This is a genomic window from Marinomonas sp. ATLA20, from assembly GCF_057180105.1.
Genome location: NZ_JBXUKU010000011.1, coordinates 1 through 57,671, shown reverse-complemented (window position 1 = coordinate 57,671; position 57,671 = coordinate 1). Strand labels below are relative to the sequence as shown.

General features: G+C 42.5%; 57 protein-coding genes (1 of these 57 running past the window's edge). 45 read left to right on the top strand and 12 right to left on the bottom strand.

Annotation, left to right across the window (positions count from 1 at the left end; all coding sequences use genetic code 11):
- The 18 genes from frr to AC2A4J_RS16410 all read left to right on the top strand — a co-directional run.
- Positions 1-29: the final stretch of a ribosome recycling factor gene (gene frr, locus AC2A4J_RS16495; protein ID WP_255828291.1), read on the top strand. It extends 529 nt beyond the left edge of the window; the window shows 29 of its 558 coding nt (coding positions 530-558); the start codon falls outside the window, past its left edge; the stop codon is at positions 27-29.
- Between the two features lie 49 nt (positions 30-78).
- Positions 79-810, top strand: a complete 732-nt coding sequence (gene uppS, locus AC2A4J_RS16490; RefSeq protein WP_484176800.1) for a polyprenyl diphosphate synthase — start codon at positions 79-81, stop codon at positions 808-810.
- 2 nt (positions 811-812) lie between these two features.
- Positions 813-1,616, top strand: a complete 804-nt coding sequence (locus tag AC2A4J_RS16485; RefSeq protein ID WP_484176799.1) for a phosphatidate cytidylyltransferase — start codon at positions 813-815, stop codon at positions 1,614-1,616.
- Positions 1,616-2,791: a 1-deoxy-D-xylulose-5-phosphate reductoisomerase gene (gene ispC, locus AC2A4J_RS16480; protein ID WP_484176798.1), complete on the top strand. Its 1,176-nt coding sequence runs from the start codon at positions 1,616-1,618 to the stop codon at positions 2,789-2,791. The genes AC2A4J_RS16485 and ispC overlap by 1 nt, the downstream gene beginning before the upstream one ends.
- Complete coding sequence (gene rseP / locus AC2A4J_RS16475; RefSeq protein ID WP_484176797.1) at positions 2,788-4,134, top strand: RIP metalloprotease RseP; 1,347 nt, start codon at positions 2,788-2,790, stop codon at positions 4,132-4,134. Before ispC ends, rseP begins: the two co-directional genes overlap by 4 nt.
- 10 nt (positions 4,135-4,144) lie before the next feature.
- A complete protein-coding gene (gene bamA, locus AC2A4J_RS16470; protein WP_484176796.1) occupies positions 4,145-6,457 on the top strand; it encodes an outer membrane protein assembly factor BamA in 2,313 nt (770 codons plus the stop codon).
- A gap of 31 nt (positions 6,458-6,488) precedes the next feature.
- Positions 6,489-6,983, top strand: coding sequence for an OmpH/Skp family outer membrane protein (locus AC2A4J_RS16465; RefSeq protein ID WP_484176795.1), 495 nt, complete (start codon positions 6,489-6,491; stop codon positions 6,981-6,983).
- Between the two features lie 3 nt (positions 6,984-6,986).
- On the top strand, positions 6,987-8,024 hold the full coding sequence (lpxD, locus tag AC2A4J_RS16460; RefSeq protein WP_484176794.1) for a UDP-3-O-(3-hydroxymyristoyl)glucosamine N-acyltransferase: 1,038 nt from the start codon (positions 6,987-6,989) through the stop codon (positions 8,022-8,024).
- On the top strand, positions 8,025-8,462 hold the full coding sequence (gene fabZ, locus AC2A4J_RS16455; protein WP_255828298.1) for a 3-hydroxyacyl-ACP dehydratase FabZ: 438 nt from the start codon (positions 8,025-8,027) through the stop codon (positions 8,460-8,462).
- Positions 8,462-9,238 (top strand): acyl-ACP--UDP-N-acetylglucosamine O-acyltransferase, encoded by a 777-nt coding sequence (gene lpxA, locus AC2A4J_RS16450; protein WP_255828299.1) that lies wholly within the window; start codon positions 8,462-8,464, stop codon positions 9,236-9,238. Before fabZ ends, lpxA begins: the two co-directional genes overlap by 1 nt.
- A 64-nt stretch (positions 9,239-9,302) precedes the next feature.
- Positions 9,303-10,460: a lipid-A-disaccharide synthase gene (gene lpxB / locus AC2A4J_RS16445; protein WP_484176793.1), complete on the top strand. Its 1,158-nt coding sequence runs from the start codon at positions 9,303-9,305 to the stop codon at positions 10,458-10,460.
- The gene (gene rnhB / locus AC2A4J_RS16440) at positions 10,460-11,059 is read left to right on the top strand and encodes a ribonuclease HII (protein ID WP_484176838.1); all 600 of its coding nucleotides are present in this window, start codon (positions 10,460-10,462) and stop codon (positions 11,057-11,059) included. Before lpxB ends, rnhB begins: the two co-directional genes overlap by 1 nt.
- Positions 11,060-11,063: 4 nt before the next feature.
- Positions 11,064-14,540, top strand: a complete 3,477-nt coding sequence (gene dnaE / locus AC2A4J_RS16435; RefSeq protein WP_484176792.1) for a DNA polymerase III subunit alpha — start codon at positions 11,064-11,066, stop codon at positions 14,538-14,540.
- Between the two features lie 125 nt (positions 14,541-14,665).
- On the top strand, positions 14,666-15,613 hold the full coding sequence (accA, locus tag AC2A4J_RS16430) for an acetyl-CoA carboxylase carboxyl transferase subunit alpha (RefSeq protein ID WP_255828302.1): 948 nt from the start codon (positions 14,666-14,668) through the stop codon (positions 15,611-15,613).
- 84 nt (positions 15,614-15,697) lie between these two features.
- On the top strand, positions 15,698-17,008 hold the full coding sequence (gene tilS, locus AC2A4J_RS16425) for a tRNA lysidine(34) synthetase TilS (protein ID WP_484176791.1): 1,311 nt from the start codon (positions 15,698-15,700) through the stop codon (positions 17,006-17,008).
- 138 nt (positions 17,009-17,146) lie between these two features.
- Positions 17,147-17,350, top strand: a complete 204-nt coding sequence (locus AC2A4J_RS16420) for a DUF1656 domain-containing protein (RefSeq protein WP_255828304.1) — start codon at positions 17,147-17,149, stop codon at positions 17,348-17,350.
- A 3-nt stretch (positions 17,351-17,353) separates the two neighbouring features.
- Positions 17,354-18,214, top strand: coding sequence for an efflux RND transporter periplasmic adaptor subunit (locus tag AC2A4J_RS16415; RefSeq protein WP_255828305.1), 861 nt, complete (start codon positions 17,354-17,356; stop codon positions 18,212-18,214).
- A 20-nt stretch (positions 18,215-18,234) separates the two neighbouring features.
- Positions 18,235-20,271, top strand: a complete 2,037-nt coding sequence (locus tag AC2A4J_RS16410; RefSeq protein WP_484176837.1) for an FUSC family protein — start codon at positions 18,235-18,237, stop codon at positions 20,269-20,271.
- A gap of 37 nt (positions 20,272-20,308) precedes the next feature.
- On the opposite strand, the gene AC2A4J_RS16405 is transcribed toward AC2A4J_RS16410, so the two are convergent.
- Positions 20,309-20,986 (bottom strand): nucleoside/nucleotide kinase family protein, encoded by a 678-nt coding sequence (locus tag AC2A4J_RS16405; RefSeq protein WP_484176790.1) that lies wholly within the window; start codon positions 20,984-20,986, stop codon positions 20,309-20,311.
- A gap of 126 nt (positions 20,987-21,112) precedes the next feature.
- On the opposite strand from AC2A4J_RS16405, the gene AC2A4J_RS16400 reads away from it, so the two are divergent.
- Positions 21,113-21,409, top strand: coding sequence for a DUF6482 family protein (locus AC2A4J_RS16400; RefSeq protein WP_484176789.1), 297 nt, complete (start codon positions 21,113-21,115; stop codon positions 21,407-21,409).
- A gap of 9 nt (positions 21,410-21,418) precedes the next feature.
- Here the strand turns inward: AC2A4J_RS16400 and AC2A4J_RS16395 are convergent, their stop codons facing one another.
- On the bottom strand, positions 21,419-22,144 hold the full coding sequence (locus AC2A4J_RS16395; protein ID WP_484176788.1) for a GntR family transcriptional regulator: 726 nt from the start codon (positions 22,142-22,144) through the stop codon (positions 21,419-21,421).
- A gap of 251 nt (positions 22,145-22,395) precedes the next feature.
- Here AC2A4J_RS16395 and AC2A4J_RS16390 point away from each other — a divergent pair, with 251 nt between their 5' ends.
- The 13 genes from AC2A4J_RS16390 (at position 22,396) to rpoS (ending at position 34,722) form a co-directional block, all read left to right on the top strand.
- Positions 22,396-23,502 carry an aromatic ring-hydroxylating dioxygenase subunit alpha gene (locus AC2A4J_RS16390; RefSeq protein WP_484176787.1) on the top strand — a complete coding sequence of 369 codons (1,107 nt, stop codon included), beginning with the start codon at positions 22,396-22,398 and terminating at the stop codon, positions 23,500-23,502.
- A gap of 76 nt (positions 23,503-23,578) precedes the next feature.
- A complete protein-coding gene (locus AC2A4J_RS16385; RefSeq protein WP_484176786.1) occupies positions 23,579-24,535 on the top strand; it encodes a PDR/VanB family oxidoreductase in 957 nt (318 codons plus the stop codon).
- A 177-nt stretch (positions 24,536-24,712) separates the two neighbouring features.
- Positions 24,713-26,347, top strand: a complete 1,635-nt coding sequence (locus tag AC2A4J_RS16380; protein WP_205115481.1) for a CTP synthase — start codon at positions 24,713-24,715, stop codon at positions 26,345-26,347.
- Between the two features lie 51 nt (positions 26,348-26,398).
- On the top strand, positions 26,399-27,700 hold the full coding sequence (gene eno / locus AC2A4J_RS16375) for a phosphopyruvate hydratase (protein WP_255828312.1): 1,302 nt from the start codon (positions 26,399-26,401) through the stop codon (positions 27,698-27,700).
- 154 nt (positions 27,701-27,854) lie between these two features.
- Positions 27,855-28,133 (top strand): septum formation initiator family protein, encoded by a 279-nt coding sequence (locus tag AC2A4J_RS16370; protein WP_113917303.1) that lies wholly within the window; start codon positions 27,855-27,857, stop codon positions 28,131-28,133.
- Positions 28,130-28,843: a 2-C-methyl-D-erythritol 4-phosphate cytidylyltransferase gene (gene ispD, locus AC2A4J_RS16365; protein ID WP_484176785.1), complete on the top strand. Its 714-nt coding sequence runs from the start codon at positions 28,130-28,132 to the stop codon at positions 28,841-28,843. Before AC2A4J_RS16370 ends, ispD begins: the two co-directional genes overlap by 4 nt.
- A 52-nt stretch (positions 28,844-28,895) precedes the next feature.
- On the top strand, positions 28,896-29,402 hold the full coding sequence (gene ispF / locus AC2A4J_RS16360) for a 2-C-methyl-D-erythritol 2,4-cyclodiphosphate synthase (RefSeq protein WP_255828314.1): 507 nt from the start codon (positions 28,896-28,898) through the stop codon (positions 29,400-29,402).
- Positions 29,399-30,490 carry a tRNA pseudouridine(13) synthase TruD gene (truD, locus tag AC2A4J_RS16355; protein WP_484176784.1) on the top strand — a complete coding sequence of 364 codons (1,092 nt, stop codon included), beginning with the start codon at positions 29,399-29,401 and terminating at the stop codon, positions 30,488-30,490. The genes ispF and truD overlap by 4 nt, the downstream gene beginning before the upstream one ends.
- Positions 30,471-31,217 (top strand): 5'/3'-nucleotidase SurE, encoded by a 747-nt coding sequence (surE, locus tag AC2A4J_RS16350; RefSeq protein WP_255828316.1) that lies wholly within the window; start codon positions 30,471-30,473, stop codon positions 31,215-31,217. Before truD ends, surE begins: the two co-directional genes overlap by 20 nt.
- On the top strand, positions 31,214-31,879 hold the full coding sequence (locus AC2A4J_RS16345) for a protein-L-isoaspartate(D-aspartate) O-methyltransferase (protein ID WP_484176783.1): 666 nt from the start codon (positions 31,214-31,216) through the stop codon (positions 31,877-31,879). Before surE ends, AC2A4J_RS16345 begins: the two co-directional genes overlap by 4 nt.
- Entirely contained in the window at positions 31,872-32,801 is a 930-nt protein-coding gene (locus tag AC2A4J_RS16340; protein WP_484176782.1) for a DUF368 domain-containing protein, read from the top strand. Before AC2A4J_RS16345 ends, AC2A4J_RS16340 begins: the two co-directional genes overlap by 8 nt.
- A gap of 64 nt (positions 32,802-32,865) precedes the next feature.
- Positions 32,866-33,678 (top strand): peptidoglycan DD-metalloendopeptidase family protein, encoded by an 813-nt coding sequence (locus AC2A4J_RS16335; RefSeq protein WP_484176781.1) that lies wholly within the window; start codon positions 32,866-32,868, stop codon positions 33,676-33,678.
- A gap of 27 nt (positions 33,679-33,705) precedes the next feature.
- A complete protein-coding gene (gene rpoS / locus AC2A4J_RS16330) occupies positions 33,706-34,722 on the top strand; it encodes an RNA polymerase sigma factor RpoS (RefSeq protein ID WP_484176780.1) in 1,017 nt (338 codons plus the stop codon).
- A gap of 115 nt (positions 34,723-34,837) precedes the next feature.
- Here the strand turns inward: rpoS and AC2A4J_RS16325 are convergent, their stop codons facing one another.
- Positions 34,838-36,277: an AhpA/YtjB family protein gene (locus tag AC2A4J_RS16325; RefSeq protein ID WP_484176779.1), complete on the bottom strand. Its 1,440-nt coding sequence runs from the start codon at positions 36,275-36,277 to the stop codon at positions 34,838-34,840.
- Between the two features lie 146 nt (positions 36,278-36,423).
- On the opposite strand from AC2A4J_RS16325, the gene serB reads away from it, so the two are divergent.
- Together serB and AC2A4J_RS16315 are read left to right on the top strand one after the other, a co-directional pair.
- On the top strand, positions 36,424-37,335 hold the full coding sequence (serB, locus tag AC2A4J_RS16320) for a phosphoserine phosphatase SerB (protein ID WP_484176778.1): 912 nt from the start codon (positions 36,424-36,426) through the stop codon (positions 37,333-37,335).
- A 142-nt stretch (positions 37,336-37,477) separates the two neighbouring features.
- Complete coding sequence (locus AC2A4J_RS16315; RefSeq protein ID WP_255828323.1) at positions 37,478-38,398, top strand: LysR family transcriptional regulator; 921 nt, start codon at positions 37,478-37,480, stop codon at positions 38,396-38,398.
- A gap of 19 nt (positions 38,399-38,417) precedes the next feature.
- Here the strand turns inward: AC2A4J_RS16315 and AC2A4J_RS16310 are convergent, their stop codons facing one another.
- The 4 genes from AC2A4J_RS16310 to moaA all read right to left on the bottom strand — a co-directional run bounded on the left by AC2A4J_RS16310 (position 38,418) and on the right by moaA (position 41,737).
- Positions 38,418-38,843, bottom strand: a complete 426-nt coding sequence (locus AC2A4J_RS16310; RefSeq protein ID WP_255828324.1) for a HepT-like ribonuclease domain-containing protein — start codon at positions 38,841-38,843, stop codon at positions 38,418-38,420.
- A gap of 119 nt (positions 38,844-38,962) precedes the next feature.
- A complete protein-coding gene (locus AC2A4J_RS16305) occupies positions 38,963-40,156 on the bottom strand; it encodes a molybdopterin molybdotransferase MoeA (protein ID WP_484176777.1) in 1,194 nt (397 codons plus the stop codon).
- Between the two features lie 5 nt (positions 40,157-40,161).
- On the bottom strand, positions 40,162-40,698 hold the full coding sequence (gene moaB / locus AC2A4J_RS16300) for a molybdenum cofactor biosynthesis protein B (RefSeq protein ID WP_484176776.1): 537 nt from the start codon (positions 40,696-40,698) through the stop codon (positions 40,162-40,164).
- Between the two features lie 13 nt (positions 40,699-40,711).
- Entirely contained in the window at positions 40,712-41,737 is a 1,026-nt protein-coding gene (gene moaA, locus AC2A4J_RS16295; RefSeq protein ID WP_484176775.1) for a GTP 3',8-cyclase MoaA, read from the bottom strand.
- Positions 41,738-41,913: 176 nt separating this feature from the next.
- On the opposite strand from moaA, the gene AC2A4J_RS16290 reads away from it, so the two are divergent.
- A complete protein-coding gene (locus tag AC2A4J_RS16290) occupies positions 41,914-42,771 on the top strand; it encodes an acyl-CoA thioesterase (RefSeq protein ID WP_255828329.1) in 858 nt (285 codons plus the stop codon).
- Positions 42,772-42,774: 3 nt separating this feature from the next.
- Here the strand turns inward: AC2A4J_RS16290 and queG are convergent, their stop codons facing one another.
- Together queG and AC2A4J_RS16280 are read right to left on the bottom strand one after the other, a co-directional pair.
- Positions 42,775-43,848: a tRNA epoxyqueuosine(34) reductase QueG gene (gene queG, locus AC2A4J_RS16285; protein WP_484176774.1), complete on the bottom strand. Its 1,074-nt coding sequence runs from the start codon at positions 43,846-43,848 to the stop codon at positions 42,775-42,777.
- A 60-nt stretch (positions 43,849-43,908) separates the two neighbouring features.
- Positions 43,909-44,169, bottom strand: a complete 261-nt coding sequence (locus AC2A4J_RS16280; RefSeq protein WP_114413407.1) for a hypothetical protein — start codon at positions 44,167-44,169, stop codon at positions 43,909-43,911.
- Positions 44,170-44,606: 437 nt separating this feature from the next.
- Here AC2A4J_RS16280 and AC2A4J_RS16275 point away from each other — a divergent pair, with 437 nt between their 5' ends.
- The 3 genes from AC2A4J_RS16275 to AC2A4J_RS16265 all read left to right on the top strand — a co-directional run bounded on the left by AC2A4J_RS16275 (position 44,607) and on the right by AC2A4J_RS16265 (position 47,341).
- A complete protein-coding gene (locus tag AC2A4J_RS16275; RefSeq protein ID WP_484176773.1) occupies positions 44,607-46,319 on the top strand; it encodes an acetolactate synthase 3 large subunit in 1,713 nt (570 codons plus the stop codon).
- Position 46,320: 1 nt separating this feature from the next.
- Positions 46,321-46,812 carry an acetolactate synthase small subunit gene (gene ilvN, locus AC2A4J_RS16270; RefSeq protein WP_110577225.1) on the top strand — a complete coding sequence of 164 codons (492 nt, stop codon included), beginning with the start codon at positions 46,321-46,323 and terminating at the stop codon, positions 46,810-46,812.
- 82 nt (positions 46,813-46,894) lie between these two features.
- A complete protein-coding gene (locus tag AC2A4J_RS16265) occupies positions 46,895-47,341 on the top strand; it encodes an Lrp/AsnC family transcriptional regulator (protein WP_255828332.1) in 447 nt (148 codons plus the stop codon).
- Here the strand turns inward: AC2A4J_RS16265 and AC2A4J_RS16260 are convergent.
- Positions 47,338-48,213 (bottom strand): DMT family transporter, encoded by an 876-nt coding sequence (locus AC2A4J_RS16260; protein WP_484176772.1) that lies wholly within the window; start codon positions 48,211-48,213, stop codon positions 47,338-47,340. The two genes, AC2A4J_RS16265 and AC2A4J_RS16260, sit on opposite strands and share 4 nt — an antisense overlap.
- 301 nt (positions 48,214-48,514) lie before the next feature.
- Here AC2A4J_RS16260 and AC2A4J_RS16255 point away from each other — a divergent pair, with 301 nt between their 5' ends.
- Positions 48,515-49,150 (top strand): LysE family translocator, encoded by a 636-nt coding sequence (locus AC2A4J_RS16255; RefSeq protein WP_484176771.1) that lies wholly within the window; start codon positions 48,515-48,517, stop codon positions 49,148-49,150.
- Between the two features lie 79 nt (positions 49,151-49,229).
- Here the strand turns inward: AC2A4J_RS16255 and luxS are convergent, their stop codons facing one another.
- Together luxS and yjeH are read right to left on the bottom strand one after the other, a co-directional pair.
- Complete coding sequence (gene luxS / locus AC2A4J_RS16250) at positions 49,230-49,742, bottom strand: S-ribosylhomocysteine lyase (protein WP_255828335.1); 513 nt, start codon at positions 49,740-49,742, stop codon at positions 49,230-49,232.
- 64 nt (positions 49,743-49,806) lie between these two features.
- The gene (gene yjeH / locus AC2A4J_RS16245; RefSeq protein ID WP_484176770.1) at positions 49,807-51,084 is read right to left on the bottom strand and encodes an L-methionine/branched-chain amino acid transporter; all 1,278 of its coding nucleotides are present in this window, start codon (positions 51,082-51,084) and stop codon (positions 49,807-49,809) included.
- 158 nt (positions 51,085-51,242) lie between these two features.
- On the opposite strand from yjeH, the gene AC2A4J_RS16240 reads away from it, so the two are divergent.
- The 6 genes from AC2A4J_RS16240 to AC2A4J_RS16215 all read left to right on the top strand — a co-directional run bounded on the left by AC2A4J_RS16240 (position 51,243) and on the right by AC2A4J_RS16215 (position 57,371).
- Positions 51,243-51,671 carry an Lrp/AsnC family transcriptional regulator gene (locus AC2A4J_RS16240; RefSeq protein ID WP_255828337.1) on the top strand — a complete coding sequence of 143 codons (429 nt, stop codon included), beginning with the start codon at positions 51,243-51,245 and terminating at the stop codon, positions 51,669-51,671.
- A 172-nt stretch (positions 51,672-51,843) separates the two neighbouring features.
- Complete coding sequence (locus tag AC2A4J_RS16235) at positions 51,844-53,466, top strand: chloride channel protein (RefSeq protein WP_484176769.1); 1,623 nt, start codon at positions 51,844-51,846, stop codon at positions 53,464-53,466.
- Between the two features lie 120 nt (positions 53,467-53,586).
- The gene (gene hemL / locus AC2A4J_RS16230; protein ID WP_484176768.1) at positions 53,587-54,870 is read left to right on the top strand and encodes a glutamate-1-semialdehyde 2,1-aminomutase; all 1,284 of its coding nucleotides are present in this window, start codon (positions 53,587-53,589) and stop codon (positions 54,868-54,870) included.
- A gap of 29 nt (positions 54,871-54,899) precedes the next feature.
- Positions 54,900-55,670, top strand: a complete 771-nt coding sequence (pssA, locus tag AC2A4J_RS16225) for a CDP-diacylglycerol--serine O-phosphatidyltransferase (protein ID WP_255828340.1) — start codon at positions 54,900-54,902, stop codon at positions 55,668-55,670.
- A 101-nt stretch (positions 55,671-55,771) separates the two neighbouring features.
- Positions 55,772-56,764: a protein-methionine-sulfoxide reductase catalytic subunit MsrP gene (gene msrP, locus AC2A4J_RS16220; RefSeq protein ID WP_484176767.1), complete on the top strand. Its 993-nt coding sequence runs from the start codon at positions 55,772-55,774 to the stop codon at positions 56,762-56,764.
- Positions 56,733-57,371 (top strand): protein-methionine-sulfoxide reductase heme-binding subunit MsrQ, encoded by a 639-nt coding sequence (locus AC2A4J_RS16215; protein ID WP_484176766.1) that lies wholly within the window; start codon positions 56,733-56,735, stop codon positions 57,369-57,371. The genes msrP and AC2A4J_RS16215 overlap by 32 nt, the downstream gene beginning before the upstream one ends.
- Positions 57,372-57,671: the final 300 nt, after the last annotated feature.

Here is a 57,671-nt window from a genome sequence, read left to right as displayed (position 1 = left end):
CAAAAGAAAAAGACTTGATGGAAATTTAATGAAGAAGGCGAGCCTCGGCTCGCTTTTTTTATTGACTAGGGTAACGCTATGTCTGAATTGGATGGCGCTGATCTTAATTCAGCTGTCGGTCCAGCTCATATTGCCATCATTATGGATGGCAATAATCGCTGGGCAAAGAAAAAACACCTACCGAGTATTGCGGGTCATACAGCAGGGGCGTCAGCTGTGCGGCGTGTGGTTGAGGCCGCTGCTAGGTCAGATGTCAAGGTGTTGACGTTGTTCGCTTTTTCTAGTGAAAACTGGAAACGTCCTAAGCTAGAAGTCGATGGCTTAATGACATTGTTTATGCGTTCTTTGAAAAAAGAGTTTAAGCGATTAAATGAACACAAAATTAGACTTAGAGTGATAGGCGATCTTTCAAGCTTTAGTAGTGGTTTGCAAAAGCAAATCAAGAATGTCGAAGATGCAACAAAAGACAATGACCAGATGACTTTGGTGATTGCAGCCAATTACGGTGGTCGATGGGATATCGCTCAAGCGACAAAGGCGATCGCAGAGCGTGTTGCGTTAGGTGAGCTTTCTCCAGAAAATATTGATGAAGAGTTGTTGGGTGAGCATATGCAGTTGGCAGACTTGCCGGCGCCTGATCTTTTGATTCGAACCTCGGGGGAAGAGCGAATTAGCAACTTTTTATTGTGGCAAACAGCCTACTCTGAATTTGTTTTTCTTCCGGTGTTATGGCCGGACTTTGGTCAAAAACATTTTGATGAGGCTATTCAAACTTATCAAAACCGTCAACGACGTTATGGTGGTCGATAACCATGTTACTCCCTAGAATTTTTAGTGCCATTGTCATGGCTGTATTGTTTGTTTGTGCTGTTTTTGTACTTGAAGCCTCTAATTTTATTTTTGCTATGGGGGCTGTTGTATTTTTAGCAGGCTGGGAATGGGCTCGTCTATCTGGTTTAGTTAATCAGGCCTCTCGTATTCTGTTTGCTGCTTTTATTGGTTGTGTCTGTTTTGTCGTATTGAATTATGACTTGCAAAAAGCATCGCTTTATTTGAGCCCTTTATTGTGGGTCTTGGCATTATATTGGGTGATTCGTTATCCAGCGCCACTTATTTGGCGTCATAGTTTTAGTCGTTTGTTGTTTGGCGTCTTGGTGTTAGTGACAACTTGGTCGGCCTTGGTGGTATTGAAGCAATCAAATAACTTTGTTGTTTGGGTGTTGCTTCTGATGGGGTTGATCTGGGGGGCTGATTCAGGTGCTTATTTTGCAGGGCGAGCCTTTGGTAAAAGAAAATTGGCGCGTTTTGTTAGTCCTGGTAAGTCATGGGAAGGCGTAATGGGTGGCTTAGTGCTAACTCAAATTGGTGTGGCTATTTTTGCTGTATTGAGTGATTTTACGCTATCTCATTGGTGTATTTTAGCTGGTATTGCGTTAATTACATCGTCTGTTTCTGTCTTGGGTGACTTGACGGAAAGTTTGTTTAAACGTCATGAAGATTTGAAAGATTCTAGTCATCTTATTCCTGGACATGGTGGCGTTATGGATAGAGTTGATAGTTTGGTTGCTGCGGCTCCCATTTATGTTTTATTGCTAAGTTTGGCTGGATGGCTTTGATGCAAGGTATTTGCTTGTTGGGTGCGACTGGGTCGATTGGTCAAAGTACCTTGGATATTATTGCTCAGCACCCAGACAAATTTTCTTTAATTTGTGCATCGGCCAATGAAAGTGTCGATAAAATGTCAGAAATATGTCGCCGTTTCAACCCTCAACGCGTCGTAATGGGCTCACAAAAAGCGCGGGATGAGTTGGCACAACTTTGCTCAGGTATGTCCATTTCATTTGAGTGGGGCGAAGATGCTTTAGACAGTATTGCTGCTGACTCTGCTGTTGATCAGGTAATGGCTGCCATTATGGGCTTTGCTGGTCTTAAACCTACCTTGGCAGGTATCCGTGCTGGTAAGAGAACTTTGTTAGCCAATAAAGAGTCCTTGGTTACTGCTGGTAAGCTTTTTATGGATGAAGTGGTTCGCCATGATGTCATGCTTTTGCCTATAGACAGTGAGCATAATGCGATTTATCAGAGCTTGCCTCAAACTGATCGTGGAGCGCATAAGCAAGATGTTTCCAAGGTGATTTTGACTGCTTCTGGTGGGCCTTTTAGAACTTGGTCACTTGACGATATGGCGACCGTGACGCCAGAGCAGGCCTGCAAGCATCCTAACTGGTCAATGGGGCAGAAAATATCTATAGATTCTGCTTCATTGATGAATAAAGGTTTGGAGTTGATCGAGGCTTGCTGGTTGTTTGATGTTACGCCTAATGAAGTGGATGTTGTTGTTCATCCAGAAAGTATCATTCATTCGATGGTGTCCTACCTTGATGGCTCAGTAATTGCCCAGATGGGCAATCCTGATATGAAAATTCCAATTGCTTATGGGATGAGCTGGCCAAATCGCATAAAAACGAGTGTTCCAGCATTGAGCTTAGTTGATATTGCCCGTTTGAATTTCGAATCCCCAGATTTAGAACGTTTTCCTAATTTGAAGTTGGCGGCCGACGCCTGGTTTATGGGGGGGACGGCTATGGCGGTTTTGAATGCTGCAAATGAGATTGCCGTGGCTGCTTTTTTAAATCAACAGATTGGCTTTCTGGACATTGCAAAGCTTAATGAGCGGGTTTTGATGACGGCGAATGTAGTTGCTGTGAATGACCTTGATGACGTTTTTGAGGCGGATCGATATTCTCGTCAATTGGCACTGGATATGATTTCTAGCGGTAAATTTTCATGATACAGAATATTCTATCTATTGTTGTTGCTCTAGGCTTGTTGATTACTTTTCATGAGTTTGGACATTTTTTTGTCGCTCGCCGTTGTGGTGTCAAAGTGCTGCGTTTTTCCGTTGGTTTTGGAAAGCCGATTTATCGCTATGTTGGCAAAACGGGTACAGAATATACATTGGCGATGATTCCTCTTGGTGGTTACGTTCGAATGCTTGATGAGCGCGAAGGAAATGTTCCTGCTGAATTGAGAAATCAGGCTTTTAATACAAAAAATGTTTGGCAGCGTATTGCTATTGTGGCCGCAGGACCTATTGCCAACTTTATTTTGGCAATTGCTATATACGCCTTAGTGGCTTTACTTGGTGTGCAATCTATAGCGCCAAAAATTGGCCAGATTGAAAAAAAATCTCCTATCGCTCAAACACAAATTCAGCCTGGTGACGAACTTATTTCCCTTGCTGATGAGTCTGTTGCTTCATGGGAAGATGTAAATTTAGTGTTAGCAGGCTTGATCGGAAAAACAGGAACTATTACCGTTCGTTATCAGCCCGATGGTATGAGTTCTTTACAGGAAGATACTATACAGCTTAATCGGTGGTTGGTTGGCGATGAACCAAGCAATCTGATTCGCGCTTTTGGTTTATCCCCATGGCAGCCGACAGTGGTTCCTATTATTGCTCAGGTTGTGGATGATGGCGCTGGATCTGTGGCTGGTTTTCAGGTTGGAGATGAAATTTTAAGTATAAACAATCGACCGGTATCTAGCTGGCAGCAAGTTGTTTCAGTGGTTCAAGCAAGCCCTAGTAGGGAGCTTGCTGTTGAAGTGTTGCGCTCACAAAATGTTGTTAAATTATTATTGTTGCCTAAATCTACTGAACAAAATGGCAAGACGATAGGGTATGCTGGATTGGCCGTTGTTCCACCTAAGTGGGATGAAGGTCTTATTAGAGAGCGCCATTATGGTCCGATTGAGTCGCTTTCTTATGGTGTTGCGCAAACCTCTAAGATGATATCTTTAACTGTTTCTTCTATTGGGAAAATGGTACAGGGGTTGATTTCTGTTGATAATTTATCCGGCCCAATAACTATTGCTAAAGTGGCGAGTGCGTCAGCAGACTCAGGGTTACAATCGTTTTTGAAGTTCATGGCCTACCTCAGTGTTAGTTTGGGGGTGCTTAATTTGTTGCCTATTCCAATGTTAGATGGTGGGCATTTGTTATTTTTTGGTATTGAAGCTATTCGTCGAAAGCCAGTCTCTGAAAAAATTCAGAATATGGCGTATCGAGTTGGTGCTTCTCTTTTATTTGCTTTAATGGCCGTTGCCATTTTTAATGATATTGCCCGCTTGTAGAGAGGTAGATGTGAAAGTCGTTTCAGCAGTATTTTTGGCTTTAATAAGCGTGCAAAGTTTTGCAAAAGATGTAGAGGATGTTCGAATTGATGGCTTGGTGCAAATGCCATCGTCCAGAGCATTTGATGTTATCGGCTTTGATAAGAATGAGTCCTATGACTCAAATAAGGTTTATCAGGCGATTAATTCTCTTTTTAATACGGGCTATTTTAGTGACATAGATGTATATGAAGAAAGTAACGTCTTGGTGTTTGATGTTGAGGAACGTCCTTCGATAGGCAACTTGACTATCGAAGGTAATGAGCTGATTAAAACCGAAGATTTAGAGCGCGGATTAAAATTATCGGGCTTAGAAGTAGGTGAGATTTACAAACCTGAGACGCTAAATCAGATTGTTCAAGAGCTTCAGCGTCAATATTATGCGCTTGGCCGTTATAGTGCCAAAGTGGATATTGTAGTCGAGGATATGCCTCGTAATCGTGCTGGAATCGTCATTAAAATTGACGAAGGCGATACGGCTAAAATCGTTCATATGAATATTGTTGGTAATAAAGCTTTTGATGAAGAGACACTGACGAAAGACTTTGAATCCAGTGAAACAGGGTCTTGGAACCCGTTTAGTTCTGCTGACGAATACGCTAAGGGTAAGATTGATGGTGATATCAATACTCTTAAGAGCTTTTATTTAGATCATGGTTATTTAGATTTTAACGTGGTTTCTAGCCAGGTAAGTTTGTCGGCCGATAAGCGTGACGTTTATATTGTTATTAATGTTGAAGAAGGCAAACCTTATAATATTAATAACGTTTCGTTGAGTGGCAGTTTGCCCATTTCTGAAGACTTGGTTTGGAAACAGATTTCTCAGCAAAAAGGTGATGTTTTTTCTCGCAGTGATGTAACCAAAGTAATTGAAGGCATTTCAACCGTATTGGGGGATGAGGGCTATCTGTTTACTAACGTTAATGTGATTCCAGAGAAGCTAGATAATCATACTGTAAATCTTAGTTATCAAATCGCTCCAGGTCCTAAAGTGTACGTTCGTCGTATTACTTTTAGTGGTAATAGCGAAACGCAAGATGAAGTATTGCGTCGTGAAATGACCCAATTTGAAGGGGCTTTGGCTACGCATTCTAAAATTCAGGCGTCTAAACGTCGAATAGAGCGATTAGGCTTCTTTAGTAGTGTTGACCTTCGTACGCGGCCTGTGGCTGGAACCTCTGACCAGGTTGACCTTGATGTTGTTGTGCAGGAACAAGCTTCAGGTAGTATTCAGGCTAGTATCGGTTACTCACAAGAAGATGGCACGGTGCTAGGCTTTGGTATTTCTAAGCGTAACTTTTTAGGTACGGGTAATAAGTTGTCGTTTAATGCCTCACGTACTAACCAAACACAAGATTATGCCATTAGTTATGATAACCCTTACTTCACAGTGGATGGCGTTAGTCGAGGCTTTCAGATTTTCTATAAAACCAGTGATCATGCGGATGATGATGTAGAAGATTACGATCTAGATGAAATCGGTGCCGGTGTTAGTTATGGTTATCCTATTTCAGATACACAGCGCCTATCATTTGGTATGACGGTCAAAGAAACCACAGTTAAGCTAGGTTATGATCCATCAAATGAAACAAATGACTATGTTAAAAGTAATGGTGATAACTACGATGATATTATTGCTAGTCTAACATGGAGTGATAATGACCTCGTTGGTGGCGTATTACCGACAGATGGTTACTCAACGAAAGCTACATTAGAAGTTGCTCTTCCTGTTGGTGATCAGCAATACGCCAAATTAGGGTTGTCCTCTCAGCGTTACTGGAACTTAAATGGATCGGATTTATGGTTGTTTCGTCTGAAAGGGCGTTTAGGTTATGGTACAGGGTATGGGGATTCTGATGTTTTGCCTTTCTTCGAAAACTATTTCGCGGGTGGGTCCTACTCGGTACGAGGTTATGGGGCTTCTTCATTAGGTCCTAAAAACTCATACACAAGTTCATCGAATTCGCCATCGGCCTTGGGTGGTAATATCCTTATGGCGGGAACCGCTGAGCTTATTTTTCCATTACCCATGGTGGAGGATCATAAGTCGGTCAGAACGGCATTATTCCTTGATGGTGGTAACGTATTTACAGATACCTGTCTTGCGGGTAACACCGAATGTAATGAAGGTATAGATCCAGCTGAAATTCGTTTTAGTCTTGGCTTAAGCTGGACATGGATTACGCCGATTGCCCCTCTGTCATTTAATTTCGCACGTCCTTTGAATTCTAAAAGCGGCGATAAAACAGACTTTTTCCAGTTCCAGCTGGGAACAACTTTTTAATTTAAAAAGCATTATTTAATAGGATTTTAAAATGAAAAAGCTCATAACAGTAATTTTTACACTATGCTTTATTGGTAGCGTGCAAGCGACTGAAGTGGCTGTAGTGGATTTCAGAGCAGCGCTTTTGCAAAGTAATATCGGTCAAGAAGCTGCCAAAGAACCAAAGCAAAAAGTGGCTACAATGGATGCTCGTTTGAAAAAAGAGCAAGAAAAACTTGAAGCCTCTGCAAAAGATCTGAAGCGTGATGAATTAACGCTATCCCAAGAAGAGTTTAAAAAGCGTCGTCAGCAACTGGCAGAGCAACAGAATCAAGTGCGTGGTATGGCTGCCAATATGCAGCGCCAAGCTAAAGAACTAGAACAGCAATTAATACAGTCTCTGACTCCACAAGGTGAAGCGGCCCTGAAGTCTTTAATAGAAGAGCGAAAATTAGATTTGGTATTAAATAGACAATTAAGTTTGTATGCTAATGCGGACGCAGATATTACTGATGAGCTAGTGAAACGTATTAATAAGGACAATTAACCTATGAGTTATACGCTAGGGCAATTAGCCGCCAAAGTACAAGGGATTGTAAAGGGTGATGCTAATCTAGTTATAGATAAATTAGGGACGTTGGAAAAAGCGACTCAAAATGAATTGAGTTTTTTAGCTAATCCTAAATACCAGAATCTACTTGAGGGCACCTCGGCAGGTGCTGTTCTGGTCAAGACTGAAGAGTTAGCTAAATTAGTCGATAACGCTATTGTTGTTTCAAACCCTTATTTGGCATTTGCTCAGCTATCACATATTTTTGTACCGGCAACACATAATTGGTCTGGTATTCATCAAAGTGCCGTAGTCTCCTTAAAAGCAACGTTATCTGAAAATGTGGTTATTGCCCCTAATGTTGTTATTGACGACGATGTCGTTATTGCAGAGGGCTGTGTTATCGGTGCTGGTTGCGTTATTGGTCGAGGTGTTAAAATAGGCCAAGGTTCTCGCATATACCCTAACGTCACCCTTTACCATAATGTAGAAATTGGAGCGGCGTGTATTATTCATAGCGGAGCAGTTATCGGTGCTGATGGATTTGGTTTTGCTCCTAACAATGGCTCTTGGGAAAAGATTGATCAACTAGGTTCAGTGGTTATTGGCGACAATGTTGAGATTGGAGCCAGTACAACAATTGACCGTGGCGCTATAGAAAATACGCAAATAGGTCAGGGTGTTAAAATAGATAATCAAGTTCAAATTGCTCATAACGTTATAATTGGGGATAATACAGCTATCGCAGCATCTACGGCGATTGCTGGAAGTACTAAAATTGGCTCTATGTGTACGATTTCAGGCGGTGTTTGTATTGCAGGCCATTTGGAGCTTACTGATAAAGTTCATATTACTGGTATGAGTATGATTAGTAATTCGATCTCAGAAGCTGGGTCTTACTCTTCTGGGATGGGGATGGAACCAACTGGAAAATGGCGCAGGACAGTAGCTCGAGTTAGAAGAATAGATGATATGGCAAAGCAGTTTGCACAACTGAAACAACAGGTTAATAAGTTTTTAGAGAAGGTTGATAAATAAATGATGGACGTAAATGAAATCCGCCAATACTTACCTCACAGGTATCCGTTTCTATTGGTGGATCGTGTTGTTGAACTGAATTTGAAAGAGTCCATTATTGCTTATAAAAACGTCACGATTAATGAACCATTTTTTAATGGTCATTTTCCAGATCATCCAGTAATGCCTGGGGTTTTGATTATCGAGGCAATGGCCCAAGCAGCAGGAATACTGGGCTTTAAAACAATGGATAAAAAGCCAGAAGATGGTTCTATCTATTATTTTGTAGGCTCTGATAAACTTCGCTTTAAGCGTCCGGTTGTCCCTGGTGATCGATTGCAGCTTGAAGCGAAAATTGTTACTGAAAAACGTGGAATTTGGAAATTTGAGTGTAGAGCAACAGTTGACGGTGAGTTAGCTTGTTCTGCAACTATTCTGTGTGCTGACAGGAAGATATAGTGGCGATACATCCAACTACTTTGATCGATTCGAAAGCCGAGGTTGACTCCAGTGTGGAGATCGGTCCTTTTTGTGTGATCGGACCGAATGTGAAAATTGGTGCTGATAGTGTTATTAAATCCCATGTTGTTATTAATGGTCACACAACTATTGGGTCTAATAATGAAATTTATCAGTTTGCTTCTGTCGGAGAGGCAAACCAAGATAAAAAGTATAAGGGTGAACCAACACAGCTTGTAATTGGTGATAACAATGTGATCCGTGAGAATGCAACGATTCATCGTGGCACAGTTCAGGATAATGGTATTACTCTAATTGGTAATAACAACTTGTTTATGGCAAGTACGCATGTTGGTCATGACTGTATTGTTGGCGATAATAATATATTAGCTAACTTTGCAGCGCTTGCTGGGCATGTGACGGTTGGCGATTTTGTTATTCTTGGCGGTTATACTGGGATTCATCAGTTTTGCCAAGTGAACTCTTTTAGTATGTGCGGCATGGGATCAATGGTTGCTAAGGATGTGCCTCGGTATGTCATGGTTTCCGGTACTCCAGCTAAAGCACACGGAATGAACTTTGAAGGCATGCGTCGTCGAGGCGTGCCATCAGATGTTATTCGAGCATTGCGCACTGCATATAAGACGGTGTATCTAAAAGGTTTAACATTAGAAGCTGCACTGTTAGAGCTTGAGCAAGGGGATATGATCCATATTCCTGAAGTAGCTGAGTATGTTTTATCAATTCGGCATTCAAAACGTGGAATTGTCCGATAGGCATCATGTTTTAAAAGAAAACCCCGGACTATTTCGGGGTTTTTTATTATCAGAGGTTGTATAAATGCAAGTGACGTCTAAGGCACGTTATGTGTTGGTGGCTGGTGAGGCTTCGGGTGATATTTTGGGCGCAAACTTAATTGCTCATTTAAAAATGTTACAACCAGATGCAATTTTTGAGGGTATTGGTGGCCCATTGATGGAAGCACAAGGCTTCAAAAGTGTCGTCCCAATGGATAGATTATCTGTTATGGGGTTGGTAGAGGTCTTGGGCCGCCTTAGAGAGCTTTTGGGTATTCGCAAACGTCTATATCAGTCTTGTTTAAAAAATCCACCTACTGCTTTTATTGGTATTGATTCGCCTGATTTTAATATGCCGCTTGCGAGAAAGCTAAAACAAGCAGGCATACCAACTGTTCACTATGTCAGCCCGTCTGTTTGGGCGTGGCGCCAAAAACGAATCTTTAATATCAAAAAATCTGTCGATCTGATGCTGGCACTGTTTCCTTTTGAATTGCCAATTTATCATGAACACAATATTCCTGTAGTGTGTGTCGGTCATACACTTGCAGATGATATTCCTCTTGATAGTGATGTAACGGAAGCAAGAAAAACACTGGATTTAGATCATGTTAAGGGGCCTGTTTTTGGTATATTACCTGGCTCCCGTGAGGGGGAAGTGTCTCGTTTAGCGCCATTGTTTATTGAAACAGCGAAGCTGATTAAGCAAAAAGAGCCCAATGCGACTTTCTTGATTCCTGCCTCAAATAAAGAGAGACGCGCTCAAATAGAAGCGATTCTACAAGAAACTAACGCTGAGGCGATATTGGTTGATGGGCAATCCCGTACAGTGATGGCAGCATCGGATGCTATTTTACTGGCATCTGGCACGGCTGCATTAGAAGCTATGCTTGTGAAGCGACCAATGGTTGTATCATATCGAGTTAATAAATTAACTTATGCCATCATGTCTAGAATGATCAAAGTACCTTATGTCTCTTTGCCTAATTTGCTAGCTAATGAAGCATTAGTTCCAGAGCTACTGCAAGATGCTGCGACACCAGATAATTTGGCGACGCGTTTGATACAAACTTGGCGATCTTTCATTACGGATAAAAACATTCAGACCAAGTATCTGGACTTGCATACTATGTTACGAAAAAATGCAGGCGCCCAAGCCGCACAAGCTATTGTTACTATGCTTGAAGGAAAAGGGAAGTGATGGAGCCTTTTGTTAGTCAGATATATTTTGGTGATTTGCTAGCAGGTACCGATGAGGCTGGGCGAGGTCCTTTAGCTGGTGAGGTTGTTGCAGCAGCTGTGATTCTAGATCCTGCTCGTCCTATCCTTGGCTTGGCGGATTCTAAAAAATTGACAGAGAAAAAACGTGAAGCTCTTTACGCCGAGATAATAGATAAAGCGTTAGCTTACGGTATTGCCTGTGCAACGATTGAAGAAATTGATGAAATAAATATTTTACATGCCAGTATGTTGGCAATGTCTCGTGCTGTTGCTTTACTTTCCTTAGTGCCTGAGCATGTATTGGTTGACGGTAATCGTATACCGCCAAATTTGCCTTGTTCAGCGGAGGCCGTGGTGAAAGGCGATGCTCGGCAGGCAGCCATATCTGCTGCCTCCATTTTGGCGAAAGTCACCCGTGATAGAGATATTGTAAAAGCCGCAGAGATTTACCCAGAATACGGGTTTGAAAAACATAAAGGTTATCCTACTGCTTTGCACCTAGAAGCGATTCGGTTGCATGGTATCACGCCGATTCACCGACGAAGTTTTGGCCCAGTTAAAAAGATTTTAGAGGGATAATATTTTGTCCACGTCATTTATACATCTACGAGTCCATACCGAGTTTTCCTTGGTGGATGGCTTGGTAAAAATCAAAGGCTTGCTTGGTACTACTGAGTTTATGTCTATGCCTGCCGTTGCCATTACGGACGAAAATAACCTTTGTGGTTTTGTGCGTTTTTACAAAGGCGCAATGGAAAAAGGTATAAAGCCAATTTGTGGTGCCGACGTCGTGGTTGACGAAGATGAGGATGTGGATTCTCGCTATCGATTTACCCTATTGGCGACGTCAAATAAAGGCTACAAGAATATCATAGCCATTATTTCGAAAGGCTATCAGTTAGGGCAGGTAGAAGGTCGTCCTATTGCTCAGCGTGAATGGATAGAAGCACATAGCGAGGATGTTATTGCGCTCTCTGGTGCTGGTTTTGGTGATATTGGCTATTTATTGCAAAAGGGGCGAAATGAGCAAGCCAAAAATCGGTTAGCGCATTGGATGTCTGTGTTTCCTAATCGCTTTTATGTTGAGTTACAAAGAACGAGTCGTCCCGGAGAAGAAAGTTATATACACGCAGTTGTGCCATTGGCGAGCGAGCTGGGCTGTCCTGTCGTTGCGACTAATGATGTGCGTTTTTTGAAGCGTGAAAACTTTGATGCTCATGAAGCACGAGTTTGTATTCATGATGGCGTTACTATCGATGACCCTCGCCGTAAACGTCGTTATTCGGAAGAACAGTACTTTAAAACACCCGAAGAAATGGCAGAGCTGTTTCAAGATATCCCAGAAGCTTTAGAAAATACCGTCGAAATTGCCAAGCGATGTAGTGTTGATGTTCTGTTGGGTAAGTACTTTTTACCAGACTACCCTGTGCCTGAAGGCATGACGATGGAGGAGTTCTTTAGCAAGCTTTCTTATGACGGCCTGATTGAGCGCTTTAACTTCCTTACTAAAAAATATGGCGAGCGTATTGAAAAACGCCGTCAGGAATATTGGGATCGTTTGGATTTCGAATTAACTATTATTAACCAAATGGGGTTCCCTGGTTACTTCTTGATAGTAATGGACTTTATTCAGTGGGCCAAAGACAACGATATCCCAGTAGGCCCTGGACGTGGTTCTGGTGCGGGCTCCTTGGTTGCCTATGCGCTTAAAATCACCGATCTTGATCCACTTGAATATGACTTGTTATTTGAGCGATTCCTAAACCCTGAGCGGGTATCCATGCCTGACTTTGACATCGATTTCTGTATGGATAACCGTGACCGAGTGATCGATTATGTGTCGCGAACTTATGGCCGTGACGCTGTGTCTCAAATCATTACTTTTGGTGCCATGGCAGCGAAAGCCGTGGTTCGAGATGTCGCAAGGGTGCAAGGTAAACCTTATAGTTTGGGAGATAAGTTATCTAAGCTAATTCCTTTTGAAATCGGTATGACACTTAAAAAGGCTTTAGAAGAAGAGCCTGCCTTGCCTGAGTTTTTAGCGGGTGATGAAGATGCGGCCGAAGTCATGGAAATGGCAATTTCTTTAGAAGGCGTGGTTCGTAACTTTGGTAAGCACGCTGGTGGTGTGGTAATCGCACCAACCAAATTGATCGATTTTGCCCCGCTCTATTGTGAAGAGGATGGCTCTGGTCTGGTGACCCAATACGACAAAAACGACGTTGAAGAAGCTGGCTTGGTAAAGTTCGATTTCTTGGGTCTTAAAACCTTAACCGTTGTCGATTGGGCCGTTAAAAACATTGATACCATCAATGCACTAGAAGGGAAGCCACCGCTCGATATCTCTTTGATCGATCTAGAAGACAAGTCTACTTACGACCTACTGAAGCGAGCAGAAACTACTGCTGTATTTCAGCTGGAATCTCGCGGCATGAAAGAGTTAATTAAAAAGCTTTTGCCATCGCGCTTTGAAGATATTATCGCCTTGGTGGCCTTGTATCGTCCTGGTCCATTGGGTTCCGGCATGGTGGATGACTTTATCAACCGTAAGCATGGTCGCGCAGAGTTGGCTTTCCCGCACCCTGACTATCAGCACCAAGATTTGATTCCTGTATTGGAACCAACCTACGGCATTATCTTGTATCAAGAGCAGGTAATGCAGATTGCTCAGGTGTTGGCTAAATTCTCACTTGGTGGTGCCGATTTGTTACGTCGTGCCATGGGTAAGAAAAAAGCCGAAGTTATGGCTGAGCAGCGTTTGATCTTTATGGAAGGCGCTCTTAAAAACAATGTTGATAAAGACTTATCAGGTAACATCTTTGACCTGATGGAAAAGTTCGCTGGGTATGGTTTTAATAAATCGCACTCAGCGGCGTATGCATTAGTTTCGTATCAAACCGCTTGGTTGAAGAATCATTATCCGGCCCCATTTATGGCCGCGGTATTGTCTGCGGATATGCAGAATACCGATAAGATAGTTATTTTCATCGAAGAATGTCGTTCTATGGAATTGGCATTGGAGCTGCCAAATGTAAATGAGTCAGTTTACAAATTTACCGTTAACCCTAAAGGTGCCATCGTATATGGTCTTGGCGCCATTAAAGGTGTAGGTGAAGGTCCGATAGAGGCGATTGTAGAAGCACGTAAAGAAGGACCATTTGAGCATATTTTTGATTTCTGCCAACGTGTTGGTAAGAGAGTGAATAAGCGAGTTATGGAAGCCTTGGTTCGTTCAGGTGCGTTTGACACCATTGGGCCAAATCGTGCAACCTTGTTTGCCTGTATTGATGAGGCTCTTAAGAGAGCGGTTCAAGATGCGAAAAACCAAGATGCCGGCATGATGGATCTGTTTGGGGTTGCGGTAGAAGAAAGTACGGAGGATGCATATAGGGATATTGGCATTCAGCATGAATGGCCTCCGCGCCAGCGCCTTGATGGTGAGAAAGATACACTGGGTTTGTATGTGACAGGTCACCCAATTGATGAATATGAGAAAGAGATACGTCGCTTTGTACGTTCAAAAATTGTGGATTTACAGCCCAAGCGTGGTGATACGCAGATCATGGCGGGCTTGATCGTTGACTTGCGTATTACTAAGAGTAAAAAAGGTGGTAACATTGCCTTTGTCACTTTAGATGACCGTTCTGCTCGAATAGAAGTGACGGTGTTTCCTGATAACTATGACACTTTTAGAGACGTTATTGTCAAAGATGAAGTGGTTGTGGTTGAAGGGGAGATTACTGTTGACGAGTTTCGTGGTGGACAGAAAGTTATTGCAAGAAACATTCTAGATATTGCTCAGGCTCGAGTTCGTTATGTGGAAGCATTACGAATTACATGGACGTCAGAGACAGTAACACCAACAGAAATACAGACATTGGCAAACTTTATGGAATCATATCGAGGCGATGGCTGCGATGTGGTGATAGGTTTTGATACACCGCAAGCATGTGGTGACATCCGTTTAGGATCGAGTTGGAAAGTTCGTCCGGATGACGAATTAATTCATCAACTTCAGAAACAATACGGTAAACAAAATGTTCAGTTAGTGTATACTTAGACTCATTTAATAGTTTTAGCAATGGAATGCAGCGTAGCAGTACGCTTTAAAGAGCTATAGAGCAACTGGCTAGCCGCCTTTTGCCCTTGTATTTGATGGCAACCAAACAGTAGTGTAATTAAACCATGAATTTAGATTATCTCCCATTTGAGCAGCCGATTGCTGAGCTCGAACAGAAAATTGAAGAGTTACGTTTAGTCGGTAACGACAATGAACTCAACATAAGCGATGAAATTAGTCGCCTTGAAGATAAAAAAATAGCATTAACCAAGAGCCTATTTAGTAATTTAGGGGCATGGGAAGTTTCTCAATTAGCGCGTCACCCAAAGCGCCCATATACTCTTGATTATATTAAACACGTTTTTACCGATTTTGAAGAAATGCATGGTGATCGTCACTATGCTGATGATCGTGCTATTGTTGGTGGTATTGCTCGTTTAGATGGCCGCCCTGTTATGGTTATTGGTCATCAAAAAGGACGTGAAGTAAAAGAAAAAGTACTTCGTAACTTTGGTATGCCTCGTCCAGAAGGTTACCGTAAGGCATTACGTCTTATGGAAACAGCTGAGCGATTCAATATGCCTATCGTGACATTAATCGATACACCTGGGGCGTATCCTGGTATTGGTGCTGAAGAACGTGGTCAGAGTGAGGCGATTGCTTTTAACTTAGCGGTTATGTCTCGTTTGAAAACGCCGATCATTTCTACCGTTATTGGTGAAGGTGGTTCTGGTGGTGCATTGGCGATTGGTGTCTGTGATGAGCTAATGATGCTGCAATATGGCACTTACTCGGTTATCTCTCCTGAAGGCTGCGCGTCTATTTTATGGAAGAGTGCGGATCGTGCTTCTGATGCTGCCAAAGCTATGGGCATCACTGCCCAGCGTCTACAAGAGCTAGGTTTTGTCGATACCATTATCCAAGAGCCTCTAGGTGGTGCGCATATTGCTCACGAACAAATTGCGCAAAGCTTGAAGCAAAATGTGCTTGCAGCATTAGATCGTATGGAAGCATTAACGACAGAAGAGTTATTGGCTCGTCGTTACAACCGTTTGATGTCTTACGGTCTATAAATTTTTGTTTACTTAAAAAGCCTCCTATATTTAGGGGGCTTTTTTATTTCTTGCGGTTAAGGTGTTTTCCTTCCGGGCTGTATGATGAAACGTTTACTCTCTAAATCACTGACTTCTTTATCTCCTCTCAGGTTTAACACTGAGTGGATTGACTCTGTATTCTCGGGGCAGACAAAAGTATGGGTTGGTTTTAGTGGTGGCGTCGATTCTCATGTTTTGCTTCATGCTTTAGCTAATCAAATCTCAGTAGAGCAAAAACGGCAGCTTGTCGTGCTTCATGTTCATCATGGTTTGAGTACTAATGCCGATGATTGGCTAAAACATTGTAAGGTGATTTGTGCCAACCTTGGCGTGCCTTTTGTTGCTGAGCGGGTGCAGTTAGAAGCTCAAGCATCCCTAGAAGATGCAGCTCGTAATGCTCGTTACCAAGCTTTTCAAAAAATAATGGGAAAGCAAGACGTTATTCTGCTTGCTCATCATGCGGGAGATCAAGTTGAAACCGTGCTGTTTCGTTTGTTACGGGGAACTGGAGGTAAAGGTTTAGCAGGTATTCCGCGGGAGAGGCCGCTTGGTAATGGCTGTGCTCGTTTGATTCGCCCTCTATTAGCTGCGTCAAAAAAAGATATAGAAGATTATGCTCAGCAGAATGACCTTGCTTGGATTCATGATGAGTCTAATCTTGATGAGCGTTTTAGTCGTAACTTCCTTCGTCAAAGTATTGTTCCTGTTCTGAAAGAGCGGTTTCCAAAGATGGAGCAAAATATACTTTCTAGTACCCAGCGTATTGCGACTGATTATGCGATGCTTGCTCAATTTGCTCAGCAGCAACTCGCTGTTTGGTGTAATGAATTTGGCGGTTTGGATTTGTCTTCTATTGCGGGAAAAACGATAGACGAGCGACTCTTTTGGTGGCGACACTTTTTAGAATACAAAGGGGTTTCATTACCTCAATCTCAGTTAGAAAGCGTTGAAGCCATGTTTTCTAGTAGGGAGGATAAGCAGCCTGAATTTGTATTTGCTCTTGGTCGCATTATGCGTCATCAAAATGCGGTTTATCTTTTGCCATTAGAGAAAACGGTGAAACTTGCCCCCTTGATGTCGGGTGAGGTATTGCAGCGTTCTTTTGACAAGATTTGCGTGATTGGCAGTGATGCCTGTGAATTGAAAGCTCGACCTCAAAGTGAAAGCATACTGATGCCCAATGGCAAAACGCGTAAGTTGAAAAAATGGCTTAACGATAAAACGATTCCAAGCTGGTGGCGTGACCATCTTCCATATTTGTATTTGGGAGATACGTTGGTGGCTATTGGTGACCTTTGGCAACATCCTGATTATTGTTACCTTAAGGTTTCATGGCAACGAAGCGCTAAGTTACCCCTTCCTAGATGTAGCTAGTTGTTATTATTGTGTTTTTATTTGGCTGTTAGCTGCACATTTAGTTTGTATTATCGAGATAAAATTCTATTCTTTAAATATGATCTTTTTTTGAGTATTCATAATGTTGTCTAATGTCTTAACGGCAAGGTTTTTATAATGCTTCATGTGGTTGTTTTTGGTGGTTTAGAGTTTAGTCCCTTGGTTGTATATTTTCCGATTGCTTTTTTATTGGCTGCCTTGACTCGTTTTGTTCTTCACCGCTTGGACTGGCATGATCGTATTTGGCGAGTTGCCTGGTTTGAAGTGTCGTTATTTGTTTGTTACTTGGCATTAACTGTGTATTTATTGGGTGGAAGTTAATCAATGACGAAATATCTGCGTATTCTAGTGACGGTATTGGTTGTGTTGGCTGCAATTTTTGCTGGACGTTGGGTTTGGAATGATTACATGCATTCACCTTGGACTCGTGACGGGCGTATTCGTGCCGATATCGTAACGGTTGCTCCTGATGTGTCTGGCTGGGTTACCAACTTGAATATCACCAACGATCAGGCTGTCAAAAAAGGCGATTTATTATTTAGTGTAGATCCCCAGCGCTATCAGGCGGCACTCAATCAAAGTAAAGCTAATACAGAGAATGCGTTATATTCTTGGCAGTTGGCGAAACATAAATATGAGCGTCGTACCGCATTGTTGAGCCAAAAAGCCATTAGTGCTGAAGACTTGGAAGCTTCTAGAATTAGTACAGAAATAGCCAAAGCGAATTATGATTTAGCGGTTGCTCAGCAGGAGAGTGCTCAGCTTAATTTAGACCGCACTAAGGTCTATGCTCCTGTGTCAGGCAATATAATTAACTTGAATTTACGTCAGGGTAATTATGTTGGGCAAGGTGCTTCGGTTTTTGCCATTGTTCAGTCCAATTCATTTTATGTGACGGCTTATTTTGAAGAAACTAAAATTCCTCTAGTTCATCTCAATCAACAAGCTAAAATTACCTTGCTAAGTGGTGGTAAGCCTCTAAATGGTCATGTGGTGAGTATTGGTAAAGCTATAGCTAATACCAACACCCAAAGCAATGGTCAGCTTTTACCACAGGTTCAGCAAACCTTTAACTGGGTGCGTTTAGCGCAGCGTATTCCGGTAGATATCAAGTTAGATACGTCAAATACTGAAACACAACTTAGCGCTGGGATGACGGCCACTATTCATCTTACTAAGCAGTAAGGAGAGTCGTTTTGGGGATTGTGCTTCGTAATCTGTTTTTTCCTGAAAAGCAGGCGGTTATTTTTGCGCTTAAAGGCGTTATTGCCATGGCGATGGCGTTAACAATTGCTCTTTCTTTAAATTTGGATCGTCCATATTGGGCGTTAGTCTCAGCTGTTTTTTTACAGATGCGACCTGAGAGTGGTTTGGTGGTTGAAAAAGCCATTTGTCAGATTGTCGGAACTATCGTAGGTGGTTTATTTGGTATTTTGTTGTTAACTCAGCTGATGCCATATCCCTATTTAGCGCTGGGTGTTTTGACATTATGGTTAGGGCTGAATTCAGCTTTATCGGCCATGGTGAGACAAGCTAATTTTGTTTATGCGTTCGCTATGGCGGCTGTCACCTCAGAAATTATTGTTTTGATGGTAATGGCGAGCCCATCAACCGCTGACAGTCAGGCCGTTTTTAGCATCGCTCAAGCGCGTGTAAGTGAAATTGTTATTGGGTCCATTTGTGCTGGTGTTGTTAGTCACATGTTCTGGCCTGTCAAAGTGAAAGACAGTCTGCAAATGCAGGCAAGGTCTGTTATTAATCAAACCTTACAGTATTTAGTGACGGAATTAGATAAGTCTGGTTCTCACGAAGCGCGTCATAAGCAAATAGATGGAATTATGGCGACATTGGGGATGGTGAGCGAAGACTCTAGTGCCGCTAGTTACGAAGGTCCAAAAGGTCCAGGTCGGACACGAGCAGCGAACCAGTTGGCTCAGAAAGTACTTTCGTTATTGGCATTGGTACAGATATTTGGTCGCTTGCAGCGTCGCCATGCAGAATTAATAACACCTGCGCTGTCTCAATTGCTGGATCAATTACGTGAGGCATTTGACCGTATTGCAGAGTCGAGTGATTTTGACTATTGCTTAGATCAGGTTAAAACATTGCGTCGTGATCTTGCTGACTACCGTTCAAATAATCAGCCTGACTCGCCGTTTGAATCTCATATGATGAATGTCAGTGCAGAGATCACATCTGAACTGACGGTTTTATTACGCGCGTATCGTGCTCTAGAGAAGCGTGATAGTACCTTGTTGAATGCGCCGAGTATGTTGACCTATCGAGATCCGTTGGCAGGATTGATTATTGGCATTCGAACGAGTGTTGTATTTTTGATTGGTGCTTGTATCTGGGTTGGAACAGGTTCTACAGCAGCTTTGATGATCATGATTTTACCCGTCATTTTTTCCATCATGCTGGCCAGATTGCCCTTGATGATTTTAAAGGTTGTTCTGAAAAGGCTGTTGCTTGGGGTTATTGTTGCGGTCCTTGTAGCTGTGTTTTTTGCTCTTAACTTGTTGTCGCAGAGTTCCGGGCAATTAGAGATTTTACTGCTGGTATTAGCTGGCCCTTACTTTATTGGCTTATTACTTCTTTCTGATAGGCAAACTTTACCTTATGGCTTGGGCTTTTGTATTCCTTTTTCCATTTTAGTCAGCCCAAGTAGGGACATGAGTCGGTCTTTTTCAATTGATTACACCGTGAGCTCTGCTATGGCAATTTTTGCAGGTGTGTGCATTTTATTTTGGGTGTTTCACTTAATTACAGGACCAAGTGTTCAGTTATTGGTACATCGTATTTTTAAAACAACTTATCAAGATCTATTGGAAATTAATAAGCATAGTAGCCCTGTTGCTTGGTATAACCGTCGTATGGCTGATAGATTGTTACGTCTAACGAACTATGACCAAGGCTCTCAATCACGTGCGATTACAGATTTGGCATTGACGGCTTTGAACCTTGGGCATGTTTCAATTCGCTTACGTTCGATCTGTGAGGATTTAGTTGGCAAACAATTACAGTCATTAGAAAGCTGGCAGGTGGCTTTAGCTAATGCTTTTTTATTGGCCAGCAAGGGGCGATGTGATGATGGTTTTGAAAAAGCCTGCCACTCTTTACATGAAGAATTGTTTGATTTGGTAGGGGACACTAATCAAGTTGAAGCCATTCAGGGGATGTTCTTGAGGATCAACTTGACGTTCGAGCGAAGTGCTGAGGCTATCGCAGATAAAAAAGCATAATGAGAGAAAAACAGTAAAAACCTTGCTAGTGAGGGAGCTAGATTCTTAATAGCCAATCAGCCTGACCTTTGTACGTTGCAACCAATTTTGCGTTTAGGCTGTCACTTTGATTAATCCTGTCCATCGCTTGTTCATGGGTAAAGTTCCACGCTTTCATGTGCCGTTTTGCTAAGCGTTCAATGGCATCCGCTACAGGAATTTCTAAAAACCAATGCTCATCAAACAGCGCTTTGGATTCTTGCCAGCCATCTTGTTGGTGTAACAGATACAACCCTTCAACCAGTATTACTTTGGTTTCTTTGTTGACCGATACATCATCTTCAATGGGGTCTCCAAGGGCGTGATCAAAGCTTGGCCACAAAATATCTTCTTGCTGATAGCTTTGTTTCATCTTATTAACACGTTCAATAAAGGCTGTGCTATCAAATGTCCAAGGTGCGCCCCGACGAGCAAAAGCTTTTTCGGCATTGGGCAAATCATGAAGTTGGGCTTTAGAAAGGTGAAATCCATCCATTGATAGGCACATAACTTGCGTATTCTGTTGTTCGGTAAAGTGATTAAGTAGGTAATTGGCTAACGTGCTTTTTCCAGAACCCGGACCACCAGTTAAACCGATTAACGTGCGATAGGGATTGTTTAAACTGCTTTCGATTTTAGACAATGCAGTTTGTAACTCTGCTGAATTTGCATAGCTGTCATAAAGTTCAAGAGCCATATGTTTTCCTATTTTTGTTATCTATTGCTGAACTCTAGCATGAACGCATTAAGATCATTTGTAATTTTTGTGAACTGAGTGATGGCTAAATGCGTATCTAAAGAAAAGCTGAAAAGGTGTATTGCCATGTTATTAAAAGAGCTTAAAAAAATTTCCCATGTTGATAAAGTAAAACTGCATTCTTTGGAGTCTAACTTGTATCAATTGTCTGTAGTGATCGGAGAGGAAGAAGACTACATAAAAACAGACACAGGGCGCTTTCTTACTAGTCATAATAAGTTGGATCTACAGGCGTTGTTTAAAGGTAAGACGGTAGGTACTATGGTGCTGTGTCATCAAAGTGCCTACGACGAAATGGTCGGGCAACCCATTGGTGTTGTTAATACTTTAGAAGTGCCGCTTGGAAACACCGATCTGTCTTAGGTGTTTTTTCTAAGCTGGTGTGCTTATGTTTTTTAATATATGCATTTTTTCACCGTTTTCTTCCATTTGAGAAAAAATTTTAGCGTAACTGTGTGTGGCGTTAGCGTGTTCACGCATGATGGCTTCTGCTCGGCTTCCTTGTCCATGACTAATCGCATCAAATACTGCGTGGTGCTGCATGTGAGCAAAGTTAAAGCGGCGATATTCTTGTTCTAGATTATTACGATCAAATGCCAGAGCACTAACTGATGCAAAGGGCAGATGTTCGTTGCGGCTTAAGGCTTCAGCTATAGCAGGGTTTAAACTGGCTTCTATGATGATTTGGTGAAAACGCTGATTCATGTCGTGATAGGAAGCGAGATCTTGTTCATTGATACTTCCTTTCGCGAATAGCTCATCACCTTGCTTTAATAGCTTTAATAATTCATTAGACTGGGTATTTGATAGGGTATTTTCAGCGGCTTGTCTTGCAGCCAATCCTTCCAACACACCTCGAACTTCAATTGAACCACTAATTTCTGCTTGTGTTACTTGACGAACAATATAGCCACGCCCTGATAACTTCGTCAGCAAGCCTTCTTGCTCTAAAGTTCGAAATGCAATGCGAATTGGAGTGCGTGACACACTTAATTGCTCTGCGGTAGGGATCTCAGCAAGGCGTTGTCCTGACTCTAGCTCACCAGACAAAATCATTTGCCGCAATCGACTGATTACTTGTTGTCCAGGTTTACTCATTGGAAAGTACTCATTGGGAAGCGCTCATTGTTTTCGACACATTGTTATTTTAAAAATAATCATAGCGTAAATGCAGTGAAAAAAGTAACTATTGGATCCAATAAAGAAGCTTTTATTTATCAATTGTTTAGGCTGATAACTAATATTCATTATGGATTTAATGGATCCAATTAATGCATAGCTATATTGTTTTATGATTTTTTTGGGCTATATTGGATCCAATAAATAAAAATAACAGCAGGAGAACTCCAATGAGTCAGCAAACTTTCCCTAAAAATACGTGGTATGTCGCTGCTATGTCTGAAGAGGTTGCGGGCAGCAAACCTCTTGGTCGTAAAATCTGTGGTGAAAGTATCGCTTTTTACCGTTCCCATGATAACGAAATTGCCGCGGTCTTGGACTTTTGTCCACACCGAGGAGCCGCTTTGTCTCTAGGTTATGTTGAAGAAGGTCTTTTGGTCTGTGGTTATCATGGATTGAAAATGGGCGCGGATGGCAAAACCAAAGAAATGCCCTTGCAGCGAGTGAAAGGTTTTCCTTGTATGAAATCCTACGCGGTGGAGGAGCGCTACGGTTTTATTTGGGTATGGCCGGGTGATCAATCTCAAGCCGATAAATCACAGATTCCACATCTAGAGTGGGCGGTAAGTCCAGAGTGGGCCTATGGTGGTGGTTTGTATCACATCAATTGTGATTATCGTTTGATGGTTGATAACCTGATGGATTTGACTCATGAGACTTATGTTCACGCTAGCAGTATTGGTCAGAAGGAAATTGATGAGTCTCCTGTTTCCACAAACGTGGATGGCGACAAAGTGATTACGAGTCGTTTTATGGAAAACATCATGCCGCCACCATTTTGGCAGGCCGCGCTAAAAGGTAATGGTTTGGCTGACGACGTTTTGGTCGATCGTTGGCAGATTTGTCGTTTCAGTCCGCCTTCTCATGTGATGATAGACGTGGGTGTGGCTCATGCTGGAAATGGGGGATTTGATGCCCCAGCAGATAAAAAAGCCAGCAGCACTGTGGTTGATTTTATTACGCCTGAAACGGAAACGTCTATTTGGTATTTTTGGGGAATGGCGCGTAATTTCAAGCCAGAAGATCAAGCACTCACGGATACAATTCGTGAAGGGCAGGGCAAGATTTTTTCTGAAGATTTGGAAGTGCTAGAGCGACAGCAGCAAAACTTATTGGCTTTTCCTGACTATGATTTATTGAAGTTGGATATCGATGCAGGTGGCGTTCAGTCAAGACGAGTAATCGATCGACTGATTGCTAAAGAGCATGCAGCCAAAGAACAATCTAACGCGTCAGTATCTCAGTCGACCGCACCACTTCAAACGGTGTCATTTTAACTTGATTGGTGTCTGCTAGAGAGTGAACTGGCTTTGCTCTCTAGTTTTAAAAAAATAAATAGGTCAGGAGAGCCAAATGATTCCGGTAGTTGTAAGAAATGTTGTCACTGAAGCGCAGGGCGTGGTTCGGCTTGTGTTGGGTTCTGAGGATGGCTCAGATTTGCCTGGTTTTGAAGCCGGAGCGCATATTGATGTTCATTTGCCCAGTGGCTTGATTCGCCAATATTCATTGTGCCGTATGCAAGTTGAAGCTCAGTACTATGAAATTGCAGTTTTAAAAGATCCGCAATCAAGAGGCGGTTCGACTGAAGTGCATCGCTTGAATATTGGTGATTCTTTATCGATTAGTGAACCTAAAAATCATTTTCCATTAGTTGATACTACACGCCATAGCGTATTAATAGCTGGCGGCATTGGTGTGACGCCAATGTTGCCAATGGCGCAGCAGTTGCAAAAAATGGGATTGCCTTTTGAGTTTCACTATTGTGCAAAGTCACCTGAAACGGCTGCTTTTTCATCGGCATTAGAAAGCAGTTCTTTTGCTGATAAAATGCATTTCCACTACAGTCAGGTTCCGAGTTCTGGGCGAATGGATGTGGTGAATGTTTTGTCACGTCATTCGAGTGATTCAGAGTTGTATATTTGTGGTCCTGCGGACTTTATTAGTTACGTTCTATTGCAAGCAAAAATGCTAGGTTGGCCTGAAGATCGTATGCATCGAGAGTTTTTTGCCGCGCCTGCAATGGATGAAAATATAGGCGACAATACCCCGTTTAAAGTCAAAATCCATAGTACTGGAGAGGTTTTTGATGTTGAAGCGGATCAGAGTATTTTTGAGGTATTGGATAATAATGGTGTCTTCCTTGCCGTGTCGTGCGAATCTGGCGTATGTGGTACATGTCAAACAGGCGTCATTGAAGGCGTTCCCGACCATAGGGATGTCTTTCTGACAGACAAAGAACATGCGCAAGGTAAATTGGTCATGCCGTGTTGTTCTCGCTCTAAAACACCTGTTTTGGAGTTGGACTTATAGCCTTGCTTAATTTGTCCTTACTATTCTTGGGATGAATCGTTCACTCAATGTAAAACAACTGTGTTTTACATTGAGTGAACAGCCTTCCGATGTTATTATTTTCTCCCGTCCTGAAGGTACATTGTTATGTGCCTTCAAATCTCATTTTTTCATATTTGTAAGGCGGGTTAACCACTCATGGCGACACGATATATTTTCGTTACAGGCGGTGTAGTTTCATCTCTTGGTAAAGGTTTGGCAGCAGCATCTTTGGCCGCTATCCTTGAATCACGCGGTCTAAAAGTCACCATGTTAAAGCTAGATCCATACATCAACGTGGATCCCGGCACCATGAGCCCTTTCCAGCACGGTGAAGTCTATGTAACAGAAGACGGTGCCGAAACGGATCTTGATCTTGGCCATTATGAGCGCTTCATCTCCACTAAAATGGGCAAGCGTAATAACTTCACCAGTGGTCGTGTTTATCAACATGTTCTTAAAAAAGAGCGTCGTGGTGAATATCTTGGTGGAACCGTTCAAGTCATTCCTCATATTACCGATGAAATTAAACGCCGCGTTATTTCTGGTGCTGAAGGCGCAGATGTTGCTTTGGTTGAAATCGGTGGTACGGTTGGTGATATCGAATCACAACCTTTCTTAGAAGCGGTACGTCAGCTTAAAGTTGAGCTAGGTGCACGTCGTGCTTTGTTCATGCATTTGACTCTTGTCCCTTACATTCGTACTGCGGGTGAAACCAAAACTAAGCCTACCCAACACTCTGTGAAAGAACTTCGTTCTATCGGTATTCAGCCAGACATTCTTATTTGTCGTTCTGAAGTGTCTATCGAAGCGCCAGAGCGTAAGAAGATCGCCTTGTTTACCAGCGTTGAAGAACGCGCGGTTATTTCCCTTCCTGATGCCGATACTATTTACCGTATCCCTCAGATGTTGAACGATCAAGGCTTAGATAGCTTGATTGTTGAGCACTTCAACTTAGATTGTAATATGCCAGATCTTGAAATCTGGAATAAAGTGACTCAAGCGAAATTGAACCCTGAGAAGCAAATCAATATCGCCATGGTTGGTAAATACATGGAGTTGTTGGACGCCTACAAGTCTTTGATTGAAGCGATGGATCATGCGGGTATTCATGCTCGTACTAAAGTGAAACTGCATTACATTGATTCTGAAAGTATCGAGGAAAAAGGTACCGATCAGTTAAAAGGGATGGATGCGATTCTTGTTCCTGGTGGTTTCGGCGAACGTGGTGTTGAAGGTAAAATATTAACGGCTCAGTATGCTCGTGAAAATAAAGTGCCTTACTTAGGTATTTGTTTGGGTATGCAAGTAGCGGTTATCGAATTTGCTCGCAATGTGGCAAATTTAGCCGGTGCACACAGCACCGAGTTTAATTTAAAAGCAGAGAACCCAGTTGTTGGTCTGATTACAGAATGGACTAATGCAGAGGGTTCCAAAGAAATCCGGTCAGAGGAATCCGATCTAGGTGGAACGATGCGTCTTGGCGCGCAGAACTGTAATCTTACGGAAGGCACAAAAGCCTTTGAAGCTTATGGTGAAGCGGTCATAAAAGAGCGTCATCGTCATCGTTATGAAGTAAATAACTTTTATGTTGAAGATCTGATGAAAGCAGGTCTGACGATTTCAGGTCGTTCAGAAGACAATTCTTTGGTTGAGATGGTAGAAATTGCCGATCACCCTTGGTTTGTTGCTTGTCAGTTCCATCCAGAGTTCACTTCTACACCTAGATATGGACACGGCCTGTTTAGTGCCTTTGTACATGCGGCACTAAAATACGCAGGAAAAGAAAAATAATTTGAGCAAACAGGTAGTTTGTGATTTTTCATTTATTTTAAGAGGTTTGTTATGAGTCAAATCGTTGATATTAAGGCCAGAGAAGTATTAGATTCTCGTGGTAATCCTACTGTTGAAGCTGATGTTATTTTAGCTGATGGTTCTGTAGGTTCAGCGTGTGCACCGTCTGGTGCCTCTACCGGTTCTCGTGAAGCTTTAGAATTACGTGATGGCGATAAAAGTCGCTACCTAGGCAAAGGTGTATTGAAAGCGGTTGCAGCGGTAAACGGTCCTATCCGTGATGCTTTGATCGGCAAAGATGCCCTTGCTCAAGCAGAACTAGATCAGATTATGATTGATCTGGATGGCACAGAAAACAAATCTACTTTTGGTGCGAACGCTATCTTGGCTGTTTCTTTGGCAGCAGCCAAAGCCGCAGCGACTTCTAAGAAAGTGCCTCTGTATGCTCATATTGCTGACATCAACGGCACGCCAGGCGTTTACTCAATGCCTGTGCCTATGATGAACATCATTAATGGTGGTGAGCACGCAGATAACAACGTTGATATTCAAGAGTTCATGATTCAGCCTGTTGGTGCGCCAAACTTTCGCGAAGCATTACGTTACGGTGCTGAAATCTTTCATGCGCTGAAAAAAGTATTGAGCGATCGTGGTTTAAGTACAGCAGTTGGTGATGAAGGTGGTTTTGCCCCTGATTTGTCATCTAATGCTGAAGCATTGGCTGTTATTAAAGAAGCCGTTGCAGCAGCAGGTTACGAGCTAGGTAAAGACATCACTTTGGCGATGGATTGTGCTGCCTCTGAGTTTTACGACAAAGAAGCAAATATCTACAACCTTAAAGGTGAAGGTAAGAAATTCACGTCTGAAGAGTTTAACTTCTTCTTACAAGACCTTACTAAGCAGTATCCGATTGTTTCTATCGAAGACGGTCTTGACGAGTCAGACTGGGATGGCTTCGCTCATCAAACTAAATTAATGGGCGATAAAATCCAATTAGTGGGTGATGATCTTTTTGTTACCAACACTAAGATTTTGAAACGTGGCATTGATAACGGTATTGCGAACTCAATCTTAATCAAGTTTAACCAAATCGGTTCTTTAACTGAGACGTTAGCAGCTATTAAGATGGCAAAAGACGCTGGTTTTACCGTTGTTATTTCTCACCGTTCTGGTGAGACAGAAGACGCGACTATTGCAGATCTTGCAGTAGGCACAGCAGCAGGCCAAATTAAGACGGGTTCCTTATGTCGTTCTGATCGTGTTGCTAAGTACAACCAATTGCTTCGCATTGAAGAGCAATTAGGTGGTAAAGCACCGTACAAAGGTCTTTCTGAGATCAAAGGTCAGGCTTAATCTCGTCTGACTTAAAAAAGGGAGAACTTGGTTCTCCCTTTTTTGTTTTTTTGCTTTAATTCCTTTGTTAAAAAGCTTTGCAAGACGTTAACTGCGAGGTAGTTTTATCAAATCTCGGAAGAGAGGAATGTTTTATTTTAGGTTTGAGGGTGTTATGGCACGTTTGTTAATTGTCTTCTTTGTCTGTGCTGTGGGTTATCAATCTTATCACCTATATTTTGGTGAGCAGGGCGTTAAGCGACAGGAAGAGCTAGCAAAGCAGATCGCCTATCAAGAACGGATTAACTTACGACTGAAACATCGAAATCAAGCGCTTCGAGCTCAGGTTCACGATCTTCGCCAGGGTGAAGAGGCGGTAGAAGAGCATGTTCGCAGTGAGCTTCAGTATATCAAAGATGGTGAAGTGTTTTATCGCATGGTGAATAAAAAATGATCGAACCTTTGTGGGTTATCATTCCCGCAGCAGGTGTTGGGCAACGTATGCAAGCGAATTGCCCAAAACAATACCTTTCTCTTGCAGGACAAACCATTCTAGACCGCACGATAGATATTTTCACTTCACACCCACTTATCGCTGGTGTGTTGATTGGTATTGGTGAAAATGACGCATACTGGCCAGATTCAAAATGGCGACAAGACGATCTAGTTCATAGTTTTGTTGGTGGCAAGGAACGAAGTGACACCGTACAGAAAGGATTACGCTATTTGTTGGATACAGTCGGTGTGCAACAACAAGATGTCTTGGTTCATGATGCTGCGCGTCCTCTGTTAAGCCAGGCCGCGTTAAATCGCATTATTCAACATCATTCAGATCAAGGTGCGTTACTGGCAATGCCGGCGAAAGAAACGGTGAAACGTCAAGTGATAGGCATGCCATCGGTTGGTGAGACTCTGGACCGAAATACAATCTGGCTCGCTCAGACTCCTCAGAAATTTCCTGCCCAAGCCCTATTGGATGCTTTGGAAAAAGCTCAAACTCAAGGGGTCGTAGTGACAGATGAGTGCTCCGCCATGGAATTTGTTGGTTGGCACCCAGATCTTGTTGTCGGAGAAAACTGCAATATTAAAATTACATTACCAGAAGACCTATTGATCGCAGAGGCGCTTTTTTCTTATCTTTCAGGTTCTAATCTTCCGAATTGAAGCGGTTCAAGTTTAAACAGTAAGTGCAATTCATAGCACAGGAGTAGTTATCATGATTCCGTTCCGAATTGGTCATGGCTTTGATGTTCATAAATTTGGTGAAGGTGATCACCTTGTCATTGGCGGTGTTTCTATCCCTTACTCCAAGGGCTTGATTGCTCATTCTGATGGTGATGTAGCATTACATGCTTTGACTGATGCCTTGTTAGGCGCCGCTGCATTGGGTGACATAGGAAAGCATTTTCCTGATACAGATGCTGCTTTTTCTGGTGCAGATAGCCGAATTTTATTAAAGCGTGCTTATCAGGAAATACAAGCTCTTGGTTTTTACGTGGGCAATGTTGATGTCACTATTATTGCTGAAGCTCCAAAGATGCGTCCTCATATTGATGCTATGCGTGCCAACATTGCTGAAGACTTAACGGTCGATATTAGCGTGGTAAATGTCAAAGCAACGACAACGGAAAAACTTGGCTTTACGGGTCGCAAAGAAGGCATTGCGGTTGAAGCGGTTGCACTTATTTTTAATAAAGCTCTTTTAAATCAAGGTAATGTATGAATACCGAATGGCGATACGCTTGGTCTAAGCCAACTGTTACAGGGGATTTGAAGACCCATGTACAAGACTTTTACGTCGAAGAGCAGTTAGGCTTCGAGCCTGATGGCAAAGGCGAGTTTTGCTTTGTGTTTATTGAGAAAGAAGGGGTGAATACCGACTTTCTTGCCAAACGTTTGGCTCAAATCGCAGGAATAGCACCGAATAAAGTGACTTACAGTGGCGTAAAAGATCGTCATGCTTGTACGCGTCAGTGGTTTTGTTTGCATGTTCTGAATCAAGAGCCTGATTTATCAACGATTCAAGAAGCCTTTAGAGAGCCGGAGAACGTGCGAGTTATTGCGCAGTTACGTCATTCTAAAAAGCTTCGAACAGGCGCACATTTAGCAAATCGCTTTGTTATTCGATTACGAAGTGTGAGTGGTGATTTGGACGAACTAGAAGGGCGCTTGAATTTGATAAAACAAGCGGGTGTGCCCAACTATTATGGGCCACAGCGCTTTGGAATAAACGGTAATAATTTGCATAACGGCCAAGATTTTGTCCTTAAAGGGCGGCAAAGTCGCCGTAAATTATCAAAGACAGAGTCCTTTTGGTTATCCGCAATTCGCTCTTGGTGCTTCAATGAGGCATTAAGTGATCAAGTGGAAAACGGTATGTGGATGCGCTTATGTGATGATGATATTGCTCAGTTTCAACACAAAGATGAGCAATTCCGAGTGAAAGAAGTTGATGCCTTGATGCATTTGAGCGTTTTACGCGGGACGGTAAGCCCTGTTTTACCTATGATTAGCGAAGGTTGGGAGGCCGGCACAGGTCCTCAGAGAGAGCGAGTTATGAAGGCTTCCCTATCTGAGCGCATGGATTTGGTTGAGGCTCTCATTGCGTTTGATCTTTCTAGGGACAGTCGTCTAGCGCGTCTTGTGCCGATGAATATGGCGTGGGAATTGCTTAGAGAGAAAGAAGGGAATGCGCAGTTGATTGTGGAGTTCTCTCTACCAAAAGGGTGTTTTGCGACTAGCTTGTTGCGCGAAATGATTGATTATACGGATAAGTCAGCTGAGAAATACCATGAGAATATTGATCGCTAATGACGATGGCCTTGATGCCCTTGGCATACAAACGCTGGCTAGGCATTTAGAACGTGAATACGAAATTTTAGTCGTAGCGCCAGACCGCAATCGTAGTGGTGCTAGTAACTCGTTGACTTTGTCCCGTCCGGTACAGCCTATTATGGTTGAAGAAGGGCGCTACCGTGTCGATGGTACGCCAACCGATTGCGTCAATCTTGCGTTGTCAGGTGTTATCGATGGTGACGTGGATCTGGTTGTGTCAGGGATCAATCATGGTGCCAATTTAGGTGATGATGTTATTTATTCTGGTACGGTTGCTGCTGCAATGGAAGCACGGCATTTAGGGCGACCAGCGCTGGCGGTGTCTTTAGTTGGCAATCAGCATTTTGAAACAGCCGCCAAGGTCATTATGATGCTTTTAAAGGATTCACACACCCTTGCTTTGCCAGCCGGTATTCTATTGAATATTAATGTCCCTGATGTCCCATATAGTGAGCTAAAGGGGGTGCAGGTGACACGCCTTGGTTATCGGCATAAGGCGCAAGCGCCTATCTCAGCTCAGCATCCCAGAGGTTTGCCTAGTTTTTGGATTGGTGCCTTGTCTGAACCTCATGACATGTCAGAAGGAACCGACTTTTTCGCTGTAAATCACAGCTATGTTTCTATTACGCCAATTCATACGGATATGACGTGTTATGAAGCGAAATCTCCTCTCGAAAAATGGACAGACACTATAACGTTATGAGCTTGAACGATCTCAATTGGTTAGTTTCAAACACTGAACCCAAAGCTTCTAAGATGGTTGATCAACTTCGAGAGCATGGGATTAGCCATGAAGAATTATTGGCTCTGATGGGGTCTATTCCTCGCCATGAGTTTGTGGAGCCGGCGTTTTCGCATTTGGCTTACTCTGCAACGCCACTTCCTATAGGACGCAGTCAAACCATTAGTCAGCCGCTTACTGTCGCGAGGATGAGTGAGTGGCTGTTGGCGCACTCTCGACTTGGTCGCGTGTTGGAAATTGGCACCGGATCGGGTTATCAGACACGCATTTTGTCGCATTTTTTTAATAAAGTTCATACCGTCGAACGTCACGAGCCGCTTCATTTACTTGCAAAAAAGCGTTTGTCTTCGATGGGGGTTAAGAATGTCGAGTATTTATTTGGTGATGGGCAAACAGGATGGCCAAATAAGGTAGAAATGGATGCCGTAATTATTACCGCGATGGCTAGTAAAATACCGTTAGCCTTGACCGAATGTTTGAAGCAGCAAGGTATTTTAATTATGCCGATTGATCATCCAAGCCCGCAGATAGGATGTTGGCGTAAAGAAGGTGATCGCTGGAAATGCCTAGGAACAGAACCTGCGTATTTTGTGCCCTTATTAGAAGGAATGGAACATGCCTAAATGGCTTAGAGTGTACTTGAGTGGTGTATTAATGGGAGCGGCAGATGTTGTTCCTGGTGTCTCTGGGGGAACCATTGCTTTTATTTTAGGTGTTTATGATCGACTTATTAATGCGTTAAGTGGCGTGAATAAAGCCAGTTTGATTATGTTAAGTAAAGGCGATTTTAAAGGTTTGTGGAAGCACTTTGATGGTACGTTTTTATTATCGTTAGGGGCTGGTATTGTCACCAGTATTTTTTTGCTGGCGGGCTTGATTACTCATTTGTTAGCCGTATACCCAAGTTATTTATGGAGTTTCTTTTTTGGCTTGATTCTAGCCTCTGCGTATTTCTTAATTAATCAAATTACTGGGTTTTCTTGGCGGCATTTTGCTGGGCTTGTCGTTGGTGTGGTCGTTGGTGCTAGCTTGTCATTACTTGTCCCTACTCAGGTAAGTACATCGTATGTCATGGTCTTTTTTTCTGGCATGATTGCGATTTGTGCCATGATTTTGCCCGGTATCTCTGGCAGCTTTTTATTGTTAATGCTGGGAATGTATGGATTTATTCTTTCAGCCATTAAGAGCTTCGATGCTGCTGTTATTCTTGTCTTTGCTGCGGGCGCTTTGATCGGTCTGCTCACTTTTTCTAAAATTCTTCATTATTTGCTAAATCATGTGAGGTCCATGACTTTGTCATTTCTTACGGGTGTTATGCTGGGGGCTTTAGTTAAAGTATGGCCTTGGAAAGTGACGGATACATGGAGTGTTATTGGTGATAAAAAGCTTCCGTTGGAAGAGCACCTTGTTTTACCTTGGAACTTATTAAACTTTCATTGGCCAACAGATTTTCTAATGCCGCTTGTGTTTGTCTGTATAGGGTTTATGAGTGTTATTCTCATTTCTTACATAATTTTACGAAATTCGACAAATAGTAATAATTAGTCGAAATTGAATACTGGGGTAAAGAATTATCTTTCGCTGCGTCTTAAAAAATTATGGATTTTCATTGTCGGCTTGGCAAATAAGTTGGCTTGTTCTTTTGTGTTTTTTGTTGTCTGGATGCTCGTATGAACTGCTCCATTATCCTGACAAGGGTAGCCGCACTTATGCCTCCAATAATGCCAGCGTTTCGTCCATCCCTTCATCTGGCATTCACCGTGTTAAAAGTGGTGAAACCCTGTTTTCCATTGCTTTTCGCTATGGCTTGGATTATAGAGAACTTGCTGAAGCAAACAAAATAGACGCTCCATATATCATTTATCCTAAGCAAAAAATTCGTCTAAAGGGTACGCAAAAAACGTCATCTAGTGTTGCTAATAATTCGAAATCAAGTATTCCTTTAATTGTATCAAAAACAAAGAATACTCCCTCTAAACCAGCTCCAGTTGTACCTGTTAAGTCGGCTAGTAATGTTTCTAAAAGCGACACGAAAGACGAGAAAATCTCAGGTGATTGGGCTTGGCCGGTGGATGGAAACGTCACTAGGGGGTTTTCAAATGCCGGCGTTAGTAGTAAAGGTATAGACATAAAAGCTGAAAAGGGAACTTTAGTTAAGGCGGCGGCTAATGGAACAGTTGTTTATGCTGGTAGCGGTCTTATTGGTTATGGAAATCTTGTCATTGTGAAGCACAACGATGTGTATCTTAGTGCTTATGCTTACAACGAAAGAATATTGGTAAAAGAAAAGCAAAATGTTCGAGCAGGTGACTCTCTTGCTGTTATTGGTGGTAAGGGAGATGATAGACCACTACTTCATTTTGAGGTGCGTCGAGATGGTCAGCCTATTGATCCGCTAGATGTTTTGCCCAAAATGAATTAAGCGAAATTAGCGTTTTAAGGAGGGGACATGAAGTTTGCAAATAGGGATAAAGAAGCAGCTAAGGTTTCGAATGTTGGGGACTTTGATCTTGATACACTGGATGATGATGTCGTTGAGGATGATGTCTTAGACGAAGATTTGGTTGATGAAGAGTTTGAATCAGCGGTAAGTGCTCGATATGCTGACGCTGATTCTAGTCGCAACCTTGACGTTACACAGATGTATTTGAGTGAAATTGGCTTTTCTCCACTACTTACTGCCGAGGAAGAGGTGTATTTTTCTCGCCTTTCTCTAAAAGGCGATCCGAAAGCGCGTAAGCGCATGATTGAAAGTAATTTACGTTTGGTTGTTAAGATCTCTCGGCGTTATCTAAATCGAGGACTATCTCTGTTAGATTTGATCGAGGAAGGTAATCTAGGCTTGATTCGGGCTGTGGAGAAGTTTGACCCAGAGCGTGGGTTTAGATTTTCGACTTATGCAACTTGGTGGATACGACAAACAATTGAGCGCGCTATCATGAATCAAACGAGAACTATCCGTTTGCCTATTCATGTGGTCAAAGAGCTGAATGTTTATTTGCGTGCTGCTCGTGAGTTAACGCAAAAATTAGATCATGAGCCTAGTGCTGAAGAAATTGCAGACATGCTAGATTGTCCTGTCGCAGATGTGCAAAAGATGCTTGGTCTAAATGAAAAAATTAGCTCAATTGATGCGACATTCGGTGGGGAGAATAACGATAAGAGTCTGGTTGAGATTTTAGCGGATACTCTTCATCAAGGCCCAGAGGCTGATCGCCAAGACGGTGATGTTTTACATAGTATTGAGCTTTGGCTAGACGAGTTGAGTGAGAAGCAATGTGAGGTCATCACACGGCGTTTTGGCTTACGTGGGCACGAAGCGAGCACGTTAGAGCATGTGGGGGCTGAAATCGGTTTAACGCGTGAGCGTGTTCGTCAAATTCAAGTTGAGGCATTGCGAAAGCTGCGTTTGATTATGGATAAAGAAGGTTTGTCATTAGACGATGTGATTCGGTTTGATGACTAGATCCTTTTTATGAAATTTAGAACATAAAAAAGCCCTATTTTAATGAATTGACCCTCAATAGTTGGATATTCCAATTACTGGGGGTCTTTTTATGTTTGGCTTTTGTATCAATAGATCACAATGTGCTGTCTTCTTGCTCTTCGGGGCTAGTAATATCAAGAATATGCTGATGAACTTGTTGTTTATATTTATCTGACATGCCTTTTACTTCATAGGCTAATATTTCTTTATCATTATCTTCAATGACTTCAGGTAGACCTGTGAATACACGATTTTGGATATGAGATAGAGTGAAAATGTCGTCGCTAATAACCAAAGTGTTCATGCTTTCAGACTTGCTGAGTTGATGAATGTTTACCAACAGCGTTTCTATTCTATCTGGTTCAAAGCAATTTTCTTTCACCATATTGGTAACTTGAGTGTTGCCTTGATGTAACCCTAAATGAAAGTTTAGTTTAGGTGTGTCTGTGTAGAGTTCATTTTCTAATAACTTATTGACTAAGCCTAAAAATAGTTGCGCTGTACTGACGGCGTTAATGTAAAGATTATCTTCACAGTCATGCGCACTAAAAAGCACGATTGCCGAATCGTTTTTGTACTGATGAACCTGACCTAAGTAGATCTCGCTAGCCTGAAATATTGCTCGATAAATTGGTGTTAGTAAGTTGGCTACTTGCAAGGGTGTCATGTCTTTGTGCCATTCTTCTAGATTAAGAATGTCGAAATAGAGAACACAGCTACGTTGCCTAGATTCTTCGAATATAGCGTCAAAGTTTATTTCAAATTGGGGTTTTGCCACTGGCGAGATAGCTTCTTCTGTTTTTACCGGCTTTTCTATTTCTTCTTTTGGTTTTTCAGTGGATCGAATCGTTTCAACTGCTCTAAATAGTGCTTTGGCTTCTTTGTAAATTGGAGAAGATAGCTCGTTTGGTTTTCGTCCCTTGCTGTAGTTTGAAAGGGCTGAAGCGGCTTCATTGATCGGTGCAAAAAGCCATTTTGTAATTAAAATAACCAACAGTAATGCAATGGTACATACAAATATGGCGACACCAATTAACAGGTTATTTAGGTGCTGTAATGTTGCTTGAGCCGGCGTTTTGTCTAGCGTAATTAATACATGGCCAACAATCTCGTCTCTAAACTTTATGCTTGAGCTATAGACTCTGCGAGTATCGCTAGGTCGAAAGTCTTGTTCTGATTGCATGCCTGAGTTTCCACTGCTTGCTTCTGCTAGTAGTTCGTCTTTTTTGTTGAAGACTCGAGCACTCAAAATATTGTCATCAACAACGAGGCGGTTCAGCAACACATTCAAGCTTAATAAATCGTTGTTTAAGATGGACTGTGTCGCATTGAATGCGGCTTGAGTTGCTAAGCTGCTGCCTAATACTTCTGTTTGCTGAGATAAGTAGTTGCCTAGCGCATGTGTCATCGTATACCAAAAAATACAAACGGTTAGGATGATTAGCGAGATAAAGGTGGCAACAGTGATGGCTGACGCACTCAGTTTTTTGCGTATAAATGCAGTGATAGCCTTGGTTTTCGATTGGGTGTCCATTAACTTCCTTTGGGGTAACTCGTGGAACAATGACTAAAGTATACACATCATAACGGCTGTTTTCTGAATTCTTTAAAGTAGAACAGGTGCTTAGCGAAAAGAAAACGATTTGCTATAGTAGGCGTCTTATTGAATTAGGAGCGTTTATGTCTGCCAGTATTACTCTTATCGGTTCTTTGACACCTGAATATCTTGAAAAATTTAACGCTTGGCTAGACTTGCGGAGTTTGCAAGGGCCTATTCGCTTGCTGTCAGATGCCCAAGACGCAATCTCTGTGGCGCAAGTCAAGGTAGATGGTGGTGCACTTAACCCCGTTTCTATTCGTTCTGAGCTGTTAACTTTATCTAATGATACTGGAATTGATCATATTTATCAGTCATCAACTCTGGACATTAAAACGCCAGGTGTTGCTGTTTTTGATATGGATTCTACCCTTATTAAGGCTGAAGTGATGGATGAATTAGCGGTAGAGGCTGGCATTGGCGAGCAAATCTCTGCTGTTACGGCGAGCGCAATGCGTGGCGAAATTGATTTTGTAGAAAGCTTTGTACAGCGCCTAGCTTTACTTAAAGGCCTAAGCAGTGACGTAATGGACGGTGTTTATAACAGAATTCAGCACATGGACGGTATTTCAACCTTGCTGAAGGTGTTGCATCATTATGGATGGCATACGGCGATTTTGTCTGGTGGCTTTACTTACTTTGCCGATCGCGTCCAAGCGGAATATGATATGTCTGAAGTGCATGCGAATGTGTTAGAAATTCAAAATGATGAGCTAACTGGCAAACATTTAGGCGAAATCGTTGATGGTGAGCGTAAGAAACTTTTGTTGACAAGTATTGTGGCGAAGCAAAATGTTGATTGGCAGCAGACGATTGCTTGTGGTGATGGCGCTAATGATTTGTTGATGCTTAATCATGCCGCTTTGGGTGTTGCTTTACACGCTAAGCCCTTGGTTCGAGAGCAGGCGCCGTGTCCGATGAGCAATCTTGGTCTAGATGGGATTTTGTACTTGCTTGGTATGACGTCTGCGCAAATTCGAGAGCTGTCTTTGTAATCATTATTCTGGCTGTGGGCTTTTTCGCTATTTAAAGTACAACGTAATTTTTTGTGCTTACGATAGAGACTGCTATTGTCACCCTTAAAAGCTTGTTATGATTCTGAGTTATAATTATAACAAGCTTGCTTGAGGTGTTGTTTTGTCAGAAATCCGATTGTCTGATATAGACTTAAATCTATTGTATGTTTTTCAAGTTTTAATTGAAGAGCTGAACGTGACCAAAGCCGCTACTCGGCTCAATGTTTCCCAGCCTGCTGTCAGTCGGTCATTGTCACGTTTACGAGATGTATTCGATGATCCTCTGTTTATTCGAACTTCACACGGTTTATCCGCCACAGCTAAAACGCAAGACTTGGCTCCACTTTTGTCGGACACATTAAAGGGACTTGAAAGTCTCATTCAACCCAGTGAATTCATTCCTCAAAGTAGTAAGCGTCGGTTTACCTTATCAACCACAGATTTTGGCACATTAACTGTCTTGCCTAAAATACTGGATCAATTTCGACAAAAAGCGCCGGATGCAATATTGGACGTAAAATCTTGGAATGAAGATATGGTAGCCGAATTAGATCAAACGAATATCGATGTGGCTGTCGCTGTTTTGTCCAAAGAACCGCCAGCCGGTATTCGTGCGATGCGTTTGAAGAGTGATCGTATGGTCTGTTTGGCTCGTAAAGATCATCCTGGGATTGAAAATAAATTAACATTAGAAAGTTATTTGCAAGCAAGTCATGTGCAAGTAGTGTTAGGTCGTCGAGAGTATTTCGCAGTTGATCGAGAGCTGGAAAAAATGGGTCATAAGCGTCATGTTTCGGTGCATTTACCTAATTTTGTACCGGCAGCAAGAGTTGTAATGGACAGTGATTTATTGTTGACGGTTCCAAAGCTGTTTGCTGAAGATATGGCGGCGACAGTATCTGAAATTGTCGTACATGAATTGCCTTTTGTTTCGCGCGAATTTGACTATTCAATGATTTGGCATGAGCGTTTCCAACATGACGCTGCCCATGTTTGGTTTCGTGGATTATTGCGACAGGCTTTTCTTGATGCCTCGGTATAATCTAGATGCTCTAAGCTTATTAAGACGGGCTTGATAAGCGAGTTATCCATTCTTTTGTTAATACTTCCACTAAGCTATAGCGTCTAAGCGTCATGGCTTCTTCTAAATCAGCAAAATTTTCGTCTAGATAATCATGCAGAATTCGATCTCTTAAAACGATTAGCGATCTAATTTGTTCCGCTTGTTCATAAGTAACCTCTTTATGGGTGATCAGCGCGTTTAATACTTTTTTGCGCGAAGATATTTCGGTTTTGTAATGGTGTTTCAAAACATAACGAGCTAGGTCCAGCATGGAAGCAACAAGTAGCTGAAATGAATGTTCTATCACCATGGTTTCATCTTTCGAATATTCGACAACTTTTGCTCCTTTTCGAAAAGCATCGAGCCGCTTGATCATGGTGTGTTGATGCTCATATAGGGAATTTTCCCATTCGACGTCTCTCATATTATTCGCCTCTTTTGAATGCTGGTTGTTGTTAGTGCCTATCAAATCAAGAGAGCAGCCTGCTGATTTTTCAGAATGCTGCTCTCTTAGTCTAGGTGAGTTATGAAGAAAGAGGGAAGTTAGAAGCCTGAGAAAGGATAAAAAGAATAAGAATGACCGTATTCGACTTGTGTATTAGCTTTGATGTGCAGGTAACCTTGGCTTTCAGACGCAGCGAGCAGGGCGCCAGAGCTTTGTTGTGGGTGGGCGTAAGCCATTCCATCTTTACCAATGGAAACTCTTAAGAACTCATCTCGTTGGATTGCTTTATTTTGGTTAAAACCTGCGTCTACAGGATAAGACTTGGGAAGTTCCGCAACTTGGCCTGCACAGATGGACAGCAAAAGGCGAGCGAACCAATGATAGGTTACTAACGTTGAGCTTGGGTTTCCGGGTAAGCCAAGAAAAGGAATGCCTTGAAGCGTAGCGTGAACAAGTGGTTTGCCAGGCTTAATGGCTATTTTCCATAAATGTACTTTGCCGAGTTTTTCCAAGGCGCCTTTTACATGGTCTTCTTCGCCAACAGAAACACCGCCAGACGAAAGAATAACATCACAGGATTGCGTCAAAGTTTTTATGGCTATTTTTGTGTCTTCGGGTGTATCAGCTGCATGTAAACATTGGCTAACGTTATGACCAGCTTGAGTGACAAGCGCGCTTAACATTGGGCCATTTGAATTATAGATTTGGCCCTCTTTTAGTTTCTCACCAGTAGGAATCAGCTCATCGCCTGTTGTGAGGATACCGACATTCAACTGTTTGTAGACAATGACCTCTGTGATACCAAGGCTAGACAAAAGACCAATGTGTATTGGCGTAATTTTCTCACCTGCCTTAACAACCGTTTGACCGATCTGCATATCTTGCCCTAACGGTCGAATATTGTCGGAAGACGTCGGTTGTTTAGTAAAGATGACCTTGTCACCTTCTAACTCGGCGTTTTCCTGCATAACAACGGTATCAGCGCCGGAAGGAATATTTGCACCTGTGAAAATACGAGCACAGGTGCCTGGCATTAAAGGCTGAGGATGCTGGCCAGCGGCAACACGTTGACTAACGGTAAAGCGTTTGCCATCTTGCCAATCTTGGCAGGCAAGTGCGTATCCATCCATTGCACTGTTGTCATAAGGTGGGACAGAAATTCCGGCAACCACGTTGGTTGCTAGAGTACGCCCAACAGCCTTTATGAGAGGGATTGTCTGCTGTTCTACACGAACACTAGCGCTGCGCTTAATTTCTTCTAGGGCGTCCTCAAAGGCGAGCAAAGTGGCCATGTCCGTTATGCCTCATGTTGGTTGGTGTACGGGCCTATCAGCATGCTGACAAAATTACAGGGCCTATGAGAAGCATTAAGTTGCTCTTCTAAAATACCATTCCATGCGGTTTTACAAGCACCAGTGGAGCCTGGCAAACAGAAAATAAGTGTTTGATTGGCCAATCCAGCAATAGCGCGTGACTGAATAGTGGATGTGCCAATTTCTGTGTAAGAGATTTGTCGAAACAGTTCACCAAAGCCTTCGATGTTTTTATCAAACAGCGGTGTCATGGCTTCTGGTGTGCTATCACGCGAATAAAATCCGGTTCCACCTGTGATTAGCACAACATGGGTATCTTGATCTGCAATCCAGTTAGAAACGACGGCACGCATTTGATAAACGTCGTCTTTAACGAGTTTTCTTTCATTCAGTGTGTGACCTGCTGTAGTTAATAGCTCAATTAGAGCATCACCAGATGTGTCCTCAGCAATGGATCGTGTATCGGAAACAGTTAGGACACTGATATTTAATGGTCGAAAAGGTGTTGGTGTTTTAGCCATGGGGATTCCTTGTTTAGCCTCCGGTTGCGCTCATGAAACGTAAAATTTGCGGAGCTTCATCGAGATTAAAATGATGTTTTTCTGGTTTGAGTGCTAGCGCCTCAATAATGGCGTTTTTTAGTTCTGTTGAGTCATGATGTTTTGACCCTAAAGTCGTTGAACAATATGAACTATCACGTAGTACGGTTCTTAAATCTTTTGAGTGCTCATTGCCTAGGCAGAGTAATAAGCGGCCTTCGGCCGTCAGTCTGACACGATTGCAAGTGTCGCAGAAGTTATGGCTGTGTGGTGAAATAACACCGATTTTATGATCATAACCAGCCACTTGATAATAGCGTGTCGGTCCGCTGGTGGTGATTGAACTCGGTGTGAGCTCATAGTGCTCGCTAAGCGCATCGATGACATTGTCGCTAGATAGATAAGTTGCAGCACGATTGTGGTCGGTGATCACGCCAAGCGGCATTTCTTCAATAAAGCTGATGTCCATTTTGTGATCTAAAGCAAATTTAGCAAGATCGAAAAGCTCATCATCATTATGGTTCTTCAGCATGACGCTGTTAATTTTTAAGCGCTTAAAAGGCAATCTACTGGCGGCTTCTATACCGTCGATCACTTGTTGGAATTTGTCCCGGCGAGTTAGGGCGTAAAATCGCTCGGCTTTTAATGTGTCTAGGCTGATGTTAATTCGTGATACGCCTACGTCGAGAAGGCTTTGTGCCATTTTATAAAGCTGAGAACCATTGGTGGTTATAGTGAGCTCTTCTAAACCGTCAGTGTTGGCTATTTGCTCTATAGCCCAAAGGATGTTTTTGCGTACCAAAGGTTCGCCACCCGTAATTCTAATTCGCTTGGTACCCATGGATATGAAGGTTTTTGCCACATGAACAATTTCTTCTAAAGATAGTATATGGTCTCTAGGCATAAAGGTGACATCTTCGTCCATACAATAGGTACAGCGAAAATCGCATCGATCGGTGACAGAGATGCGTAGATAGTCTATTTTTCGACCAAATGGATCAATTAAAGCGGACGTGACCAAGAAAAAGTTACCCCATAAATTAAGTGTTCATCAAAGCAAAAAAATGTCTATTTAGCAAAAGCTAAAAAAATTTAGATCATATTCTTAGTATTATCATACTTTATAAGGTTTTTTTGTTCAGGCTGCCGTATTAAACACGACATAATACGGATAATTATTGAAGCTGGAGGGCTGTTGTGAATCAGGTCGTTAATAATCTTATTGGTTTGTTAAAGTTAGAGCGTGTGTCGGCGACTCAGTTTATAGGCCGTAGTCAAGACATTGGTTTTCCTAAGCTCTTTGGTGGGCAGGTTATTGGCCAAGGTTTGAGTGCGGCTACTCAGACAGTTGAAGGACGGTTTCCTCATTCACTACATTGTTATTTTTTGCGCCCAGGGGATTCATCTCACCCTATTGAATACGAAGTCGAAACCGTTCGTGATGGAAGGAGTTTTAGTGTTCGACGAGTGATTGCCTCACAATTTGGGAAAAGTATTTTAGCGATGACGGTATCTTTTCATATTGAGGAAGAAGGTTTGGCTCATCAAGAGGCTATGCCAAATGTTCCCGGGCCTGAATCGTTTAAATCCGAATTATCACTCTATCGAGAACATGCTGATGAAATTCCGTCTAAAGTGCGAGATTTATTCACGGCAGATCGCCCCATTGAGTATCGAATAGTCGAGAATCAAAACCCATTTCGTCCGCGGCCAGGGATTGCGAAACGTCATATGTGGATTCGTAGTGTGTCAGCTTTGCCTGACGATGCGTTAATCCATCAATCTATGCTGGCTTACACAACAGATTATGGTTTTATTGAAACCGCATTGATGCCTCATGGTATTTCAATTGGAAGTCCTTACCTTACTGCTGCAAGTTTGGATCATGCTATTTGGTTTCATCGACCATTTAGATTGGATGAATGGTTGCTTTATGTAGCGGATTCGCCATCGGCCGATTCGGGAAGAGGATTTGTTCGCGGACAAATTTTTAATCAGAAAGGAGAGTTGGTAGCGTCAACCGCTCAAGAAGGCTTGTTGCGTTACTCTTGTTAGCTGTCAAAGGTTGTGCTGTTGTAATGCCCAGATAATGTGCTCCTTCACTAATTCAGAAGCGTGAGGGAGTGCATTTTTGAGTGTTTGGATAGTGTCTGTGCTGGTGGGGGCATTGCCTAGTGCAACAGCGATGTTTCGGCGCCAATTTTCAAATCCTGTACGACGAATAGGTGAGCCTTCGGTATTTTTTAAGAAGGTTGCTTCATCCCACTCAAATAATTCAACCAGATCCGCTGAATCCAGGTTGTGTCTTGGTTGGAAATCATCTTCTTCAGTGTATTTGGCGAACTTGGTCCAAGGGCAAACCAGCTGACAATCATCGCAGCCAAAAATACGATTGCCCATTTTGCCGCGCAGCTCTTCTGGAATGGAGCCTTTATGTTCAATGGTAAGATAAGAAATGCACTTTCCTGCATCCAGCACCCAAGGCTCGACAAAGGCATCAGTTGGACACTGAGTTAGGCAGGCCGTGCAGCTACCGCAATGCCTTGTCTCAGTTGGCTTATCGACAGGAAGTGGCAGGTTAGTAAATATTTCACCGAGTAAAAACCAGCTGCCCGCTTTTGGCGTTAGTAATAAGGTGTTTTTGCCAATCCAGCCCATGCCGGCTTGTTCCGCAATTTGTCTTTCCAGAATAGGCGCGCTATCTACAAAAGCTCTGTAGCCATGATCGCCAACTTGTTGCTCTATTTTCTTAGCCAATTGAGTGAGGCGTTTACGAATCAGCTTATGGTAATCACGTCCCAGAGCATAGCGAGCAATATAGGCTTTGTCTTTGGTTTGTAATCGTTTAACTGTTTCGACGGACTGTGGCAAGTAATGCATGCGCAGGGAGATGACACGACGAGTACCTGGATGCAACTGTTCAGGGTAAAAGCGCATATCTCCATGATTAGCCAGATAATCCATACCAGCGTGATAGCCATTATCAAGCCATTTGTTAAAGTCGTCTTTATGCTGTGCTAGGTCGGGTTCAACGATACGCGCATCGGCAAAACCAAAATCATTCGCCCATGATTTAATATCATCAACAAGTTGGTTTAATTCTGTGGGTGTGGATAGAAAAGAAGGAAGCAAGATGAGTACCGAAACATTAGACGCTAGGCTAAAAATACAGCCTAGCGTGAAGAACAAAAATTAGTAAAGCTGAGAGTCGCCTTTAACGACATCCATCAAGAGTTTGATGAATTTTTTATCCGCTTCTGTGTGCTCTTCTTGGATTTTAATGGTGGTTTGGTTGGACACTTCTTCTGCAATGCGCTGGTAAGCATTCGGTTGGTTGATATTTTCTTTGGCAATACGGACTAATTCTCCAGCGAGCTCTGGATCCATAAGCATTTTACGAAAACAGCGTGAAAACTCATCAATAACTCGTTGTTGGTTAAGCTCATTAGCCATGGTAAAACTCCTAATCAATTTATGCCGCTATGACACCATGAAGCGTAGTTTAGAGCAAGTTTTTATACGCTTTGTGTTGACAAATCTGAGGCGCAAAGACAAAATGAAAAGCTATATAATTCGACGACACCCTGTCGATGACTCCTTTTTATGGGCCACTAGCTCATCTCAGTCAGATTCGTTCTGATAAGCACAAGTGTAGAATGACGCAATATTGTTATTTTACGCTTCTCCTCGCGAAAAGACGCGGGCAGTGTAAAAACTGCGATTTCTTGCGTTTGAGTGTTTCTTACTTTTAGATAAATGTTCCTTATTTATAAAAGTTACCTCAGTTAGTTTAGAAACTTCGTTCTATCAACTTTAATCTGTTTGTCTTATGCGGTTACAATAGCTGCACTAAAATTAAAAGACAGATAAATACTATAGAGGGTAACAAGGTGGAGTTATTATCCGGTGGTGAAATGATCGCCCGCTTCCTCAAAGATGAGGGAGTTGAATATATCTATGGTTATCCAGGTGGAGCCGCACTTCATATTTACGATGCTTTGCATCGTCAGTCTGACGTAAAGCATATTCTGGTTAGGCATGAACAAGCTGCTACGCACATGGCTGATGGCTATGCGCGCGCCACGGGAAAAGCGGGTACGGTTCTCGTGACTTCAGGTCCAGGTGCAACCAATACTGTTACTGGTATTGCGACAGCCTATATGGACTCTATTCCCATGGTCATTATTTGTGGTCAGGTTATGAGCTACCTGATCGGCGAAGATGCGTTCCAAGAAACCGATATGATTGGTGTATCTCGCCCAATTGTGAAGCACAGCTTCACGGTCAAACATCCATCTGAAATTCCTATGATCATGAAAAAGGCTTATCACATTGCTAGCACTGGTCGTCCAGGGCCTGTTGTGATTGATGTGCCAAAAGACATGACCATGCCAGGTGATAAATACGAATACAAATACCCAGAATCTGTTTCTATTCGCTCTTATACGCCCCCAACGAAAGGCCACAGCGGTCAAATTAAAAAAGCTGTTGAGCTTCTTCTTGCTGCCAAGCGCCCAATCATCTATGCCGGTGGTGGCGTCATCATGGGCGGTGCATCTGATTTGCTAGTAAAACTGGCGAAATCATTGAATGTTCCTGTTACTAACACACTGATGGGCTTGGGCGGATACCCAGGAACCGATAAGCAGTCTGTTGGTATGCTGGGCATGCATGGCTCTTACGAAGCGAATATGACAATGCATCACAGCGATGTGATTTTGGCTGTTGGCGCTCGCTTTGATGACCGTGTAACGAATGACCCGGATAAATTCTGCCCTGGCGCGAAAATCATTCATATTGATATCGACCCTGCTGCTATCTCTAAAACCATCAGAGCAGATGTGCCAATTGTTGGTCCTGTTAATCAGGTTTTGGAAGAGATGCTGTCTTTGGTTGATGGTCAAAGTTCAAACACTGAAGCGCTTGTAGGCTGGTGGAAGCAAATCAATGAATGGCGTTTAGTGCACGGTGGTCGTTACGATACTAGTAGCGAAAAGATCAAGCCCCAGGCTGCAGTCGAAGCTTGCTGGCGTGCTACTAAAGGTGATGCCTTTGTTGCGTCTGACGTAGGTCAGCATCAAATGTTTGCGGCGCAGTACTATAAATTCGATAAACCTAACCGTTGGGTTAATTCCGGTGGTTTGGGTACGATGGGATTTGGTCTTCCTGCGGCGATGGGCGTGAAGATGAGCTTCCCTGAAGAAACCGTAGTATGTGTAACGGGTGAAGGTAGTATTCAAATGAATATTCAAGAGCTTTCAACCTGTTTGCAATACGGTTTGCCAGTGAAAATCTTGTGTTTGAATAATGGCTACTTGGGCATGGTCCGTCAGTGGCAAGACATGAACTATGAAGGTCGTTACTCAAACTCCTACATGGATTCATTGCCTGACTTTAAAGTATTGATGGACGCTTATCGCCATAAATACGTTGAAATTCGAACCAAAGATGAACTCGATGCCAAGATGGAAGAAGCGTTTGCGATGACAGATCAATTGGTCTTCATTAACTGTTACGTGGATCCAGAAGAGCATGTGTATCCAATGCAAGTGCCTCGTGGCGCGATGCGCGATATGTTCTTGAGCAAGACGGAGCGTACCTAATATGCGACATATTATTTCTGTATTGATGGAAAACGAGCCGGGTGCTTTGTCGCGAGTAGTTGGTTTGTTCTCACAGCGTAACTTTAACATCGAATCATTGAACGTAGCGGCAACGGATGATCCAACTTTGTCTCGTCTCACTTTGACGACGTTTGGTTCTGATCAAGTCGTTGAGCAAATCACTAAGCAACTGAATAAGTTGATTGATGTGGTGAAGCTGGTGGACTTGACCGAAGGTCAGCACATTGAGCGTGAATTGATGCTGGTTAAGGTTCGTGCTACTGGTGCTCAGCGCGCTGAAGTGAAACGTACCGTTGATATCTTCCGTGGCAACATTGTAGATATGACACCTTCTATTTACACGGTTCAAATCGTGGGCGAGTCGGATAAGCTAGATGGATTCTTGCAAGCCTTGGGCGGTGCTCATTTGCTTGAAGTGGTTCGAACTGGTGTTTCTGGTATTGCTCGTGGTGAAAAGACACTGTCTTTGTAATCGCCTTGTGGTTAGACTTAAAAGCCGCGATTATTCGCGGCTTTTTTATGGCCGTTTGATAGGGTGCCACATTGGAGGGGAAATGGATAAGACGAATTGGAAGCTACTTAAACTGTTGGAAGGAAATGGCCGTTTAACCTACGCAGAACTTGGAAAGCTAGTTCACCTGACAGCCCCAGCGGTCGCTGAACGTGTTAGAAAACTGGAAGAGTCTGGTGTGATTACTGGATACAGTGTCCAAGTCAATTTAGAAAAAGCAGGAATCCCTATTACTGCTTTGGTTGAGTGTCAGGTTTATCGAACCAAAGAGCGTGAGTTTAAAGCACTTGTTATGGGTTTAGAGGAAGTGATTGAATGCTATAACGTCACAGGGCCTTATGCTTTTGTACTCAAAGTAGGGGTGAAGTCTATGTCTAAACTTGATGCATTGTTAGAGCGGTTAATTGATTTGAGCGATACCAACACCATGATGATAATGACCACACCAGTCAAACGCATCATGCCATTAAATATCGCTCAAGAGGATTAGCTTACCGCGACTTCTGCTGTGATGGCTTTTCTTGGCCACTGACTAATAATCATCCCTGTCATGATAAAACCACAACCAATCAAAGCGCGGGTTGAAAGAATTTCCTCCATAAATATCCAGCCCCCTAATACGGCAAATACCGCTTCAGATGAGAGAATAAGAGCGCTTATACTCGGCGAAACATTTTTTTGTCCTAGCGTTTGTAATGTGAAGGCAATACCAGATGAAGCGACACCTGCATAAACTAAAGGCCACCAAGCCATTTTAATGCCTTCAAGCGTGGGTGTTTCTAATGTCAAAGCCGTTATGGTGGCTAATATTGTTGCTACGGAAAACTGCACAATCGAAAGCGGTAAAGCAGATACATATCGAGATAAATAACCTATCAGCAATACATGGCCAGTCCAAAAAAAAGTGCCTAAAAGTTCTATCGCATCGCCTTTATTGATAGATAGGTTTGGCCCAACAGTCAGGCTGTATAAGCCAATTAATGCCAATCCTACACCGACCCAAGTATGTTTCTCTGTTTTATGGCCAAGCATAAGTCCTAATATCGGCACAAACACAATGTACATGCTAGTGATAAAACCTGCATTACCTGCTGTGGTGTATTGCAGACCTACTTGTTGGCACGTAAAACCTAAAAATAAACAGCTACCCGCTGCGAGGCCGCCTAACCATAATTTACGGTTGTTTTGAGACTGTTTGGGTCTGAAAATAAACAATAAAGGTAAAAGCGATAAGGTGGCTAATAGAAATCTCATAGCGTTAAAACTGTGTGGTCCAAGGCTTTCCATGCCGACACTTTGGGCGACAAAGGCAAAGCCCCAAATGGCGGCAGTGGCCCATAAAAAAATGTGTGCAATCGACATAGCTAATCCCTGATTATTGATAATGGAATGGCTATTTTACGTAGCAGAACTGTTTTTCCACAGTTTAAAAAAAAGGTTCTTTACGCGCTTGGCTTTGGATTAAAAAGTAAATTTAAGGTTTTGCTTTATTAATGTAGTGAACTAACTATTTGATTTTCAAGCATCTTAATATATTCACTTTTAGGTTGTGGAAAAGGTTAAAAAATAGGCTGACAGGCGGATTATTTGGTTGTACAGTTGCGCCAAATTTTAGCTGTTAATTTAGACAGCTTTTAGCTCAATCTTAAGAGAATGTATTGTTATGACACTCAGTATTTGGTTAGCAACTGCGCCATTGTTAATGTTGCTGTCTTTAGGGCCTGGTCCAAATAATTTTACAGCGATGCATAATGGAATGCAGGTTGGGGCAACTAAGGCTGTGATTGCAGTAGTTGGTCGAAACCTAGCGTTTAGCATTTTGATGCTGATTTCTGCTCTCGGTTTGGGGGCGATCATTGTGTCTTCTACGTTTTGGTTTAGTGTCATCAAATGGTTTGGTGTGGCTTACTTATTTTATGTTGGCATCAAAACATGGCGCAGCGCAGCAATGGTTTTAGAGGAACATGAAAGTGAAGAGGGGACCAAGGCGAAACGCGGACATTTAGCAAGAATGCGTCAGGAGTTTTTGGTGGCAATTGGTAACCCAAAAGCCGTATTGTTATTTACCGCTATTTTTCCTCAGCTGCTTGATCTTAGTCAGCCTGTTCCTATGCAGTTTTTCTGGATGGGATTAACCTTCTGCGGTACAGAATTTATCGCGGCTTATGTTTATGCCATGAGTGGAAAACAAATTCGACGTTTGATTCGAAGCCCCAAAGGTATGAAAAATCTTAATCGCGGTATGGGGAGTGTATTCGTTGCAGCGAGTGCCTTTTTAGCAACGGCAACGCGTTCTTAAGGTCAATATTCTTTCTTGCACTCAATAAAAAAGGTGGTCGCATTGACCACCTTTTTTACATTGTACTGAGTAACAGTGCTTAGCTGTGTTCTTTCAAGAACTCTTCGCTTAGGTATAGCTCTTCGTTACTATTCACTTTTACGTCACGGCTTAGAATCATTTTCGCGATTTCTTGCGCTTCTTCTAGGGAGTGCATTTCGTAAGTGCCGCACTGATATTCGTTAAGTTCTGGAATATCGGCTTTGGCTTTCACTTGTAATACATCTTCCATTGCCGCTTTCCAAGAAGCTGCAACGGTGCTTTCAGAAGGTGTGCCGATCAAGCTCATATAGAAACCTGTACGGCAACCCATTGGCGAAATATCGATGATTTCGACGTTGTTACTATTTAGGTGCTCACGCATGAAGCCAGCAAATAAATGCTCTAGTGTATGAATACCTTTCTCTGAAAGAATTTCTTCATTTGGTACGCAGAAGCGTAAATCAAAGACTGTGATGTCATCACCCTTAGGTGTAGACATGGATTTAGCAACACGTACTGCTGGTGCATCCATACGAGTGTGATCGACACGAAAACTGTCTAGTAATGGCATAAAAACTCCCCTGCTTAGCTCAACGAAATTATCGTTGCTGTATAAATGTTGATGTCAATTGCCACTATTGTACATGAAGTTTTGACTCTTTGATTGGGCTTTTTGGTGACTTCAAGTATTCATAGCTAAGAGCCAAGCAAAAAGCGATAACAGCGAATAACATGCCTTGACCAATGAAAAGCACCATGAAGCTACAGCTTATTAAGGCAATAACGGCCAGCACTTGAATTGCTCGATTAACCAGCTTGAATGCAGCAATGCAGGTGAGTGTGTAAATGAGCAAAAAGCTACCGTTTGTCATTTCAATGAACCATGACATTTTCCATCCAGATAGTTCAGAAAACACAATGGAGAATAACGTAATAAAACCAACTAATAGAACCGCTCTTTCTGGCGCGCCGTTTTTATTGAGTTGAATAAAGGTTTTAGGCAGTGCACCTTGCTGTGCCATGGATTGCACCATGCGAGAAAAGCCTAAGATATAAATAGCGACGTTGGCGAAAGCGATTACATAGGCACCAACTGCAAAGAATCGGCTACTGGTTTCGCCCATGAGTTTACTTACCAAAAGTGCTAAGGATTGGCTATTGGTCACTTCGTCTCCATAAGTATGGTGCCAAGCGATAAGTAGTACCAAGCTTAGATACGCAAGAATAACGATAGCAATGCCACCCAATAATGCGATTGGGAAGTCTCTAGTGGGATTTTTGAACTCGGCGCCCATATGCGCCATGACTTCAATACCTAAAAAGCACCAAAATATAACGCCTGTGGCGTATAGGGTTTGTTGCCATTCTGAACTCGTTATTGGCGCTTCTATTACTTGGCGGCTACCAACAATGTCGCCTATAAAGCAAAGCCATAGAATTGTGCCAATCATTACAATGACAACTCCTGTTTGAAATCTCGCTGAGGTTTTCATACCTACGATGGCAAAGAAAAGCATGCCTGCCAGAGTGAGTAGGCTAAACGCAAGAACCCAGTCATCAGGAGCGTTAAATATAATAATTAAATAGGCCGCGGCGACTTTTATTGCGACAGCAGGGCCAACTAATAAGATGCTTAAAAATAACCAGCCAACGGCTTTTTCATAACGCGAGCCAAATGCTCGACCAATATAGTGCGATGCACCTCCAGCAGAAGGGTATTTAGAGCCAAGCAAAGCGAAAATAAACGCAATGGGAATAATCATGGCTGCTGTGATTAACCAAGCATAAAACGCAAAGGATCCAGCTTCTGCAACAGACATCGCAGGTAAGATCATTAAGCCGGTTCCCATAAACGTGGTCACCGTCATTGCTATACCCTGAAGAGGACCAAGAGTTTTTTGGTATTGAGTCATTTGTTTGCCTTAACTTGTTAAATTCTGTGGCTGTTATTTATTGCTGCTAAGGATAAAATACTTACATTATCGATACGCTATACAAGTTGACCCTATTAAGGCGCATTTTGCCTGAATGGCCGTCAAGTTGAATGACTATGTTGTGAAAGGGGGCTTGAGTGGCCGATCATTATGATCAAAAAATATTAGCGTTACTGGTAGACGATGCTCGACTTTCTGTTTCAGATATTAGTCGGCAGGTAAATTTATCTCGTTCTGCGGTGACGGAGCGGATTCGCCGCATGGAAGATAATCGAACCATTACGGGTTATCACGCTCATACTTCTGTTTCAAAAGAGGAAGGGGTTAGTGCGTATATCGCTCTGACATTTCGACCTTTATCTTGTGAGCAAGTATTGCCTTTGATTAGTGGTATTCCAGAAGTTAAATTGGCTCATTCCATTAGTGGTGATCTTGATCTGCTATTGTTAGTGCAGGCGGCATCAATGGATAGGATGAATGAAATACGTGAAATAATGGAGACATGGCCTAATTTGCACAAAGTGGTGACTCACATGTGTCTCGCTAAGCGCCTAGATCGTTGGTAAGTGACATTCATTGGTAAATACGGCATTGATTGTCTGAACGCACCCCAAAATGGAGAGTTTTCTGAAAAGGTTAAACTTAAGGGAAAGATGGTCTAGTAAAGCAAAATCTTATGATGATCTGATTATTTTAGCTCTACTTGGTGCCTTGTGTGGCTTGCTAAGTGGCCTTTTGATGGCTTTTTTTTATGCCGTGATTTATTTACCTACCCGATATTTAATTGACGCGGATTTTGATTCTTTTGAATCCTTGCCCGTTGAGTGGCGTGTTGGGCTTTCTTTAGCTTCTTGCATTGTTTTGGCGTTGTTTTTTACCTTGCTGCCGAACCGACTTCATAAAGTGGGTGTGCCTTATGTTGTTGAGCGTCTAAACTATCATCATGGTAATTTGCCTGTCTGGAATGCCGTCGTACAGTTTTTTTCTGCTGCGATTGGTTTGGCTGGTGGTCTTTCGATTGGCAAGGAGGGTCCAGCGGTACATCTTGGTGCTACGCTCGGTGGTTATTTGGCTGAAAAAGCTAAGTTACCTCAGTATGGTGTCGAAACCTTGTTGGCGTGTGGTGTTGCAGGAGCTATTTCGGCAATATTTCAAACGCCTTTAGCTGGTGTTCTGTTTGCTTTTGAAGTGATTTTTTTGGAATATCGGCAGCGTTACGTTTTACCTGTTTTACTATCTTCTGTCATTGCTACTTTAGTCAGTCATTTCTTTATTGGTCCTTTGGATATTTTTAGCATTGAAAATATCTCCTCCGTATTGCTTTCAACAGACTTATTTTTCGCGTGTTTTATCTTGGTTGTTTTCATTGTTTTGCTGTCTGCTTTGTTTCTTCATACGCAAAAAAGCCTTTGGCGTTTTAGTGGTGTATCTATTTGGTGGCGTTTTTTGTTGGTTGCTATTGCCACTGCATTGGCAGCAATCTATTTGCCTGAATCATTAGGCAGTGGTTATCTTTCTCTTTCTCGTTTGTTATCGGGCGATTTAGTTCTTTACTCACTGCTGCTGTTAATTGTTATTAAGACCGTGCTGACTGCATTTACCATTGGTTTGGGGGTTCCTGGTGGCATGATTGGGCCGACTTTTATTATTGGTGGTTTGGCGGGTGTTCAGGTAGCACTGGTATTTGATAATAACGTAGCGGATGTGGCTTTATTTGCCTTGTTAGGAATGGCTGCAATGATGGCTGCCTGCTTCCAAGCGCCATTGACCGCACTGGTGGCGATTATAGAAATGACTCATTCGTCTGCTGCTATTGTACCTGCGCTGTTTGTTATTGTGTTTGCTTGCTTGTTGATGCGAGTATTTTTTCATCAAGAATCTGTGTTTGTTGAAAGGTTGAGCTTTATGGGAATGTCTTCAACAATAAGCCCATTTCAGCGTTATCTAAGACACCATACAGTCAGGCCTGTCGCTGAAGATGTCTTGCTTCTTCCTAAACAGGTGCCTATCGAGCAAGTAAAAGATTTAGCATCAAGTATGATAGACTATGTCGTTTTCGAGATAGGTAACGAGTATCGTCTGGTTCGACGAATTTCTGTGTTGGATACGCTGAATGCCTTAGATCAAGGGCCGCAGTTATGGTTAGTTGCGGAGGGGGACCGAGTAAAGATGGATTTGTCTTTGGCTTTAGAATCAACTCTTGTGCCTTTGATTGATGAGCCTTCTTCGTTAGAGGTTATGCTCGATTGGTTTCAGCAATATGGTTTGCCAGAAGTGTTGGTGGCTGTTGCTGATACGTCTTCCTTTAGTTTGGTTTCTCGTCATCATCTTGATCAATTTTTGTTAAAAAGTGACCAGTAGTGATTTTTCAGATAGGAATTTACTTACTGACTCTTGGTTAAAGTCTTTATGGTTAGCGGCGCTTTTTATGTTGAAAGTTGCTTGTTTTTGTAAATTATCAGTTATGGGATTTGAATAAATATGAGTCGTTCAGAAGATCTATACGCACGAGCCCAACACCGTATTCCTGGAGGCGTTAACTCTCCAGTACGAGCTTTTAATGGTGTGGGCGGCACTCCTATATTTTTCCAGCGTGGGGAAGGGGCTTATGTTTATGATGAAGATAAAAAACGCTACATAGATTATGTGGGGTCTTGGGGGCCAATGATTTTAGGCCACTCTCACCCCGATGTGTTGGATGCGGTTAGGCAGCAATTAGATTTTGGTTTAAGTTTTGGTGCACCGACAGAAGTCGAAATTACTATGGCGGAGAAAGTGTGTGAGCTTGTCCCTTCTATGGATATGGTGCGCATGGTGAATTCGGGTACTGAAGCGACGATGAGTGCGATACGTTTGGCTCGTGGTTACACCGGACGCGATAAAATCGTTAAGTTTGAGGGTTGCTATCATGGTCACTCAGATTCTTTGCTTGTAAAGGCTGGCTCTGGGGCATTAACCCTTGGTGTTCCAAACTCTCCTGGTGTGCCTGCCGATTTGGCGAAGCATACGATCACATTGCAATACAATAATATCGAAGAAGTGACTCGCTGCTTCGCTGAAATTGGGGATCAAATCGCTTGTATTATTGTCGAACCTGTTGCGGGTAATATGAACTGTATTTTACCTGTTGAAGGTTTCCTTGAGACACTACGTAAAGTATGTGATGAATCAGGTGCCGTTTTAATCTTTGACGAGGTGATGACTGGATTCCGTGTGGCTCTTGGTGGTGCTCAGGACCATTTTAATATTGTTCCTGATCTGACAACGCTAGGCAAAGTGATTGGCGCGGGTATGCCCGTCGGTGCCTTTGGTGGTAAGCGTGAAATCATGGAGCATATTTCTCCATTAGGCCCTGTTTACCAGGCTGGTACATTATCAGGTAACCCAGTGGCTATGGTAGCAGGCTTGGCTGTTTTGAATAAAATCAGTGAAAATGGCTTTCATCAGACATTAGGTTCTAAGGCTAATCGTCTTGTTTCTGGACTGAAAAAAGCAGCGGATGATGCCGGTGTGCCTTTCTGTGTTGTGAGTGTCGGTGGAATGTTTGGTTTCTTTTTTACTGAAGCTGACGCAGTGAAGACGTTTGCTGACGTGCAGAAGTGCGATTTAAGTAAATTTAAAGCGTTCTTCCACTACATGCTAGAAGAGGGCGTATATTTTGCTCCTGCTGCGTTTGAGGCTGGTTTTATCTCACAGGCCCATTCAGAAGACGATATCGATTACACAATAGAAGCGGCTAAGCGTTCTTTTGCTAAGCTAGTATAAATAATTTGTGAAATAGGAAGGTTGGTAACATGTCTATTGATGATGTGAAAAAATCACCGGTTGATGAAATTGAAGACGTAGACGTTGGTGATGAAAAGAAACAGCCGCACAAGGGGGTGTACTTATTGCCTAACCTGTTTACGACGGCTGCGCTTTTTTCGGGTTTCTACTCGATTATTGCAGCAATGAATGAAAACTTTACTCATGCCGCTGTCGCTATTTTTATATCAATGGTATTTGATGGCCTAGATGGGCGTGTTGCTCGTTTGACTCATACTCAAAGTGCGTTTGGCGCTGAATATGATTCTCTTGCTGATATGGTTTCCTTTGGTATTGCGCCGGCTCTTGTTGTATTTACTTGGTCTTTGGCACCACTTGGTAAAATTGGTTGGATTGCAGCATTTATCTACGCTGTTGGTGCGGCACTTCGTCTGGCTCGATTTAATACCATGCTTGGTGTTGAAGAAAAACGTTATTTTACAGGTTTGCCGAGTCCTGCAGCAGCCGCTCTTGTTGCTGGTGTAATTTGGGCTGCTAACGATAAAGGTTTTTCAGGCGAAAGTATGGCGACACTGATGGCGTTGATCGTTCCTATTACGGGGTTATTGATGGTCAGTAATGTGAAGTACCGAAGCTTTAAAGACCTTAATTTAAAAGGGCGTGTTCCTTTTGTGGTGCTACTTATTGCGGTTTTGGTTTTGGTGTTGGTCGCATTAGAGCCTGCATTGGTATTGATGAGTGTTTTTTGCCTTTATGGTTTGTGGGGGCCGCTCGGAATTATATTTAAGCGACTTCGCTAAACAATGTGGCAAAAAAGAGCATTCTTTCTTAATTCGAGAGCTTTGCTGAACTTGTAGCATGCCCTCTTGTCAATTATTTAGATAATAGAAGGGGTCATGCTATGCTAATTTTTAATAAAAAAGCGTCTGATTGTTCTGAGTCAGAGGTAACCGATAAGTCTATTTACTTAAATCGTCGCCAATTTATGAAGGTGACGGGTGGTGTTGCTCTTGGTGTAGGTGGTATTGGGCATGTTTCTGCTGCGCTTCAAGAGGGTAATCCTTTATCTCCGCCTTCCGCTCTTAAATCTTCCTTTGCAAATATAGCTGAAACCTCCTTCGGTAAAGGCGATAAAATCTCGCCTTATGATGTTGCTACTTCATATAATAACTTTTATGAATTTGGCTATGGAAAAAGCGACCCTAAAGATAAGGCTTCTAAGTTTCAAACTACACCATGGACAATAACGGTAGAAGGTGAGGCTGGCAAAACAGGCGTATTTGATCTAGAGGATATTATCAAGGAATCAATGCTAGAAGAGCGAATTTATCGTCTTCGTTGTGTTGAGGCTTGGTCAATGGTGATTCCTTGGGTTGGGGTTTCTCTTGCTACCGTTTTAAAGAAGTTTGAACCAACGTCCAAAGCAAAATATGTTTACTTCGAGACCTTATATGACCCCAAAGAAATGCCAGGACAGCGTGGTGGCGGTTTAGATTGGCCATATAGAGAAGGATTACGTATTGATGAAGCAATGAACCCTCTCGCTTTACTTGCCGTTGGTATGTATGGAAGCATATTGCCAAATCAAAATGGTGCACCTGTTCGCTTAGTTTTGCCTTGGAAGTATGGCTTTAAAAGTATTAAGTCTATTGTGAAAATTCGTTTTGTTGAAACCATGCCTGAAACTACATGGAGTATGTTAGCTCCTAACGAATATGGTTTTTATGCCAATGTAAATCCGAATGTTGATCACCCTCGTTGGTCGCAAAAACAAGAACGACGTCTGCCTGGCGGTGTGCTTTTTCCAAATGTTATTGAGACAAAAATGTTTAATGGCTACGAGGAAGAGGTCGGGGCTTTGTATGCAGGCATGGATCTTAAAAGGTTTTATTAGAATGGCGACATTTTGGGACAGAAGAGAAAAGCCGTATATTTTAATTATATTTACCTTGCCTTTTATATGGATGTTGATTTCATTGTTGATGGGGCAATACTTTCCTGACCCTGGTAAATTGCTGATGAGGCTAAGTGGTATCTGGGCATCTGTTTTTGTTGTTGCTGTGATGGCGATGACCTTGGTTGGTAAATTCAAGCATCTGAAAGTGATTAATCGCTATCGACGCTTTATCGGATTAACCGCCTTCTTTTATGGTTTGCTTCATTTTGTTATTTATTTGGTTTTGTTTGCAGGATTGAGCTGGACTTGGATAAGTTCGGATTTGGTTGAAAAGCCATATATTTATGTTGGTGTGGCTGCTTTGTCTATTATGGCTGTTTTAGCTATTACTAGCACCAAAGGAATGGTGCGTGCTTTGGGGAAAAAGTGGAAGCCTTTGCATCGTTTAATGTACCTTGCAGCTATTGGTGTTATTGCCCACCTATGGTGGCAAGTTAAAGATGACATCTCACTAGCTGTTTATTTTTCGGTTTTTTTAGTTCCCTTATTAATAGTGAAAATCCCTACGATACCAACCTATAAAAAATTTTTTAGTAAAAAATGAAAAAAGAGCTTGCGCAGAATTTTTGGGGATGTATTATACGCACCCACTGACACGGAGAACGACGCAAACAACGGTTTGCAACTTACTAAGGTAAGCAAGTTCAATGATGAATCAGACGCTCTTTAAAATAGATAATCAGATAATTTGTGTGGGCGCTCGCTGGAGGCTTCAGAAGATTGTCCGGATTGGTTTTTAACCGATTCGAGACGATCAAAAAAATTGAAGTCTTGCGAAACGTCTAACACGTCAATTCGCTTTATGTTGTTTTGTTGTTCTTCGGGACGATGAAATGATTAAGTT

Excerpts from the sequence above, each read along its gene's own strand:
- serB (WP_484176778.1), top strand. The coding sequence starts at position 36,424 with ATGTCTGCCAGTATTACTCTTATCGGTTCTTTGACACCTGAATATCTT.
- AC2A4J_RS16395 (WP_484176788.1), bottom strand. The coding sequence starts at position 22,144 with ATGAGTAAACCTGGACAACAAGTAATCAGTCGATTGCGGCAAATGATT.
- ispD (WP_484176785.1), top strand. The coding sequence starts at position 28,130 with ATGATCGAACCTTTGTGGGTTATCATTCCCGCAGCAGGTGTTGGGCAA.
- msrP (WP_484176767.1), top strand. The coding sequence starts at position 55,772 with ATGCTAATTTTTAATAAAAAAGCGTCTGATTGTTCTGAGTCAGAGGTA.
- AC2A4J_RS16215 (WP_484176766.1), top strand. The coding sequence starts at position 56,733 with ATGCAGGCATGGATCTTAAAAGGTTTTATTAGAATGGCGACATTTTGG.
- rpoS (WP_484176780.1), top strand. The coding sequence starts at position 33,706 with ATGAAGTTTGCAAATAGGGATAAAGAAGCAGCTAAGGTTTCGAATGTT.
- luxS (WP_255828335.1), bottom strand. The coding sequence starts at position 49,742 with ATGCCATTACTAGACAGTTTTCGTGTCGATCACACTCGTATGGATGCA.
- ispC (WP_484176798.1), top strand. The coding sequence starts at position 1,616 with ATGCAAGGTATTTGCTTGTTGGGTGCGACTGGGTCGATTGGTCAAAGT.
- AC2A4J_RS16370 (WP_113917303.1), top strand. The coding sequence starts at position 27,855 with ATGGCACGTTTGTTAATTGTCTTCTTTGTCTGTGCTGTGGGTTATCAA.
- truD (WP_484176784.1), top strand. The coding sequence starts at position 29,399 with ATGAATACCGAATGGCGATACGCTTGGTCTAAGCCAACTGTTACAGGG.
- hemL (WP_484176768.1), top strand. The coding sequence starts at position 53,587 with ATGAGTCGTTCAGAAGATCTATACGCACGAGCCCAACACCGTATTCCT.
- AC2A4J_RS16235 (WP_484176769.1), top strand. The coding sequence starts at position 51,844 with ATGGCTTTTTTTTATGCCGTGATTTATTTACCTACCCGATATTTAATT.
- rnhB (WP_484176838.1), top strand. The coding sequence starts at position 10,460 with ATGGAGCCTTTTGTTAGTCAGATATATTTTGGTGATTTGCTAGCAGGT.
- fabZ (WP_255828298.1), top strand. The coding sequence starts at position 8,025 with ATGATGGACGTAAATGAAATCCGCCAATACTTACCTCACAGGTATCCG.
- lpxB (WP_484176793.1), top strand. The coding sequence starts at position 9,303 with ATGCAAGTGACGTCTAAGGCACGTTATGTGTTGGTGGCTGGTGAGGCT.
- AC2A4J_RS16310 (WP_255828324.1), bottom strand. The coding sequence starts at position 38,843 with ATGAGAGACGTCGAATGGGAAAATTCCCTATATGAGCATCAACACACC.
- ilvN (WP_110577225.1), top strand. The coding sequence starts at position 46,321 with ATGCGACATATTATTTCTGTATTGATGGAAAACGAGCCGGGTGCTTTG.
- rseP (WP_484176797.1), top strand. The coding sequence starts at position 2,788 with ATGATACAGAATATTCTATCTATTGTTGTTGCTCTAGGCTTGTTGATT.
- AC2A4J_RS16345 (WP_484176783.1), top strand. The coding sequence starts at position 31,214 with ATGAGCTTGAACGATCTCAATTGGTTAGTTTCAAACACTGAACCCAAA.
- AC2A4J_RS16265 (WP_255828332.1), top strand. The coding sequence starts at position 46,895 with ATGGATAAGACGAATTGGAAGCTACTTAAACTGTTGGAAGGAAATGGC.
- eno (WP_255828312.1), top strand. The coding sequence starts at position 26,399 with ATGAGTCAAATCGTTGATATTAAGGCCAGAGAAGTATTAGATTCTCGT.
- AC2A4J_RS16400 (WP_484176789.1), top strand. The coding sequence starts at position 21,113 with ATGTTATTAAAAGAGCTTAAAAAAATTTCCCATGTTGATAAAGTAAAA.
- AC2A4J_RS16305 (WP_484176777.1), bottom strand. The coding sequence starts at position 40,156 with ATGGCCACTTTGCTCGCCTTTGAGGACGCCCTAGAAGAAATTAAGCGC.
- ispF (WP_255828314.1), top strand. The coding sequence starts at position 28,896 with ATGATTCCGTTCCGAATTGGTCATGGCTTTGATGTTCATAAATTTGGT.
- surE (WP_255828316.1), top strand. The coding sequence starts at position 30,471 with ATGAGAATATTGATCGCTAATGACGATGGCCTTGATGCCCTTGGCATA.
- pssA (WP_255828340.1), top strand. The coding sequence starts at position 54,900 with ATGTCTATTGATGATGTGAAAAAATCACCGGTTGATGAAATTGAAGAC.
- uppS (WP_484176800.1), top strand. The coding sequence starts at position 79 with ATGTCTGAATTGGATGGCGCTGATCTTAATTCAGCTGTCGGTCCAGCT.
- AC2A4J_RS16405 (WP_484176790.1), bottom strand. The coding sequence starts at position 20,986 with ATGGCTCTTGAACTTTATGACAGCTATGCAAATTCAGCAGAGTTACAA.
- yjeH (WP_484176770.1), bottom strand. The coding sequence starts at position 51,084 with ATGACTCAATACCAAAAAACTCTTGGTCCTCTTCAGGGTATAGCAATG.
- moaB (WP_484176776.1), bottom strand. The coding sequence starts at position 40,698 with ATGGCTAAAACACCAACACCTTTTCGACCATTAAATATCAGTGTCCTA.
- lpxD (WP_484176794.1), top strand. The coding sequence starts at position 6,987 with ATGAGTTATACGCTAGGGCAATTAGCCGCCAAAGTACAAGGGATTGTA.
- AC2A4J_RS16420 (WP_255828304.1), top strand. The coding sequence starts at position 17,147 with ATGCTTCATGTGGTTGTTTTTGGTGGTTTAGAGTTTAGTCCCTTGGTT.
- AC2A4J_RS16280 (WP_114413407.1), bottom strand. The coding sequence starts at position 44,169 with ATGGCTAATGAGCTTAACCAACAACGAGTTATTGATGAGTTTTCACGC.
- AC2A4J_RS16385 (WP_484176786.1), top strand. The coding sequence starts at position 23,579 with ATGATTCCGGTAGTTGTAAGAAATGTTGTCACTGAAGCGCAGGGCGTG.
- AC2A4J_RS16260 (WP_484176772.1), bottom strand. The coding sequence starts at position 48,213 with ATGTCGATTGCACACATTTTTTTATGGGCCACTGCCGCCATTTGGGGC.
- accA (WP_255828302.1), top strand. The coding sequence starts at position 14,666 with ATGAATTTAGATTATCTCCCATTTGAGCAGCCGATTGCTGAGCTCGAA.
- AC2A4J_RS16255 (WP_484176771.1), top strand. The coding sequence starts at position 48,515 with ATGACACTCAGTATTTGGTTAGCAACTGCGCCATTGTTAATGTTGCTG.
- AC2A4J_RS16485 (WP_484176799.1), top strand. The coding sequence starts at position 813 with ATGTTACTCCCTAGAATTTTTAGTGCCATTGTCATGGCTGTATTGTTT.
- AC2A4J_RS16465 (WP_484176795.1), top strand. The coding sequence starts at position 6,489 with ATGAAAAAGCTCATAACAGTAATTTTTACACTATGCTTTATTGGTAGC.
- AC2A4J_RS16325 (WP_484176779.1), bottom strand. The coding sequence starts at position 36,277 with ATGGACACCCAATCGAAAACCAAGGCTATCACTGCATTTATACGCAAA.
- AC2A4J_RS16380 (WP_205115481.1), top strand. The coding sequence starts at position 24,713 with ATGGCGACACGATATATTTTCGTTACAGGCGGTGTAGTTTCATCTCTT.
- AC2A4J_RS16390 (WP_484176787.1), top strand. The coding sequence starts at position 22,396 with ATGAGTCAGCAAACTTTCCCTAAAAATACGTGGTATGTCGCTGCTATG.
- AC2A4J_RS16340 (WP_484176782.1), top strand. The coding sequence starts at position 31,872 with ATGCCTAAATGGCTTAGAGTGTACTTGAGTGGTGTATTAATGGGAGCG.
- AC2A4J_RS16415 (WP_255828305.1), top strand. The coding sequence starts at position 17,354 with ATGACGAAATATCTGCGTATTCTAGTGACGGTATTGGTTGTGTTGGCT.
- tilS (WP_484176791.1), top strand. The coding sequence starts at position 15,698 with ATGAAACGTTTACTCTCTAAATCACTGACTTCTTTATCTCCTCTCAGG.